We start from the raw sequence: 56396 nt of genomic DNA, 5'->3' as shown, positions 1-56396 counted from the left end.
CATTATCTGTCTGCCACACCCGAATCATCAAGAAAACAAAAGCCGCGCGCTCTTTCGAGCACGCGGCTTTTAACATACACATGGCTTAAGGGGTCGGGGTGTGAGCCGCGTAGGGACACACCCCTCAAGCTAGAGCCTTACCAGATGCTCGGCCAGAGACCAAGCGGGCCAGCGCCCAGGATGCCAAGGACGAAGAGCAGGAGAATGCCCTTGGTCGGGGTCCAGCTGTGCTTAGCGAACATGTAGTAAAGCAGCAGCGTAAGCATAAGCGGGACAAGCTTCGGGACGATGGTGTTGAGGGTGTCGGCAACAGAGAAGTTGACCGGATCCTCGGTAACGGTGCCGTAGGTAACGGACTCCATGCCGTTGCCCAGATCGGTGACGCCGCACTCGACAGGGTTGCCGTCGGCATCGGTGGCGGTGAGGGCGTCGCCGTCCTCATTAGTCATGGCGATGGTACCGGCCTCAGCGGTCTCGGTATCGATGCCCTCCATACCGGTGAAGTTCTCGGCCTCCTTCTCGGAGACGATCACGGTAGTAGCGGAGAGGCCACGGGTGGTGCCGTTGGGGATCTGGAGGTTGATCTGGGTGCCACCCATGGTGACGACCAGGCAACCGACGACGAAGACGCCCATGATGGAAGCGGCACGCGTAAAGGCCTGCATGTTGGCGGTCAAAGCGTCAATAGCGCTGGTGCCAAGCTTGTAGGACCAGTTCATGAGCCAGAAGCGCAGAGCGAACTGGACGGCGTTGAAGATCACCAGGAAGATGATCGGCGCAGCGGCGTTGCCGTTGATGGCCATGTTGGAGGTGATGCCGGCCGTGATAGGCACGAGCGTCAGCCAGAACAGGGCGTCACCGATACCACCGAGCGGGCCCATTGCGGCGACGCGGACGGCGCGGATCGTGGGGATGTCAACCTTGTTCTGCTCGAGCGAAAGCACGATGCCCATAACAAAGGTGACGAGGAACGGGTGGGTGTTGAAGAACTCCAGGTTGTGGCTCATGGAAGCCGCGAGGTCGTTCTTGTTGGTGTGGATCTTCTCCAGACCGGGGATGATGGAGTAAAGCCAGCCAGCGGCCTGCATGCGCTCGTAGTTGAACGATGCCTGCAGGAAGCAGGAGCGCCAAGCCATCTTGTTGAGGGTCTTCTGGTCGAGCTGCGGAGCAGGAGTGAGATCCTCGTAGTGCTCCGGGATCACATACTCATTAGATGCCATCTTCGAAGTCACCTCCGTCAGAAACAGCTGCACCCTTCAGCTCGGTCTGCTGCTGGAAGTCCCAGAAAGCGATGCCGAAGCCGATGAGAGCGAGGATGAGCAGAGCAGGGGTTGCCAGCGAATCGTTGGCAACGGTGATGAGCGCGAGGCCAAAGCCCATGAGGAAGAAGCCCCACATATCGCGGTTCATCATAACCTTGAGCAGGACGGCGAAGCCGACGAAGCGCATCATGCCGCCTGCAGCGGACAGACCGGTCTGCAGCCAAGTCGGGATGGCGGAAGCGATGGTCTGACCGATGGTAGCGCCAGCGATGAAGAACAGGGTGACGACGACAGCGAAGATCAGGCCAAGCAGAGCCATGGCGAAGTAGTTCAGGCGCTCGATGCCCTTGGTGTCCGCGTTGTGAGCCATGTTATCGGCCGTGGACATAAGCGGGGACATAAGCGTGAAGACCAGGGTAACGCCAAGCTGGCCAAGCAGAGCGAACGGAATGGCGAGGCCGACTGCCGCGTTGGGCTCGAGGCCCGTGGCGATAGCGAGAATGGCTGCCATGATGCCGCCGATGACGGCGTTAGGCGGCTGAGCGCCTCCGATCGGCATGTTGCCGATCGTCATGAGCTGATAGGTACCACCCACGAGAAGACCGGTGTTGAGGTCGCCAAGGATAAGACCGATGACGGCGCCGGTGACGATGGGCTGATAGAGAGACTCGAGGAAGTCAAACTGGTCGATTGCCGCGATGAACGTGACGACGAAGACCAGAGCGATCTGGATGATCGAGTATTCCATCTTGCTCCTCCTTTCAAAATGAATGTACGCACTTTGGATATCACGTACAGAACGTCAGGGTTTCACTCCTGACAACGTGGATCACGAGGATTACGAGAAGAGCTTGCTCGTGTCCTCAACAGGCGTGCTTGGAACGCGCCTGATCTCCAACTCCACCCCCAATTCCTGCAGCTCTTTAAACGCAGCGACATCCTCGTCGTTAACTGCGACGGAGGTGGCGACTTGGCGCTTTCCTTCCGACATGTGCATGTTGCCGATGTTTACCTTCTTTATAGGCACACCGCCCTTGACGAGCGTAAGCACGTCTTCCGGTGTTTCGGCCACGATGAAGATCTTCTGGCGCGGGCTCGCCTTACCAATGACGTCGATGGTCTTCTGCAGGGAGAAGAAACGCGTAGCGACGCCGGCGGGAGCGGCCATCTTCATGAGGTTCTGGCGCATGGTGTTGGACGCCACGTCGTCGTTGGCGACGAGGATGAGGTTGGAGCCCAGGGTGGAGTTCCACTGGGTGGCAACCTGACCATGAACCAGTCGGTTATCGATGCGGGTAAGAAGAATGTTGGGTTCTGCCATGTTGATCAGCTTCCTTTCGATATTTGCTGACGATAGTTACTTGATCTCCTGAATCGCGTAACGCGAAACATCTACGACGGCTCCGGATCGGACTTTGATCTGGACCTTCTCGCCTTCGATGCCTTTGACGGTTCCGTAGATACCGCCGGCGAAAAGAACCTCCTGACCCGGCTTGAGCTCGGTGTGCAGCTCCTTGAAGTACTTCTGCTTCTTCTTCATGTTGATTTGCGACCAGATGGTGTAAATCAAGCCCATGATGACAAGCAGGCCTAAAAGGGCGACCGAGGAGCTCAGGACGTTGGCTCCGAAATCGGCCATTAGATGCCGTCCTCGTCGCCGAAGATATCCTCTTCCTCGGAGCCGGCAACGGATGCGACCGTCTGGGCGGTGATGCCCGTCTGGCCAACGGTCACGGCCTGCTCGCCAAGCTCGGCGAGCGTGGCATTGCCGCGGAGGAACAGAAGCTCAATAACCATGGGAAGGTTGGTGCCAGTCAGAACCTCGACGTTATCGACATCCTGAGCAATCATCATCGACTGGTTGAACGGGGTACCACCGAGCAAGTCGGTAAAGACGAGCACGCCATCGCACTCCTCGCGCATGGCGGTAATAGCGGCGCGGAGATCCTCACCGTAGGATGCGGCCTGGTCGCCCTCAAAAGGAACGACGGTAAAAGCAGGCTGGTCGCCGGCAACCATAGCGATAGCGCTTGCAAGGCCGGGTGCGAACTGTCCATGACCGGTAAGAATAAAGCCAACCATTCAAATTTCCCTTCCGAAGGTGTGTACGATCTGAGTCCGATGATTTTCGGAAGCCAGCGGGCACTCGCCCTTAAAGCTTCTTAGAAAGCGTTCTTTGAAGACCAGTGGTTTCTAAACTGGTAGTAACCACGTGACGTGTTGTTGTCACTATATCACCACAGAGGAGGTCGCTTTCGTTGATTCATACGGTAAAACGTTTTTGCACCGCTCACGGTGATAAATCGACCGTTTACCGGTCGTTAACACTTCTACCTGCGGTTTTGAAACCGTTTCGAAATGCTTTGGCAAAAAAATCGGATCTTTTCCTGTGTCTAAACAACGCAGGGCGGCTAAAAAAAGCGTGTAGAAAAATTGCAGGTCATTGTGAAGATATGTGAATTGGTCTTTTTGACTTAATACCAGTTAGAACCAGTTTTGAGATTATCGGTGAACGGTAGTTTTCGACCGTTCACCGGTTACTTGCAATCGTTTGCAGTTGTTTTCCCAGATGAATTAGGGGAACCCGATGGAGCGCTTGTGCGGGCGCGAGGCCTACCCCAGTGGTTTCGGTAACAAAAAAGCCCGCTAGAACGTTGTCCGTTCTAGCGGGCTTAATCAGGTGATCGGTTAGCGCGCAGTAGTGCAGGCAAGCCTTACGCAAACAGGCCGTAGATGCTGATGTTGGCCTTGGCATAGAGGCCGTTAGCATACTCGGTCCACTTGGAGCTGGCGCTCGAAGCCTGCGAGGAATACTGCTGGTAGGCGGTGTAATAGGCGGTCATGGCCTGCTTGTAGGTGGCGCTATCGGCCGTAAAGGCATCATCGGCAAAGGCCTTGGCATAGGTGCCGTCGGCATCCTTCCAAGTGCCCTTTGAGCTATCCCACTCGTCGCCGGCAAGGTTGATGATGTAATCGGCATAATCCTTGCTCGCGGTGTCCTCGTTGCCGTCAGAAGGCTCGGTCGGAGCAGTCGGCATGCTTGCGGAGCTATCGCCCACCTTCTTCTTGTAGAGCTTCTGCAGCGTCGCGGACTGGCGGACGATCTGCTTGGCCTGGTCCTTGGACACGCCATACTGCGTGGCCATGGTCTTGTAGTCCGAAGTGCCGATGGAATCCTCGGCGTACTTCTTCATCTCCTTGGAAGAGACGGTAATGCCCTCGTCCTCGGCAGCATCGAGCAGAATCTTGTTGCGCACGTAGGACAGAATGACGTCGGCAGAGGGAGCGGTGTAGTTGCCATCGCCATCCTTGACGGTGTCGAGGCTGTACTGGCTCTCAATGGCCTCGCGCGCGGTGATGTCGCTCTTCTTGCCGTTGTAGCTGTAGCTTGCCACGGTCGAATCGAGCTGGTCCTCGGTGAGGGTCGCCGAGCCGACGCCCTTGCCGCCAAAACCACCGTTGCCGATAAAGAAGCCGACCACAGCAGCGATCACGATAGCGACCACAAAGGCGGCAATCATCGTCTTCTTGTGCCTGGATGCATGGTCGTCTTCGTCGGAGTCATCGTCCTCGTCCTGTTCCTCGGGCATGAGGTTCTCGTCGGCGGCGTCCGCGGCGATCTTTGCCTCCAGGCGAGCGTCCTCCTCCTCGGCCGTCGTACCGGCAGCAATGTGCTCGGCAGACGTACCGGCGACCAGATCGATCTTCTCCTCCTCATCACCGTCGGGGCCTTCGCCGCGCTCGATGATCTGGATGCCGTCGATCTCGTCCTTCTCGTCCTTCTTTTGAATCAGACCCATATCAGCTACTCCTTGTTAGGAAACATAGTCCGCAATAGAATACGCCCGACAGAGCGCCGGGCGTATTGATTCTCAGGTTATACGCAAACACTTAAGTACTATTTAGGCGTTTGCAGTCTGCATGCCTTAGGCCAGGTGCGCGATAACGGCATCGGCAAAGGCCTGCGTGCCCACAGCGCCCTCAACGGAGCCGGTCTGGGCACGACGAACGTCGCCGGTAACCTGCTCACCCTCGTCGAGCGTGGCAGAAACGGCGGCGCGAATGCGATTGGCAGCGTCGTTCTCGCCCAGGTGATCGAGCATCATCGCAGCAGAGAGGATCTCGGCCGTGGGGTTGGCGATATCCTTGTCCGCGATATCGGGTGCGGAGCCATGCGTGGCCTCAAAGATGGCGCAGTCGGCACCGATATTGGAGCCGGGGGCCATACCCAAGCCGCCCACCAGGCCGGCGCACAGGTCGCTCACAATGTCACCGTACAGGTTGGGCAGCACCAGGACATCGAAGTCGTTGGGGTTCTGGACCAGGCCCATGCAGGTGGCGTCGACAATCTTGTCGTTGAACTCGATATCGGGATAGTTGGCGGCCACCTCGCGCGCAACGCGCAGGAACAGGCCATCGGTCGCCTTCATGATGTTGGCCTTATGCACGGCCGTCACCTTTTTGCGGCCGCAGCGGCGGGCGTACTCAAAAGCGTACTCCACAATGCGGCGGCTCTTGGCGATGGAAATCGGCTTGATTGAGATGGCGGAATCCGCGGCGAAGGTCTTCTGGCCCGAGCGCTCGACGAGCTGCGAGAGCTCCTCGACCTCGGCAGCGCCCTCATCGAACTCGATGCCGGCATAGAGGTCCTCGGTGTTCTCGCGCACGATAACCAGGTCGACGTCGCGGAAGCGCGAGCCGTCGCCCGGCTGCGACAGGCAGGGGCGCACGCAGGCGTACAGGTCAAAATGCTTGCGCAGGGCGACGTTAACGCTGCGGAAACCCGTGCCGACCGGCGTGGTGATGGGGCCCTTGATAGCAACCTTGGTCTCGGCGACCGCATCGAGCACATGTTGGGGCAGCGGCGTGCCAAACTCGTCCATGACGCCGGCACCGGCCTCCTGGACGTTCCAGTTGATCTGGACACCAGTGGCCTCGACCACGCGGCGCATAGCCTGCGTAATCTCGGGACCGATACCGTCACCAGGAATCAGGACTACATCGTGCGCCATAATCTGTTACTCCTCGTCTTCGGCGTCGTCAGATTTTTTTACGCTAGCACGCTTCTTCTTTTTGGAGAGATCCAGGCCAAAACGTTTAACAAGCATTTCGCAAATCTCGCTCGAACGGGCCTTGAGATAGCTACCCTTGCCGTTCTCGGCATCGAACTTAAGGCGCAGCGCGAGCTTCTCGGCGACCTCGGCGTCAATCTCGCCCCGGCCAAACTCGTACAGGCAACCGAGCATGTCGCGATACTCGAGGTCGCCGTGGTAGCACTGGATGGCCTCGTCCAGGATGGGCCAAGCCTCGCGCGAACGCTCGACGCTCGTGGCGCCCCACACGCACAGCAGGCGGAAGGCGGCATAGCGCAGCGTGGACGAAATCTCATCGAACAGCGCGGTCTCGGCGCCCTCAAAGGCATCGCCCAGCTGCTCGGGGCAGGTGGTGGCGAGCGCCGCCAGGGCATCGAGAGCCTCCCAGCGGGTCTGAGCCTCGGGGCGGTCGAGCGCCTCGATCAGCGCGGGCACGCAGGGCACGACGCGCTGCGGATCGCGCTCGGCAAGCAGGCGCAGCACGCGGGCGGCAAACTGACGGATGCGGCGCGTGGGGCAGCCGAGCTCCTGGACCAGGCGGTCGACGGCGTTCTCGTTCTCCTCTGCCAGCTGGAGCTGTGCCAGCTCCTCGTCGGTGAGCTGTTCGTCTTTGTTTTCTGCCATAGTTACCTCTTTTTACTATTTCTTAGCGTGCTTGTCAGCACCCTTGCTGTCATCGGTGACCGAGATGAGCTGTCGGTCGGCCGCGCCATTGCGACGCGCACGGCGGCGCTCCTCGGCATCGCCCGCGTCGGCGGCGGCGCGGTGAGCCTTGTTAACGTTAAAGACCTCGTCGTGTTTGCGCCACGGACCGACGGACTCGCCAAAGCTCATCTTAAGGCCGGCGATAAAGCCGCCGAGCCAGCCGATCGGCGCAAACTGCACCAGCGGGAACAGCGAGAACACCCAGGTCAGCAGGATGACTGCCGCCGCTCCCGCAAAGTTGGCAATCCAGTAGTCGCGCTTGGTGATGACGCGCTTTTCGCACGCCCACTGGCCGCACAAAAAGCCAATGTAGATCGCGAAGAGAAAGAGCACCAGCGCAAGCACCACGAACGTCCAGCTCATGGGCGCTACTCCCCGTGATGGTGGCCGCAGCAGCACTCGTGGCCATCATCATGGCCGTGGCCGCCGCAGCACTCGTGGTCCTCGCCATGGTGGTGGCCGCAACCGCACTCATGGTCGTCGCCGTGCTCGCCGCAACCGCAGCCGTCCTCGTGAGCACCGTGCTCTTCGGGACGATACTGCGACCAGTCCAGACCGGCGGCGATGGCGTCGGCCTCCTCCTTATAGAGGACCGTGATGGCCTGGGTGCCCAGCTTGGCACCACCGATGGCATCGAGCATGTCGTAGAGCGTAAAGGCCACGTCGGCGCCGGGCAGCGCAAGCTCGCGATCGTCGGCATAGGCGAGCGCCAAGCGCAGGTCCTTGATGAAGTGCTCGACCATAAAGCCGGGCTTGTAGTCGCCGTCGAGCGCCTTGGTAGCCAGGCTCTCCATGGCGCCGGACTTGCCGGTACCGCCCAGGATCATCTGGCGGGTCTTCTCCAGATCAAGGCCGCTCAGCTCGGCAAATGCCATGGCGTCTGCCATGCCGACCATGCAGGCGCCCAGCGACACCTGGTTGGCGAGCTTGGCAGCCTGGCCCTTGCCGGCGCCGTCGAAGCAGCAGATGTTGGCCGCAAAGGTGGCAAGGATGTCGCGGACCGGCGCGATGTCGTTCTCGGTAGCGCCCACGATAGCCGTGAGCGTACCGGCGATAGCGCCCGACTCGCCGCCGGTGACGGGGCAGTCAAACGCCATGCGACCAGAAACCTGGGCGGCCTCGGCAATGTCACGGGCAAGCTCGGGCGAGCTCGTGGTGAGGTCGATCAAGACCGCGCCGGGCTTAGTGCACGCGAGCAGGCCGTCGCCCGCCAGGTAGAGTTCCTCGACCTCGGAGGGATAGCCCACCATGGTAAAGACGACATCGGCGTTCGCCGCGGCATCGGCCGGCGTATCTGCCCAGACGGCGCCGCGCTCGATAAGCGCCGCCGCCTTGGACTTGGTGCGGTTGTTGACCGTGACGGGATAGCCGGCGTCCAGAATGTGGCCGGCGATGGGGGCACCCATGATTCCGGTGCCGATGAATGCGACGGAGAGCTTGTTTGCCATGAAACCTTTCCTTTTGGGTTGGGTGTTGTTACCAGGGTGAATACTCAGTGCCAGCGCTTGGGCTGCGGGACGCCTGTGATCGTGGCGCCTACCTACTCACCGCGCACACGGCGCGCGATGCGGTCGGAAAGCGAGGCTTTCTCGGCACGATTCTTGCCCCAAAACGCGCAGGCCACCATGCCGGGGCCCACGTGCGAGCCGATGGTAGGACCCACGGAGCCGCGAATGATCGTGACGTCGGCGCAGCCCTCCTCCTTGCGGATGGCGGCTTCGAGCCAGTCGCCGTCCTTCTCGGCATCGGCCGTCATGATGGCGATGGGCATGGTGCGGTCGGGCACGTAGTTCTCGCGGAACGACTTGAGGATGGACTTGAGCGCCTTCTTGCGGCCGCGGTTGACGCCGATCAGCGACAGCGAGCCGGCAAGGTCGTAGGAGAGCTCGGGCTTGACATCGAGCTTTGCCGTGAGCTGCGCCGCCGCGGGCGGAATGCGGCCGCCGGCAGCCAGTGCGTCGAAGCTCTCGAGCGTAAAGTAGCCGTGGACGTAGGTCTTTGCCTCATTTGCCCAATCGACCAGCTGCTTGGCGGTCAGTCCCGCCGAACGCTGACGCACGGCCTCGAGCGCCAAGAGCGCGCCGGTCGCGCAGGGCAGAGCGTTGTCGACAACGTAGAGCTCAAAGTTGGGATACTCGGCGCGCACGGTATCTGCCGCCTGGCACGCGGAGTTGTAGCTCGACGACAGCGCCGAGGTAAAGCACAGGTAGACCGTAGGCGTACCTTCTTTGGCGCACTCGGTAAAGAACTCGATATAGCGACCGAGCGACACAGCCGAGGTGGACACGCGGGCACCGGCGCGCATGCGGTCGTAAAACTCCTTGGGTGTGATGCTCGACCAGATGTCGTCCGTGCGCTCTTCGCCATCGATAATGAAGGGGAAACCCAGGATATCGACATCGAGGTTCGCGGCGACCTCGGGGCTAAAGTCGCAGCAGGTATCGACGACGATGCGGCAACGGTCCGAATGACCGGCGGATGCGGCCTTGTCCATCAAAGCGACTCCTTACGTAAAAAGGCGGCCACCCGCATGGGATGGCCGCCAACCGTTAACTCATGCAAGTTAACGTATTTTACTCGTCAAGTGTTTCGATACGGGGCTTGATGATGCCATATCCACCATTCTTACGGTGATACACCACATTGATAAGGCCGGTCGTCGCGTTCTCGAACACGTAGAAGTCGTGGCCGAGCAGGTCGGTCTGCACCAGCGCCTGCTCCTCAGTCATCGGGGTGACGTCGATGACCTTCTCGCGGACGAGCAGGTCGTCCTCCTCCTCGGGCAGCAGCAGGTCGGCCAGATCCTCGACGCGCTCGACCGGCGCGACATCCGCGGCGCTGGCACCGCCCTGGCGGTTGTCCACGACCTTGGTCTTGAACTTGCGCAGCTGGCGGGTGACCTTATCGGCGGAGAGGTCGATGGCGGCGTACATATCTGCACCGTGCTCGGCAACGCGAATCACCGAACCGCGGGCACGAACCGTAACCTCGACGATTGCCGGGTTGGGGTTCGAGGGGTTCTTCTCATAGCGAAGTACAACGTCGACCGTCATGGGCTCGATATCGAAAACCTTGAGCGCCTCGCCGATCTTCTCATCCACATGCGCACGCAGAGCATCGGTTACCGTCGTCTTGCGTCCAGAAACCTTGATATCCATACGTGGCTCCAATCTGCCTCGGGGACTTACTGTACTGGCTATGTACCCATTGCCGTGCATTTAATCACGCGGATTCCTAAAGACCCGAATAACGATTGCTTGATACCGCATACCGAAGTCTCGCACTTTTCCGTGGCAAAGTGCGCTATGGGAGGGCGTCGGCGGCTTTGTATTTGGTCCCGAAAATTAGCTTTGACCTGCTGGTTTTATTGGGATGAAAAAGCCGGGCTCCCCTATTGGGGAAGCCCGGCAGTGCGTGTTGAAACCGTGAAGAGGTGTCCTTTCCAACGTATAGGAGACACCACCCCTAGCAATAACTAGCTATTAAGTTTGTTAATGTCGTCGTCGGTGATGGTGCCTTCCTGGCTGGACGATTTGTCCTCGGAGGATGCGGTCTCATTGTTGGAATCGGAGGACTCGCTGCCGGAGGACGTGGTCTCACTGGACTCAGAGTCGCCCGGCTGCACGTTAGCGCCCGAAACCGTCTTAGTGGTGAGGTCGTAGGGCATCCTGCCATACCAGACGCAGTGAACTGCCTCGAGCGTGCCGTCGACCGTGATGTCGTCGAGGGCATCGCTCACGGCACGGCACAGTTCGTCATTGGACGAGAGGCCCGCAACACCGAGCGTCGAGGGCGCCTCGAGCGCACCGACATAGGAGATCTCGCTCATCAGACGTGCAAGGTAGCCACCGGCCGTGGAGTCGCAGATCACATAGTCAACCTCGCCGGACTCGAGCGCCTCAAAGCACTCGTTGATGTTGGAGTAGGTCTTTTGGTTGGCGGTGATGCTCTGCTTGGCAAGCGCCTCCTGCGAGGCCGAGGACATCTGGACACCCAGGGTAGACGTGTTAAGGGTATCGGTGGAAACGCTTAGCGACCCACCATCGCTGGTTTTACCGAACACAGAAGCGGCATCGTACAGGCAGGTGCCGAGCGAGCTAACGTCCCCGTCTGTGGAGTTGATCTCGCCGATAAAGATATCGGCCTTTTTGTCGGCGAGCGCGGAACCTGCCGAGGACGCATCGACAAAGGCGACCTTAAGGCCCATGCGGCTTGCGAGGGCGCGGGCGGCGTCGACCGCATACCCCGCGAGCTCGCCGTCGGCGCCCTGCATGGCCTGCGGCGCATCGGAAGTATCGAGGGCAACCGTCAGGGTTCCGGGAGTAACCAGGGCATCGTCCGACACCGCCGGCGTGACGGTCTTGTACTCGATCTGGTCGATCGTGGGAGTCGTGAACGTAGACAGCGGGTTGAACGCGCATCCGCTCAGGCCCAAAACGGCGATGACCGCTGCGGCCCCAGCACCTAACCGAGCCGCGTGCATCAAGCTGCCCCTCACCATGTCCACTACCCTGCCTTCTGTGTCGTATACGATCCGTGCGTTGCGCGGAATATCAGGTTGTTCCCACCAGCTGACCTGGTATTTGACCCCACACTTGCGCACCGGGGTGTTTGCTCGGGAGGCCGCAGCCACCTTCACGACTGGCCCGCTCGCCCGCGAGGCGGTATTGCCCCAAAGAAAGTAGAACGGACGGTGCGGCTTACATCTAGGACGCGCCATGATCGCGCCGCGCGCACGCGGTCGCTTACGTGGATCCCTTTGACCGCGTCTGTCTTGGACTAGGACGGGCATTTCGTCCGTCCGCAACCACAGCCTGGTAGGAACGAAGCGCATTATAGCTAAGTTCAAGCTAAAGTTTAAGGTTAGGGGCGTCATTCGCATCGCGAGTACAGATTTCGCAGGTCAGGACGGACCGCACACGCTCTGATTGAGCCCGTCACTCCCCTATGGAAAGCCTCAACACACCCGTCTTAGGGCGCCGTGGCCAAAAAATAGCAAATATGAGTACCGTTACCAATTTAGTAGCAGGAGTTTTTGGCTCTGCAAGCTGTTTTCACGCTCTATAACGTCAGATTGATGCCAGGATATTCCACATTTGTTTAATAACTTTCTAATTTACGCCATCTTCCAGTCCCAAAATCCCTGATTTTGCTGTTACTGAATTTGTAGCAGTACTCATATTTGCTATATTTTGGCCAGAGCATATATCCAACCCCCTGTTTCAGATCATTGTTAGGCGGGTTTAAGCCCAAAACACGCCCGCAGCGTGTTAAATAGCGCCTCTTGTTTCTTTCTGCGAGCGTCAACACGGTTGCGATATCGCTTACTCATGCGCTGGTGGATGCGCCATGCGAGCGCTTCCATCGCTTCCATGTCACAGAGCATTTCGTTGTTGACCGTCGCGACCTCGATTCCCATAGTAATCAAGCCCGTGTTGCGCTTTTCATCATGGATACGTCCCCTCCGGGAGGAATGGCCCAGCTCACCGTTGTATTCCAGGTCAAACCGGGCTGCTTCTTGATACGCATCGCAAACTGCATGGGACATCCCCGAGATTGCCTGCGCACGGTCATCGAACTCGATCTTGTAGTCGGTCTTAAAAGGTCCGCAGGCAAACCCGCCATAGGAAAACGGAAGCGAAAACAGAGCGAGCATGATGCACTCCATGGGTGAGCGCAGGTTTTCCGAAAGAAAGGGACACAGACGCTGCAGCTGCTTGGCCGCGTTCCCCTTGCATACCGCGAGGTAATCTGCCAGACGATCGGGCGTCAGCACCGGCTCAACCTCAAAGTAGCCCACATCTGCTGGCTGGTCCTTGTCCTTTGCAAGTTTATTCGTAACAGGCGAGGTGTAGGGAGGCAGATACTTCCCGCGGTCACTCAGCGAAATCTTGGAGCACAGCTCCTGTGCCAGGGCAAATGCCTGGATGCAGCCGAGCTCGCGCGCAACGGTTACGCAGAGGGCCTCGGGAGACAAGCTGTACACCCCCGGCTCCACCTCCAGAATCGAACCAACCGGCAGGCCGGCGGAACAAACGGACCAGCTTGCACCAGGCATGCGGCGACGCTGTTTCGCCGACCCCACCAGCAGGCACAAGTCTTCTTGAACCTCGCCGCTCACGGCCCCGATCCGCACCAAATCGGGAAGATAGATGTCCTCGGCCGAGGGCGACGATACGTGCAGCACACAGCGCTCTTCATCGGGATCGAGATCCCTCCAGCTGATGTAACCCATTTGTCGGCGCTCGGCGCGCATCATGCGCAGCGCCGAGGCACCGGTCAGAATTACGGAGGAAGCCAGCTGCTCGTTTGTCGGCTCGTCACGCCGCGCTATCTTCACTGCCACAAAACCACCCCTACCAAACGCGTGCGATAGCGAGGCCATCGACTGCTGCGGCGCCGGCGCGCTTGAGTTCCGCCGAAGCCGCTGCCATCGTCGCACCCGTGGTAATGACATCATCGATAAGCAGCAGGCGGCGGCCCCGCACGTTCTCAACGGTCTCATACATGCCTCGGGCGCGTTCACGGCGTTCTTCACGACCGAGTTCGCGCTGGTCGCCATGCCCGTACTTGACGAGAGCATCGAGCAGAGGAACACCCGACACCTCGCAAAATGGGCGCGCAATGGCCTCCATATGATCAAAACCACGCCGCCGAAACGCTGCCGCCGTCGCGGGCACAAACACCACCGCATCCGCACCGGACAGCACGCCTCCGTAGCGATCGGGCGCTACGACCTGGGCATGCAGGGCGGTATCGTAGAGCAGCTCCGCCAGATACGGAGCCAGACGTCGCTCGCCCGCATCCTTGTACGCTTTAATGATGCGCGGCAGCGGATGCGCATAGACGGCGCACGCCAGGCAGCGGTCGAGCGCCTCCGCCATTGCCGAGGACGTGCCCTCGACCGAGCACTCAGTGCACAGCAAATCCCCAAACGGGGCGCCGCATCGGGTACAGCTATGACGTGGGTCGATGAGCGTGAGCGCGGCTAGACAGTCTTGGCAAATAAGCGCACCGGCGCGCTCGCAGCCGGCACATCGTGTTGGCGACAATGCCTCGAGTGCCTCGCGTGCCACCCACTCGGCAAACGGTAGCAATTCGTCCGCAAACGGTAGGGCGCCGGCGCCCAGCAGACGGCTCAATATGTTCAGATGGCTCTTCAAGACACAACCCTCCCTACGTTCGGTCGCAGGGAGGGTTGTTGATTCGGCGCTATGATACCCCGATGTGCTCGGGGCAAGGCGGGCTAAATCCGCTCGCGGGCGTTATTCGCCGGCGGGCGGTTGTGGTGTGGACGAAGACGGGGTCGAGCCCTCGCCACCATCCTGGCGCGGCTTGCGGGAACGGCGACGGCGACGGCGCTTTTGACCCTGGTCGGCCGAGCCCTCGCCACCGCGATCCTCGCGCGGCTCGCGCTCGTCGCGAGCGGCGCCACGCGAAGCCTTGGCAGCCGCTCCCCCGCCATCTCCGGGACGACGGCGCGTGACCTTGACCTCGCCATCCGAGACCTGATCGGCCACGGAGGGCACTGAGGGCTTCTGTTGCGCGCCCGAGGAATGGCGACGGCGCGGACGCGGCGCGCGCTCCTCCTCGCCACGTGACTTGCCGCCCTTGTCGGCAGGCGCATCGGAGGCCGAGGGGCCCTTGGAAGCGGCACCAGCCTCGCGAGCAGCTGCGGCGCGGAAGGCGTCCTCGCGCTCCTCGCTCGACAGATGACGGCGGCGGCGACGTGTGGGGTTCATGCCACCGCCGCGATTCTGCTGCTGGGGCTGCTGAACCTCGCGCTCGCGAGAGGCGTTCTTGCCCGCGGCTGCAGCCTCGGTAGCATCGCCCGAGCCCGCGCGCTTGCGGCGGCGACGGCCATCGGCCGCCCCCTCGGCCTCGGGCGCCTCGGCCTTGCCACGACCCTTTCCGCGGCCACGACCCTCGCCCTGGCCCTGAGCGGTGCGCGCATCGGATTCGGCATCGCGACGACGGCGCTTGGGCATCGAAGTGCCGGCCAGACGGTCGGCACTCGACAGGCCATCGCCCACGTCGACGCCGTTCTCGCGATCGAGCTCCATGAGCGCCAGGCGCATCTCGGGCGACTCAATACGCTCGAGCACGTCGCGCGTCACGCAATCGGGGCGGCAGTTGCAGCCCTGCTCGGCGGCCTTCTTTTTGCAGCCCTCCGAGCACGTCATATCGGCCAGGTTGACCTTAAAGACTTTGCCGTTCTCCAGGCGCAACACCAGCTGCTCACGCGGCGTGTCATATTCCTGGATGCGCGCCTTGCCGAGCGGCGTATCGATGAGCGTCTTCTTTTTGGGCGCACGGCTCTTAAAGTCCTTGTAGGCCTCGAACTCGTAGCGCAGGCAGCACATCAGGCGGCCGCACACGCCGCTGATCTTGGAGGAATTGAGCGGCAGGTCTTGCTCTTTTGCCATGCGAATCGAGACGGGTTCAAACTGTCCGCCAAAGCGCGTGCAGCAGAGCTCCTGTCCGCACTGGGCGTAGCCACCCACCAGGCGGGTCTCGTCACGCACGCCGATCTGGCGCATATCGACGCGAATGTGCAGCGTCGAGGACAGGTCCTTGACGAGCTGGCGAAAATCGACGCGCTCCTCGGCCGCAAAGTAGAACACGGCCTTCTCGCCGCCAAACAGGTACTCGACGCCGACCGGCTTCATCTCGAGGTCGAGCTCCTTGACCAGGCGGCGGAAGTCGACCATGGCCTCGTCGCCCTGGATGGCCAGGTCGTCGGCAAGCTGCAGGTCGATGTCGCTCGCCACGCGCAGCACGGGCTTGAGCGGCTGACCGATCTCGTCTTGCGGCACCTCGAAGGGATCGGCCGTGACCAGGCCGATCTCGGTTCCGCGCTCGGTGGAGCAAATGGCATAATCGGCCTCGAGGATATCCAGATCCTGCGGATCGAACCACAGGTCGCGCGAGGCGTAGGTAAACTTAACGGGTACGACTAACGGCATTTCAGTGCCTTCCTGATATCGAACAGCATGACCTCGATGGCCAGCTGGGGAGTAACGTTTCTGGCGATGTTGCGCTCGGCGGTCGCGACTGCCTCGAGCGCCCGAGTGGCACCCGCAACATTGGTCGCGGCGGCAAGCCGACCGATCGTGTCGCGCACGTCTTCGTTCACCACGTCGGCTGCCTCGTCCTGAAGCGTCAACAGCACGTCGCGCATGAGCGTCCGCGCGCTCGCCAGCGCTTCCATGATACCCGAACGCTCGCGCGCGTTGAGTTCGCGCTTGTTGCGGTCCTCAAGCTGCTTCAATGCTCCACGCGACAGGTAGTCGGCGTTTTGCTCGAGCACCTTTTCCTGCGTGGACTTGACCTCGGCGAGCGGCGCCTTAACGGCGACGATGAGTGACTTGGCGCGGTTGAGCACGTCGGCCTCGTCGGCGGCGATAAGCGAATCGATGGCGCGAACCATCTGACGGCGGGCGTCCTGGCGCTCGGCGCTCTTGAGGAACTCGATGCCACGCGTGGGGCTTCCCGCTACGGCGACGGCCATGCGGCAACGCGCAGGGTCCTGACCGGTGGCGCGACTCACGGCCTGCGCGGCGACGGTGGGCGATACCAGCCGAAACGGCACGCACTGGCAGCGGCTCACGATGGTGGGCAACATCACGTCTGCCGAGGTGCCCAGCAAGATGAACATAACGCCCTCGGGCGGCTCCTCGAGTGTTTTGAGCAGTGCGTTGGCGGTGTTGGCGCGCAGCTGCTCGGCACGGTCGATGATGTAGACCTTGGCCTTGGCACGGATGGGCGCCAGAGGCACGTCATCGAGCAGCTCGCGGGTCTGGGCAATGAGGTAGCCCGTGGCGCTCTCGGGCGTGTAATAGCGCACGTCGGGGTGCGTATGGCGAGCAACGCGCACACAACTGTCGCATGCGCCGCAGCCATCCTGCTCGCACAGGAAGGCTTGGGCGAGCGCCCACGCAGCGTCGAGCTTGCCCGCACCGGGCGCGCCCAAAAACAGGTAGGCGTGCGATGCGCGACCGCTGGCGACGGCATTGGTCAAAAAGTCGCGCACGCGCTCTTGGGTGTCGAGCTTGGCCAGCAGGCTTGCCTGAGCGGGGGCCATGTTACTCGGCCTCCTGGGCAAGCGCGGCGGTGACGGCGTCCTGGGAAATGTCGAGGCCGTAGGCGCGAACCTGCTCGACCGTCTGCGCGAAGACGTCCTCGATGGACGCGGTCGCGTCGATGAGCTTTACGCGGTTTGGTTCCTCGGCGGCGATGGCGCAAAATCCCTGGTAGACACGCTCTTGGAAGGCCATGCCCTTAGCCTCCATGCGATCTGCCGCGCCACGGGCTGCCATGCGCAGCGCCGCCTGCTCGGGCGTGATGTGATAGACGAGCGTGAGAGCCGGGTGCGTCCCCGCGACGGCCAGGTTGTTGGCATCGCGTACTATCTGGCGATCGAGGCCATCGGCAAACGCCTGATAGCAAGTTGTGGAATCGTAGAAGCGGTCGCACAGGACCACCTTGCCGTCAGTAAGGGCAGGCGCGATGACCTCGTGCACCAGCTGGGCGCGCGCGGCCTCGTAGAGCAACAACTCGCAGGTGTCTCCCATCGTCGTATTGGCGGGGTCGAGCAGCAGAGCACGGATCTTTTCGCTGATGGCGGTACCGCCCGGCTCGCGCAGGCTCACAACCTGGTAGCCAGCGAGTTCGAGCGCGCGGGCAAGCAGGCGCGCCTGCGTGGACTTGCCGGCGCCATCGACGCCCTCGAGCGTGATAAAGCTATGTTGAGCGGGCTCAAAAGCCATGGGCGCAGCCCCTTCCTACAAGGCGCGTAAATGCAGATATATCAACCAAGCCATGATACCCCAGTGCTCGGCGCGTCCCAAATCCAACCTAGCCATCGAGGCATCCCCGAAGTTGCGGTGAAATAGGGACTGATTGAAGCTCTGAGACCGCCAAACAGTCCCTATTTCACCGCAACTTATGATGGAGAATTTTGGACGCTGGGTATAATCGTCGTATTGCATTGAAATGTGGCGAAAGGAGTGGCAATGTCTCGGTATTGCGCCTCGTGCGGCAAGCTTCTTGCAGATAATGCCAAGTTCTGCACCTCGTGCGGTGCACCCGTTGAGCAAACAGCCGCGAGCGATAGCCAGCCCGCTTTCGAGCAGACCGGTTCCCTCGATACGCCGCAAGCCAAGGCGGACGACCCCCTCGCCTATCGCCCCGACCCCGCCGCAGGCCCCGCGGCCGTCGAGACCACGCAGCGCATACCCGTCGCGAGCGGCTCGCCCCAACAGCAGCCGGCTCCCGCATACGCGCCCGCTTCGCCACAGACCCCCGCTCCCAAAAAGAGCGGCACCGGGCCGCTTATCGCCGTTATCGTTGTGCTGGTGGCGATCATCATCGCCCTGGTCGTTTTCTTTGTGATCAAGCCTTTCGACAACGCCGCCACGCAGACGACTGCCGAGGTAGCTAAGCTGCACCATGACGTCGATGACGATGACCTAAAGCCTCTCGGCGATCCCAACAGCCTGTACGACGATGATGACGATGACGACGAGGATGGCGGCGAAGCAACGCTCTCCGAGCAGAACCTCTACCGCCGACTGAGCGAATACTACGACTTGCTCGAAGACCTCGACAACTACGTCCGTGGCTGCGCACAGAACTTCAACGGCAGCTATCTGGAAGAGGATCGAACCACCCGTCAAAATCTCGCCGACGTCGCCGAGCGCACGGAGGACACCATCGAGCAGTATTACGACATCGTCGAGGACCTAGACGTCCCGACGAGCTCCAAGAACTACAGCTCCTGGAAAGACATCGTTGCCCTGTACGACGACCTGAATCACCGCATTGACGCAATCTGTGATGCCTGGGAGATCAGCCTGAAATACGCCAAGCCTGCGGACCACAAGAATGAGATCGTGGCGCCGCTGTCGCGCGACAACGTGGCGGGCACCAATGACAATAAGTACCGCCTAGACTTTGAGGAGCGCTATCCCGGCGCCAAACCCGTCGAAGTGAACTAGCGCTTTGTCGTTCCCGAGCCGGCAGTTAGGGACGTTCCTAAACTGCCGGCAGAAAAGAAACGTCCCTAACTGCCGGATAAAAAACGAGCGAGGATTTTGAGGTCCTCGCTCGTTTTTGTTTTGGGCAATGTTTCGACTGCGCCGCTACTTGTCGGCGGCTGCTTTCTTGGCAGTCGACTTCTTCGCGGTCGTCTTCTTGGCAGCAGTCTTCTTTGCCGCCGTCGTCTTCTTGGCCGCCGTCGTCTTCTTGGCCGTGCTCGCCTTGGTCGTGGTCTTGCGACCGCGGGCGGGCTTCTTCTCCTTGGTCGGGCAGTCCATGTTCACGCAGATGCGCCACGGGCCGCGCGCCGTGTTGACCACCACGATGGGGGCGCCGCATTCGGGGCAAGTCTCACCCGTCGCCTCGAGCTTACCGCGCGCCGGCAGAGGATAGCTCACGCCGCAGTCATCGTAGTTGGTGCAGCGGATAAAGCGCTTGCCGCTCTTCTCGCTCTTGTGCGCGATCAGGTCGCCATGGCGTCCGGCCTCGGCGCACACCTTGCACTCGCCCACCTTAAGGTCAGGCTCGTAGTTGGTGGGGCACGTGGGGTTCACGCAAATCTCGAAGGCCTTCTGGCGGAACGGCTGGCACTTAATGCGCGGCGCGCCGCACTCGGGGCACACGGCCGCCTCGCCCTCGAGCGGGCTTACCTTGACGCCGCTCGGCACCGGATAGGTCACGTCGCAGTCGGGCCAGCCCATGCAGCCGATAAAGCTACCGCGGGTCTTGGCGCTCGTCTTCATAACCAGATCCTTGCCGCACTTGGGGCAGGCACCCACGCGCGCATCGGCCGTGACGGCGTCGCTGATGGCGTCGCCGAGCTCCTGCGTATGTTTGAGCAGCTCGTCGAGCACACCGGCCAGCAGCGCGCGCGAGTGCGTCACGACATGCTCTTCGGTGTCCTCGCCGCGCTCGACGCGGGTCATGTCGCCGTCGAGCTCGCTGGTCATATCGGGGCTCGTGATGCGCGGGGCAAATTGCGTCAGCGCGTCGATGATGGCGATGCCCAGCTGGCTCGGCTCAACGGGATCATTTTTGAGATAGCGCACGGCATACAGGCGCTCGATGATGCTCGCACGCGTGGACTTGGTACCCAGGCCGCGCTTTTCCATCTCCTGCACGAGCTTGCCCTGGCTGTAGCGCGCGGGCGGCTCGGTCTGCTTGGCCTCGAGTTTAATGTCGAACACGTCGACCGTATCGCCCTGCTCCAGCGGCGGCATCTGCTCATCGCGCTTAAGTCCATACGGATACGCCTCGCGGAAGCCCGGAGTCACGAGCACATCGCCCGAAGCCACGAACGGCTCACCGTTCACGTCGAGCTCGAGCTTGGTGTTCTCGATGGTCGCGGGACCCATAAGCGTCGCCAGGAAGCGGCGGGCGATGAGGTCGTAGAGCTTGCGCTGACCGCCGTCGAGCGTGGACGGATCGCCCTCGCCCGTGGGGTAGATAGGCGGGTGGTCGGTGGTCTCGACTTTACCGCGCGTGGGCTTCATGGGACCAGCGAGTACCTTTTTGCACACGGGCGCCAGCGCCGGGTTGATCTTTGCCAGGTCACTCACCACGGCGCCCAAATCGAGCGTCGCGGGATACACGGTGTTGTCGACACGCGGGTAGCTGATGAGGCCCGCCATGTAGAGAGACTCGGCGATGCGCATGGTACGCGCAGGCGAGATGCCCTCGGCTGCGGCGGCAGCCTGCAGCGAGGTGGTCGCAAACGGCGTGGGCGGCTGCTGCTTGCGCGAGCGCTTGGTCACCGCGGCGACGGTTGCCGTCGCGACGCCGTCAACATGGCCGTACGCCGTCTCAGCAGCATCCTTGTCGGTAAAGCGTGCCGTCTTGTGCGCAATCTTAAAGCGGTCATCCTCGGCAGCGCCCTGCGCAGCACCCATGCCGCGAATCTGCCAATAGTCCTCGGGCACAAACGCCATGCGCTCGCGCTCGCGCTCGACCACCAGGGCAAGCGTCGGCGTCTGCACGCGGCCGGCAGAGCGCACGTTACCAAAGCCGCCAAACTTGGCGAGCGTCAGGTAACGCGTGAGCACCGCACCCCAAATGAGGTCGATGTGCTGGCGGCTCTCGCCGGCGTCGGCCAGATTATGGTCGAGCGAGACGAGATTATCGAAGGCCTGCGTGATCTCGGCCTTGGTAAACGAAGAGTACTGGGCGCGGGCGACCGGCAAGTCCGGCGCAACCTCGCGCACCTTGTTGAGGGCGTCCGAACCGATCAGCTCGCCCTCGCGATCGAAGTCCGTGGCGATGATGACACTGTCGGACTTCTTAGCCAGGTTCTTGAGCGAGCGAATGAGCTCCTTCTCGGCCGGTAGCTTAATGACGGGCGCCCAGGTGAGGTAGGGCAGGCTCTCGAGCTTCCAGCCCTTGATGGAGATACCGTCGGCAAGAAACGGCTTACGCTTGGTGTCGTAGGGCGGACGAGCCAGGCCATCGGGCATGTCGGCCGGCAGCATCTCGCCGTCCTCGGTCACCGAATACCAACCCAGCTTTTTATCGAACAGCACGCTGTCGCAAAAATCGGGCGCAAGGATGTGACCGGCGAGACCGATCGTCACACACTCCTCGCCCTTCCACTCAAAACGGTAGATGGCGGTGTTGTACACCTTGTCCTTTTTGGGTTTGCCCGTGGACAGACGCTCGGCGATCTGACGCGCGGCGTCGTTTTTCTCGGCGATGATGAGCTTCAAAAGAGGCTCCTATCTCGTGTCTCTGCGGCTACGCCCGCCCGTATGGCGGCCGATTTACGCCCTTGCTTGCTCGATCTGCCCGATGAGCCAATCGCACCAGGCATCCATGCCCTCGCCCTTGCGCGCGCTCACGGCAAACCGCGGCGCCTGCGGATTGAGGTCATCGAGTGTCCTAGTATACCTATCCATGTCAAAATCGAAAGCCGGGGCCACGTCGACCTTATTGAGCAGCTGCGCGCCGGCGTGCTGGAAGATGCCCGGGTACTTGATGGGCTTGTCGTCGCCCTCGGGCACCGAGAGAATCATGATGGACAGGTTCTCGCCCAGGTCAAAGTCGACCGGGCAGACCAGGTTGCCCACGTTTTCGATAAAGATGACGTCGATATTTTGAAGACCCACCGCCTGGTCGAACGCGTCAACGGCCTCCATGATCATGTTGCCCTCGAGGTGGCACAGGCCACCCGTGTTGATCTGGATGGCGGGCATGCCGGCTTCCTTCATGGTGATGGCGTCGACATCCGAGGCAATATCGCCCTCGATGACGGCACAGCGCAGGCCAGCCTTGTCGCGCAGGCGCTCGTTGGTGCCCAGGATCGTGGTGGTCTTGCCCGAACCGGGGCTCGACAGCACATTGATCACATAGGTGTTTGTCTCTTTAAATCGCTGTCGCAGCTGATCTGCCAGGCGCTCGTTGCGCGACAGAATCGGCGACGCGATATCAATCGTTTTCTCAGCCATACTCGGCACTCCTTACTTTGGCCCCTTTATACCCCATCACCAGATGGCTAGCGGGCTAATCGTCGGGGGTTTCGATTTCGATACTTGCGATGTCGAGCTCGCGGCCGTGCAGCAGACGCACGTTGGCGCCGCCACATTGGGGACAGCGGCAATGGAAGCGATCGTGCTCAAAGACCTCCCCGCAGTCCAGACACTCGCTTTGTGGATGGACTTCCTCCACGGCAAGCTCGCAGCCTCGCGTGAGCGGGTCCTCATCGCGAAATGTCTCCCACGCAAAGTCGAGCGCCTCGCGCACAACTTCGGTCATATCCCCGATACGCAGCGTTACCAAAACGGCGCGCGAGGCCCCCGCCCCACGCGCCGCGCGAATCACTGTATCGAGTATGCCGTTGACAATGCCAACCTCGTGCATACCGATTTACTCCTCGTCGTCCTCATCGTCCGAGAACAGGTCCAGACGGCTCACAAACAAGCCCTCCTTGCCCTCGCGCGCGGTAATGACCACGCGGGCAATGGCGAGCGAAATCTCGTAGAGCGAGAGCAGGGCACCATACATGAGGCCCAGCGTAACGGGCGAGCCGTCGGGCGTAATCACAGCCGAGCCCACAAGCAGGCCCACGTACACGTAGCGCCAGGCGCCGCGGAAGGCCGCGTAGGACACGATGTGGAAGACGGACAGGTAGAAGATGATGAGCGGCAGCTCAAACGCCACACCAAAGCCGATCATAAAGAGCAGCTCCATGTTGACGTAGTTCTCCAGGTCGGGCAGCGCGGTTGCGACGGCAGAGGTCTCGCCGATGAGCCACTCAAAGCCTGCCGGGATAATGATGAAGTAGCAAAAGATTGCGCCCAGGAAGAACAGCACCGTCGAGGCGAGCACCGTAGGCACAACCCACTTGCGCTCGTTGGGACGCAGTGCCGGCAGGAAAAATGCCAGAATCTGCCAGATGATCATGGGCGTGCACATGACCACGGCCATCTTGATGGCCAGCGAGAAGCGCAGGCCAAAGCCGCCGAGCGTGGTGGTGATGTAGAACTTACCGTCCGGCACAAAGGAGCGGATGGGGTCTTCCAGGATGTCGAGCACCACGGGCGTGGCGAAATACAGCACGATGGCGGCGGCAAACACCGACACGACCACGATAGTCAGGCGGCGACGGAGCTCTCCCAGGTGATCGAAGAGCGGCATGCGCGCAGGTCCGATAGGCATTACTCATCGCCTCCCTTCGAGGCGTCGGCGGTGGCAGCCTCGTCCTCGGCCTCGAGCTCGCGAGCGAGCTGGTCGACGACGGCCTTGCGCTTGCGGGGACGACGGGCGTAGAGGTCAGCCGTCGTGGGCTCTGCCGGCTCGGGCTCGGACTCTGGCTCTGCAGCAGGCTCGGGCTCGACGACAGGCTCGGCGGCAGCGGCAGGCTCGGCGCCCTCGGCCTCGGACTCCTCAGCAGCACCCTCGCCCTCGGCGGCAGCCTCGCTCGCGGCCTTCTCGGCGGCAAGGCGGGCACGGCGCTCGGCAAAGGTCTCCTTCTTTGCGGGCGCAGCCGTCTCGACGGCATCCTCGTCTGCATCGGAATCGTCATCGACGGCAGTCTTCTTGGGCTTGACCGGTGCCGAAGCGGCCTCACTTACCGGATCGATAATCTCGGACTGAACAACGGCCGTCATCTTTTCCTGCGTCTCGCGGAACTGACGAATGGCACGGCCGATCGTGCGGCCCATCTGTGGGAGCTTATCCGGGCCAAACAGCAAAAAGCCGAAGACCACGATGATCGCGAGCTCACCCTCTCCAATACCAAACACACATACCTCCAAGGCTCGATGTGAGTCGAGCCCGCACCGCGCCATTCGGCCGGAACTCGTCTATTCATTCGGTCAAGTATAGCGCCCGGACGCCAAAACGTCCGAGCGCATCACAAACATATGCCAAACGGCACGCCCTTTTTGGGGGCAAAGATTATGCCGCCGTGATCGAAATCTCCTGGTCGACGCCCAGCAGCTGAACCACGCGCATCACCTGGGGCTGCACATTAGTGCAGCTAAAGCGCTTACCGTGGTCGACCGCGTGGTGCGCGGCGCCCACGAGCACGCCAATGCCCGTCGAATCGATGTAGCTCACCTGGGCAAAATCGAGCTCAACGGCCTCAGTGGGCTGCTCGAGCGCCAGGTCAATGGCATTGCGCAGGCTATCGGCGTTAGAGATATCGATCTCGCCGGTCACCTTAATGGTGTAGATCTCCGGTGTGGGGTTGGTGGAAATACCCAAATCCATGTATACGCTCCTTTACGTATCGAAAGTGCGGATAGTACTGGGCGCGGACTTGCGGGGCCCTAGGCGTTAGGCGCGCTCGGCACGAGCAAGCTCGGCAGCGACGAGCTTGACGGCCAGCACCAGTACGTCGAGTGCTGCCTCCAGGTCCTCGACCGTGGGATAGCTCGGCGCGATGCGGATGTTGGTATCGCGCGGATCCTTGCCATAGGGCCAGGTGGCACCGGCCGGCGTGAGCTTGACGCCCAGGTCGGCGCAAAGCGCGGCGACCTTCTGGGCCGAGCCCTCGGGACCATCGAAGCTTACAAAGTAGCCGCCGCGGGGGTGCGTCCAGGTGGCACAGCCCGTATCGCCCAGGCCCTCGGTGAGCTTGCGCTCAACGGCCTCAAAGCGCGGACGCAGGAACTCGGCATGCTTTTTCATGTGCTCCTTGACCGCCTCGATGGTGGGAAGGAAGCGCACGTGGCGCAGCTGGTTGAGCTTGTCGGCGCTGATGAGGCCGGCCTTCAGGCGCTTGGAGAACTCCGCGATAACCGCGGGGCTCGCACCGATAAAGCCGATGCCGGCGCCCGGGAAGGTGATCTTGGACGTCGATGCAAAGGCCACCACGCGGTCCTCGGTGCCCGCCGCGCGAGCGAGGTCAAAGATGTTGGCGAGCTCGTCGGTCTCGTCGTACAGGTCGTGCACGCAGTAGGCGTTGTCCCAGAAGATGCGGAAATCGGGCGCGGCCGTGGGCATCTCGACCAGGCGACGCACGGTGTCCTCGCTAAAGGTGATGCCCGTGGGGTTGGAATACTTGGGCACGCACCAGATGCCCTTGATGGAGTCGTCGGCGGCAACCAAGCGCTCGATCTCGTCCATGTCGGGGCCGTTGTCGGTCATCGCGACGGGGACATTCTCGATACCCAAGTCGGCAGTGATGCCAAAGTGGCGGTCGTAGCCGGGAACAGGGCACAGGAACTTGACCTTCTTGCCGTCATGCGCGGCCTCATAAGCCTCCCAAGGCTCGCTACCGCACGAGCCGCAGCGCCAGAACATGCCGGCGATATCGTGCTCGATCAGCAGGCTCGACGAACCCAGTACGAGCGTCTGCTCGGCGGGGCAACCCAGGAACTCCCCCGCCAGCTTGCGTGCCGAGGGAATGCCCTCAAAGCAACCGTAGTTGGAGCAGTCGACGTTGCCGTCGTGCAGATCGGCATCGGCATTGAGGATATCGAGCATGGGGCGAGAGATGCCCACCTGGGAGGGCGACGGCTTGCCGCGGGCCATGTCGAGCGCCAGGCCCTTGGCCTTGACCTCGGCGACCTCGGCTTTGAGCGCCTCGATGGCGGCATCGAGTTCGGTGGTTTCCATCTTCTGGTAGATCGTCTGCATGGGTGCGACCTTTCGCGAAGCGGGACGTTGCAGTTCGTCTAAGTATAGACCGCCACTGCCGCAACGGTATGAAGCCGTGATAGATTAAGTCCATCGCAATGAATTACGACATCGCCGCGCATGCCGGCGTGGGGCGCCCAAGGAGGCACTATGGAGTACGGATCGTTCCAGGCCGAGGAATTCGGCGACCTGCAGCGCCTGGTCGACGGACTGTTTTATGACCGCCGCGCCATCGACCGCCTGGATCTCATCGTGCAGGCCGAGATCTTGGACCTCGCGCCCGACCTCATGGAAATCGTCAACCTTTTGCCGCCCGGCTACTACGACCGCCAATCGCTTTGCGACCAGCTCAACTCCGCCTTGGCCGCCCACGGCTGGGGCGCCGTCTACGGCACCGTGGAATAAACCTAGTCATTTAAGAATGTCCCCAATGACTAAAACGCCGCTTGTGACGGTGTTCACGGGCGGCGTTTTCAAACTTGTTTGTGCTTTTACTCGTTCTTGGGCGCGGGGTGTTTGCAGACCACACTCATGTAGATCATGCCGAGCACGGCCGCGGTGACCGAACCGGCAAGAATGGCAGCCTTGGCGGCAAGAACCTCAAACTCGGCCGTCGGGAAAGCGAGGCCGCTGATGAGGATCGACATCGTAAAGCCGATGCCGCCCAGAATGCCCACACCGGCAATCATGTGCCAGTTGACGTTGCGCGGCAACTGGCAAGCCTTGAGCTTGACCAGGGTAAATGTCATGCCAAAAATACCAATCGGCTTGCCCAGCAGCATGCCAAAGTACACGCCGAGCGTCACCGGGTCGGTGAGCAGTGTGCTCATGTCCACGCCCACTAGGCGAACCTGTGCGTTCACGAACGCAAAGATCGGCAGAATCACAAAGTTGACCGGCGTGGAGATCAGACGCTCCATGCGGATGAGCGGCGGGGTCACGCGGTGCATGACGCGCTCGACCCTGGTGGTCGAGACGGTAAAGTCATGCTGGCCCAGGATGTGTGCCTCGTCGTCGTAGCGGTCATCAAGCAGCGGCAGGCACTCGCCCAACCAATCGGTGAGGCTATCGAGCTTGACGCCGCACTTGGCCGGGATGGTAAAGGCCAAGATGACGCCGGCGAGCGTGGCATGTACGCCGCTCTTGAACATGCAGAACCACAACAGCAGACCCAGTACCGAATACGGGGCAAGGCGGTAATGCTGCGTCTTGTTGAGCCACACGAGCGCGCAGGTCACCAGCGCGGCGGCGCCCAACCAAAACGGATTGGGGCTCTGACCGTAGAAGATGGCGATGGCGGCGATGGAGATGAGGTCGTCGGCGATGGCGAGCGTCGAGAAGAACACGCGCACGCCGTTGGGCACGCGGTTGCCCAAAAGCGACAGCACGCCCAGTGCAAAGGCAATATCGGTTGCCATGGGGATGGCCCAACCGTTGCGGGCGCCGGCATGGTTAAAGATCAGGTAGATGCAGGCGGGAACGACGACGCCGCCCACGGCCGCCAGCATGGGAAGCATGGCCTGACGCGGATTCTTGAGCTCGCCGACCGTCATCTCGTACTTAAGCTCGATGCCCACCAACAAAAAGAAAATCGCCATGAGGAAGTCGTTGACGAAAAGCTCAACGGTGAGACCGGCCGTAAGGTTGCCCAGGCCCACATACAGCGGGGTCTCCAAAAAGTGATGGATGACCTCATAGGCATCGGTATTGGCGCAAATGACGGCGGCGATGGCGGCGAAGACCATGACGGCGGCGGAAATCGTGCCGTTCTCGGCGATGCGCTCCCAGATGTCGTGACGTTCAAAACGCTTGCGCTCACGAACGTTGAACAGCTGCTCGGGTGCTGCCATGGGCGGCTCCTTTCACGGGAAGGCTCCCGTCTTAAAAAAGCACGGCCCGCCAAATCGGCGGTGCCGCGCTCTAACGTATTACGCTTGCATCTAGCCTACCCTGCACGGATACCGCACAAGCTCGGCCGAAAAGCGGAACCACAGGTTGAACATTATTTGCTCAACGGCACGGGCACGCCTGTCCAAGAGACGACGCGGCGCCGTACACAAAAAACGACCGGAGCGCGGGGCGTCCGCGATCCGGTCGTGGCGTTTAGTGAACTAAACCTAGCAGGCGGCCATGATGGGGGCAGCGACCTGCTTCTTACGGGAGAGGACGCCCGGCATCCAGACGCCGTCGTGCTCGTCGGCAATGCCCAGGCCCTTCTGAGCAGCCTCGGTCTCGCCCTCGAGCAGGACCTGCGAGCCCTCCTCCATGATGTCGGTGATGCACAGGACGATGCCGTCAGCACCCTTCTCGGCGGCGTAAGCGCGCATGGCCTCGCGAATCTCGTCGATCATGCCGAGTGCGCGGGTCTTGTCGACGGTCTCGTACTGGCCGATGAGCAGCTTCTTGCCGGCGGGCTCGAACATCTTGATGTCGTTGCCGACCATCTCGGCTGCAGTGAAGGAGCCGGACGGACGGGTGAGGAAGACCTCCATGCCAAACTTGACCGGGTCGACGCCCACCTGCTCGCCGAGCTTGGCGGCGACGACGCGGTCGACAGCGGTGGTGGTGGGGCTCTTGAGCATGAGCGTATCGGTCATCATGGCCGAGAGCAGCAGCTTGGCCTGGACGTCGGAAAGCTCAACGCCGAGCACGTCGGCGAGCTTGGTGACGATGGTGCAGCTGGAGCCCCAGGGCAGGCAGATGTAGTGCAGCGGGCCGGCGGTCTCGAAGTCGCCGATGCGGTGATGATCGACGACGCCAAAGACCGTGGCGTCCTTAAGGCCGGCGACGGACTGGGCGGACTCGTTGTGGTCGGTGAGGACGACGAGCTGACCGGCCTCGACGGACTCGATCGCGCGAGGCTCGGCGATGCCGGCGTCGGCGAGCAGCTTGGCGGACTCTGCCGGAAGCTGACCAAGGGCGCAGGCCTCGTAGGTGTTGCCGGCATACTCAACCTGGTTGAGCAGCTGGGACAGGACGACGGCGCTCATGATGGCGTCGTTATCGGGGTTCTGGTGACCAAAGACAAGAACGTTTGCCATGGATATCCTCCACTTGATATGTGTACTTGGACGTAGCTATGGTAGCACGCCGATGCCGAGCCTTCGCAGACGGAAGGGCCACGGCATATTTTGGGGTAGGCACGGGGGCCAAGGCTGTCCCTTTTACACCATGTTGGTGCAAAGAAACCTGACCCCCTTGCACCGGCTATTTGCCGGCGGCGCGCAGGGCTACGTAGGCGGCACCGATGATACCGGCGTCGTTGCCGAGCGAGGCGACCTCGATGGGCGTCTCGCGCGAGACGGAAAACGCGTACTGCTTAAAGTGCTCGCGCACGGCGTCGAGGTAGACATCGGCCGAGGCGGAGGCGCCGCCGCCGATGAGGAACATCTCAGGGTCGACCACGTTGGCGATAAGCGCCAGGGCACGGCCGAGGTAGTCGGCCATGGTATCGGCCGCGGCAAGCGCGAGCTTATCGCCCTCGCGGCAGGCTTGGAATACGTCCTTGGAATCGGAAGGACCGGTGAGCTCGATGGGCTCGACGCCCGCAGCCTTGCACTCGGCCAGGTAATTGCTCACCACGCCGGTGGCGCTGGAATACTGCTCCAGGTGGCCATGGCCGCCGCAGCCGCAGGTACGCTCCTCGTCGGGGTTCAGGCACATGTGGCCAATCTCGCCGCCGGCACCCACAACGCCCGACACAACGTCGCCGTTGATGATGACGCCGCCGCCCACGCCGGTACCGATGGTGACCATCACCACGTTCTGCACGCCCTTGGCAGAGCCGAGCCAGGCCTCGCCCATGGCGGCGGCGTTGGCGTCGTTCTCGTACTTTACGACCGCGTCGGGGCAGTGCTCCTGAATGGCAATCTTAAGCTCGGGCAGGTTGATGGAGATGTTCGCCTTGACCTTGGCATCGCCCGCAGCCGGAATGGGGCACGGAACGGCCAGGCCGATGCCCGCCACAAAGGCGCGCGGAATCTGAGCCTTGGCGACCACCTGGTCGATAGCCTCGGTTACCGCGGCAAAGCCCGCAGCGTCGACGATGGGAGGCGTGGGCACGCTGGCCTTGGCAAGCAGGTTGCCGTCCTCGTCGAACAGGCCCTCCTTAACCGAAGTGCCGCCGACGTCAATGCCGATGTAGTACTGCTTAGGTTCCATGAGAGCCCACCTTTCTCGTTTAAACATTGCCTGTATGGTACCGCTCTCAAGACAAAAACCCGCCAAAAAGGGACAGGTTTGTTTTGGCAGGTTTTATCTGGGGAAACGTCCGCCCGCTCAACGAGCAATGACGCTCAGCAACTCGCCAAACAAAAAGCGCCGGGAGAGGGAGACTCCCGGCGCCTGCAAAAGGGACTGGATTGTATGCGAACCGCACGATCCGTCGCGGCGAAAACGCCAGCTAGGCCTTGAGTGCCTGTAGCTGTTTGTGGACCTCAATGAGCTCCGTGGCCATGACGCGCATGGTCTCGGTGCCGGCCATCTGGTCCTCGGCGTGCAGCAGAATCAGCGGGGCCTCGCCGTTGCGCTCGCCATTGGCCTCCTTCTTAAGAAGTCCCATGTGAACATCGTGGCCGCCGTTATAGGCCTCGTCGCCCTGCTTAATGAGCTCCTCGGCGGCGTCGAAATCGCCCTCCTTGGCCTTCTGCACGGCGTTGATGTACATGCTCTTGGCGGTACCGACGTAGCTGATGATCTCGAAGCAGGTCATCTGCAGTTCGTTCATATCCTCCATGCGCTGCACCTAGCCCATCACGCTGACGCAGTGGTCGATGATGCCGGCGGCGTTCATGCGGCCATAGTCGACCATGTTGATGACCTCGACCGGGAAACGGCCGGCGGCCTCCTTCTCAAAGTCGCCCTTGGTGTAGCCGATCTGCGGGCCGAGCAGCAGGATGTCGCACTCGTCCAGGTGATCGTGGGCCTCATTCATAGGACGGGCTTCGACCTCGATGTCCAGACCACGGCTCGCGACCTCGGACTGCATCTTCTGGACCAGCAGACTCGTGGACATGCCGGCATTGCAGCAAAGCATGATCTTCTTCATGGTTTCCTCCTTATAACTGCGCGGCGCGCAGACGACAAACTGGATAAATCCTTGTGGTTATCTTTCCCCTGTTTTGCACGTTTAGGCAAAAAAGGAGATACGGGTACCGGTACCAAGCATCGGTACCCGCAAGGGTGGAATGGACAAACGCTAGGCGTTCTGCTCGGCGAGGGCCTCCTGCTTAGCGATGGCCTTCTCGGAGATCCTCATAAAGGGCAGGTAGACAGCCATGCCGATGACCAGCTCCAGAGCCTGCCACACGCCGGCGCGCCAGTCAAAGCCCGTAGCAAGCAGGGCGTTGATGACGGGCGGCATGGTCCAAGGCACCTGAGCGATGCAGGGGCTGATGATGCCAGCGCAGGTCAGGCCATAGGTGACACCGATGAACAGGTCGGGAAGAAGCACGAACGGAATCATGAGCGGCAGGTTGTACACGATGGGGTAACCGTAGATGACCGGCTCGTTGATGTTGAACAGGCCAGGCAGAATGGCCATCTTGGCAACGGTCTTGGAGGCCTTGTTCTTGGAGAACAGGAAGGTGTCGAGCAGCAGCATGAGGGTGCAGCCCGAGCCGCCGATGAGGGCGAAGCTGTTGACGATCTGCATGTTCATGTAGTGATCGGGCTGGATGGTACCGCCGGCGGCAAAGGTAGCCATGTTGTCGACGATGAGCATGGTCAGGATCGGCTCGACGGTAGCGCCCGAGATGGTGGACTGGTGAATACCAACGCAGAACAGCAGGTTGGCGAGGGTGTAGATGAGGATGACAGCCCACGGACCGGCGTTCATGATGCTCTTGAGCGGGTTGGAGATGCAGGTGGAGATGATGGTGCACAGGTCGGTGCCGGCGCAGACGGCGAGCAGGGCCGAGGCGATAGCGAAGATCGAGAGGTTGAGCAGCATTGGGATCATGACGTTGAAGGAGTTGGAGACCGCAGGAGGTACGCCCTCGCCCAGCTTGACCTTGAGCTTCTCGACGCCCGAGATCTTGATGAAGAGCGTCGTGGAGAGCAGGGCGATGATGATGGCCGAGAACAGGCCGTTGGTACCGGTGTTGGCGGTCGAAAGGGCACCGGTGACCTCGGCGGAGGTGATCTTGTCGGTGAGAAGCGGGCTCGTGGCGGCAAGGGTGGCGGTGATCTGCTGCGGCATCATGATGACGAAGGCAGAGATAGCGACAACCACGCAGGCAAGCGGGTTATCGAAACGCTCGTTCTTGGCGAGGCTGTAGCCAATCAGACCGGCCAGGATAATGGCGGACACGTTAAGGGTGCCCAGGGTGATTGCCGAGCCCCAGGTCTGGAGGTTGGCGAGGCCCGCCGCATCGAGCGGGAACAGAGGGAACACGACGTTGTTGATAAGAACCGCGATACCCGCAAGGATATAGAGCGGCGTGATGGTCGCGAAGGCATCGCGCAGGGAACGCAGATGAACCTGGTTTCCCACCTTCGCAGAGACCTCGGCAAATTTGTCGAGGAAGCTCTTTCCGTTGTCACTGGCCATGATTGCTCCTAACTTTCAAATCCGGCCTTTTCCTATGCGCACGGTGGTCTGTCGCCCTCTGCCACCAGATGTGCCAATGTTATTGCGCGTTTGCGCAGGGGCTGAGCGCCCGTTTTGGGGCTGAGCGCCCGATCGCTAATCCACCACGTGGGTCGTGGCGACCTGCTTGAGCCAAGCTGCCGATTTCTTAAGACGGCGCTGATAGCCGTCCATGAGGTCGACCTCGACAAAGCCATAACGGTTCTTGAAGGCATTTGCCCAGGACCAGTTGTCAATGACGGCCCAGTAGTGGTAGCCGCGGCACTTGGCCCCTTCGTCAATGGCCTTGGCGACCCACTCAAGGTGCTGGCGCACAAAGTCGACGCGATAGTCGTCCTGAATGGTTCCCTCGGCGTCACGATTCTTGTACTCGTCCATGATGCCGATGCCGTTCTCGGAGACGAACCACTCAAGATCGGGATAGTTCTTGGCGCAGTCCATGCCAAAGTCGTAGAGGCCCTTCGGGTAAATCTCCCAGCCGCGGCTCTTGTTCATGACGGCATCGGGCCACACGTACTCGTCGGCAAAGTGCGGCAGACCGTACTGGTCGATCTTGCTCGCCGGCGCCTGGACGCGCGTGGGATGGTAGTAGTTGCAGCCAAGCCAGTCAACGACGCCCTGCTTGAGGATCTCCTGGTCACCGGCGCGGAACGGAAGCTTGACGCCGCCCTCGGCCAGGCTGTCGAGCACGTCGGCGGGAAGCTCGCCCTTGGTGATAAGGTCGAGCCACCAGCGATTGTTGATGCCGCTGGTCATACGCACGGCCTCGAGGTCTGCCTCGCTGGGGTTCTCCTTGGTGTAGACCGGGGTGAAGCAGTTGATCATGCCGATCTTGGCATCGGCGCGAACGGCGCCCTTGTCATAGGCCTTGCGATAGTTGGCAACAGCCAGCGCGTGCGCCAGCGAAATGTGGTACTGCACGGTGCGAGCACGGTTGAAGTCGTGGAGCTGCGGGAACCACACGCCCTCCTGGTAGCGCTGCTCGGGCTCGACGATGGGCTCGTTAAAGGTAAACCAGTACTTGATCTCTTGACCGAACTCGCGGAAGGCGACGTCGGCGTAATGCGCGTAGGCCTCGACGACCTCGCGGCTCTCCCAACCGCCACGGTCAAAGAGATAGGTGGGCATATCGAAGTGGTAAAGGTTGACGAACGGCTCCAGGCCTGCCTCGCGGGAAGCGCGGAACAGCTCGTGGTACCACGCAGCACCCTCCTCGTTGAGGTTGCCGTCGGCATCGAGCAGGCGGCTCCACTGGATGGAGGTGCGATAGGTATCCAGGCCCAGGTCCTTCATGATGCGAAGGTCGTCCTTGTACTTGGCCATAAAGTCGTTACCGGCATAGGAACCCACGCGGTTATAGAACGAGCCCAGATCCTGCATGGACCAGGTGTCCCACAGGTTCTCGAGCTTGCCGCCCTGGTTCCACTGGCCCTCGGTCTGCGGACCGGACATGGCCGCGCCAAAGAAAAAGTCGCTGGGCAGCTGATACTGTGCCATCGAAGTCCTCGCTTTCGTGTCTTTGAGCCTCCGATTGGAGGCGGGTTTGCTTTGGCGGGTAATCCGGCGCGGGCGCGCACCGGTTATCCGGATATCCGACCCACCAAAACAAATCCGTCTCCAAGCGGTACAGGCGATGCTCATGCATCTCGCTTGTTATCTATAACTATAGCGCTCTAATTTTTTATGTAAAGCGTCTTTTTTGTTTTTCTTTCTCGAACTTCTTTGATTAAAGCCATATAGATGCTTTTATAGTAGGTATACTTTCTTTTACAGGCATTCATGTTAGAAAGGGGGTTCCATGATTCCCAAATATGAGTCAATAGCTGCGGATATTCGTCGCAGTATCGAGGATGGCGCCCTTAAGCCCGGCGACAAGCTACCCACTGTCGTTGAGTTCTGCGAGCTGTATGGCGTTTCCAAGATCACCGTCAAACGAGCAATTGAGCAAATTACCGAGGAAGGCTTGGTCACGAGCCGTCGCGGATCGGGCACCTACGTCAAGGACACCGCGGAGCTTCCCGGCAAAGCGTTTTTCCAAGGCAGAAACGACCGCGCGCAGGGCTTTACCTACGAGCATCGCGGTGAGAAGGTTGCCTCGGTGGTCTACGATTTCTCGATCGTCAATCCGCCGGCAGAGGTTGCCTCCCAGCTGGGAATGGCCGAAGACGACTTTGCCTATCACATCGTGCGCGTACGCGAGGTCGATGGCCTGCCCATCGTTATCGAGTACACCTATATGCCGCTCGAGCTGATCCCGGGCCTGAAGAAAAAGGACCTGTACGCGTCGGTCTACAGCTATATCCGCGAGCAATGCGGGCTTAAGATCTCGAGCTTCCACCGCACCATTCGTGCCGTGGCGGCAACCGAGGAAGAGGCCAAGCGCCTGAACACCAAGCCCGGCTCTCCCCTGCTCGAGCTCAACCAGATTGGCTTTTTGGACAGCGGCGCCGCGTTTGAGTACTCGATTTCGCGCAACGTGGGCGACCGCTTTGAGCTGCACAACGTAACGTTGGCTTAAGTTTGTAATCCGGCAGGCGCTCGCTTTGAGCCGTTTTTCGCGAGGTGCCTGCACAACCTGATGGGGGTATGCACATGTCCGATTTGATTAAACTCACGCCGATCTTCCACGAGAAGATTTGGGGCGGCCGCCAGCTGGAGACCGTCTTTGGCTATGACATTCCCGAGGGTCCCATCGGTGAGTGCTGGGCCATCTCGGCGCACCCCAACGGCGATTGCCAGATTGCCGAGGGTCCGTACGCCGGCCACACGCTGTCGTGGCTGTGGGCCGAGCATCGCGAGCTCTTTGGCAACTGCGAGGGCAAGGAGTTCCCGCTGCTCATTAAGATTCTGGACGCCAAGGACGACCTGTCGATCCAGATCCACCCCAACGACGAGTACGCCGCCGAGCATGAGAACGGTAGCCTGGGCAAGACCGAGTGCTGGTACGTGCTGGATTGCGAGCCCGGCGCCACGATCATCGTCGGCCAGCGCGCACATGACCGTGCCGAGGCCGCGCAGATGATCGAAGAGGGTCGCTGGGACGACATGCTCAACGTGCTGCCGATCCACAAGGGCGACTTTTTCCAAATCGACTCCGGCACCGTTCACGCCATCAAGACCGGCACGCTGATTCTGGAGACGCAGCAGTCGAGCGACGTGACGTATCGCCTGTACGACTACGACCGTCCCGGCACCGACGGCAAACTGCGCCCGCTGCACATTGAGCAGAGCCTGGACTGTATCAACTTTAACGCGCAGGCCCCGACCGACGGCACCGTGACCGCACCCGAAGTCAATGGCGTGACCGAGCTCGAGTCCAACCCCTGCTACACCGTCGACCGCGTTCGCGTGGACGGCAGCAAGACCCTGGAGCAGCGCTGGCCCTTCATGTGCCTCTCGGTCATCGACGGCAAAGGCACCGTCTGCGGCGACTCCGTCCACAAGGGCAGTCACCTACTGGCGCCGTCCACCGTGAACAAGATTGAACTCGAGGGCACCATGGAGCTGATCATCAGCCATCTGTAAGCCGCAGAAACAACCCAAAACGCAACAAGGGGCTCCCCCGTTCTTCAACGGAGGAGTCCCTTGCCATATCTATTTATCAGCCCACCCGGCTCTCCAGACCAAAAAGCGAACGAGCAGAGCGATGTTCGCGAGCTGCATGCCGTAACGCCACAAGGAAGAGGGCGCGACGGGGGCTTTGGTCGATCGCGAGTTCCGCACGAGCCGGAGAGCACTTAATGTGCTCTCCGTGCGAGCAGGACTGTCCGAGCAGGCGACCAAAGCCCCCGGCGCGCCCGGTCAACCTCGCAGTTAGGCATTCAGCTTGACGATCGGTGCAAAACCTTTCATAAGCTTTTTGGTCTGGCCGGTCTTTTCGAACTGGACCTCGATCATGTCTCCGGCGACCGAGATCACGGTACCCGTACCAAAGGTCTTGTGGCTCACGGTATCGCCCGCGGCAAAGTCCTGCGATGCGCTGGCGCGATCGACCTTGCGCTCCACCGTCGGCGACACCTTGGACGACGGCTTTTTGGCTCGCGGCGCGCCCGAACCAAAGGTCGAGGCAACACGGCCGGCATCGGGCGAGACCCCACGATGGCGTTCGGCCCCGTAGCTGCTGCCGCCAAAGAAATCGTCAAAGCTCGATCCGCCGCGCGAACCGGAACCGCCGGTCGAGCGCGTATGCGAGCCGAACACCTTGCCGCCATACATATCCGAGCCCATGCCCGAGCCAAAGGTGCCGTGACGGTCGCCGCGCTTCTCCCAGCCCGTGCCTTCAAAGCCGGCAGAACCGATACCGCTAAACTCGATATCCTCAAACGGAATCTCGTTGAGGAAGCGCGAACGCGGGTTGGCAGAGGTCGAGCCGTAGGTGCGACGCGTGGCCGCATAGGTCAAGAACAGGCGCTTACGGGCGCGCGTGATGGCGACGTAGGCCAGGCGACGCTCCTCCTCGAGCTTACCCGGGTCATCGCTGCCGCCAAAGTCGTGCACGTGCGGGAAGATACCCTCCTCCATGCCGGCCACGAACACCGCCGGGAACTCCAGGCCCTTGGCGGAGTGGATGGTCATCATGGTAATGGCATGCGTCTCGCCGGCTAGGGAATCCAAGTCGGAGCGCAGGGCCAGCCACTCCATGAGCGCCGGCAGCGCCTTACAGGTGAGCGGACCGTAGGTGCGCTCGATCTCGTCGGCATGCACGGCACCCGCCGGCATCTCCGTCGACGCGGCATATGCGTTGCCCGCGATGGCGGCGGCCAGAGCATCCTGCGGCGAGAGCGCCGGGGCGGCTAGGCTATCGAGCGGATTGGAACCTGCGGCATCGCGCGCGCCGACCAGCGCCTCAAACGAGGACGCGGGCGCGGACGGTCCCGGCTCGGGCGCAGGCGCGCTCACCACAACGGGCTCGGGCTCAGCGTCGGCAGGCACATCGGCAACGCCAGCCGCGCGCAGCTCTTCCAAGCTCTCAAGCGTACCCTCGATATCCTCGTGTGTCTCTTCAAATTCGGCCGCAACGCCCAGGAATTCCTGGATGTTCTCGGCGCGGCTCTCGGACTCCATGGTGCCCTCGGCGCGGAATGCCTGCAGCAGGCCCGTCTTGTCGACAATCATCTCGACGACGTCCTTGAGCTCGCCATCCATGCGACGGCCCTCGCGCACCAGCGACACAAAGCTCGACAGGCCATTGCGCACCTTGGCGCTAAACATGCCGGTTTCGGCGCACGCGATCTCACAAGCCTGGAAGAACGAGCAACGGTTGTCGCGCGCCAGCTGTTCGATCTTTTGGATCGAGGTGGAACCGATGCCGCGGCGCGGTGTGTTGATGACGCGCTTGACGCTCATCTCGTCGGCCGGGTTCACGATCATCTTGAGGTAAGCCATGACGTCGCGGATCTCGGCGCGGTCGAAGAATCGCGTGCCACCCACGATCTTGTAGGGCACGCCCGCACGCAGGAACATATCTTCGAGAATACGCGACTGGGCGTTGGTACGATAGAACACGGCGATATCGTCGTAGCTCGTGCCCTTGGAGTGCAGCTTCTCGATCTCGCCGGCAATCCAGCGGCCCTCGTCGCGCTCGTCGCTCGCCTGGAAGGCCTGGATCTTCTCGCCATCGCCCTCGGCCGTAAACAGGCGCTTGTCCTTGCGCTGCGAGTTATGGCGCACCACGGCGTTGGCGGCACTCAGGATATGACCAGTAGAGCGGTAGTTCTGCTCCAGCTTAACGGTCTTGCAGTCTTTAAAGTCCTTCTCAAAGTCCAGGATATTGGTGATGTCGGCACCACGCCAGCTATAAATGGACTGGTCGTCGTCGCCCACGACCATGAGGTTTTGGTACTTGGCGGCCAGCAGGTTGGCGATCTCGTACTGGACGTGGTTGGTGTCCTGATACTCGTCGACGCTAATGTAGCGGAAGCGCTCTTGGTACTTATCGAGCACCTCGGGGCGGGTGCGCAGCAGCTCGAGCGTGCGCACGAGCAGGTCATCAAAGTCCATCGCATTGGCAGCGCGTAGGCGGCGCTCCAGCTCCAAGTAGACCTGCGCGGCCTTTTTGTCGTTGGGGCTATCGGCACTCTTGAGCATGTCCTCGGGGCCGATCATGGCGTTTTTGGCCGAGCTGATCTTGCTGCGGATCATGTTGATGGGGAACTGCTTTTGCTCAATGCCGAGCGCCTGCATAATGTCACGCACCATGCGCTTTGAGTCATCGTCGTCGTAGATGGTGAACTGACCGGTGTAGCCCAGCAGGTCGGCGTCCTCGCGCAGCATGCGCACACACATGGCATGGAAGGTGCACACCCACATGCCGCGGGTACCGCTGGGAATGAGCGCCGCCAAACGCTCGCGCATCTCGGCCGCGGCCTTGTTGGTAAACGTAATGGCAAGAACCTGCCAAGGCTTAACACCCAGGTCGCCGAGCATATGTGCGATGCGGAAGGTCAGGACGCGGGTCTTGCCCGAGCCAGCACCGGCGAGCACCAGCAACGGGCCCTCGGTGGTTAGGACGGCCTCGCGCTGGGCGGGATTAAGGCCGTCGATATCGACGAGCGGCTTGGCGGGTTTGGATGCCGGCGCGGGAGCGTCGTAGATGTCGAGCGGGACGAGCTCGGGCTCCGGCGCTGCAGGGGCGGTGTATGCATCGAGCGGCACGGGTTCCGGTGCGGGCGGCACGGGTACCGTGGCGTTCTTTTCCCAGGGCAAGGGCTGGGTCATGGGCGACTCCTCATCTGACGGACGGCGCGCCTGCGGGCAGCGCCATAGTTTGAGCCGTACCAGTATACCGAGCCGCGCGGACACCGACGCAAATCACACCACGACTCCGTGCGCCACAATCGGGCCCGCCCAGCGGATTTGGCGCAATGGAGTCAGGTTACTTTGCACCAATCTATTGGCAATCACGAAACCGCCGATGTCATGGCAGCAGCAGCGAGCGGCGGCCAGGGCGAACAAATTGGCATGAAAAGGGGGCGGCATAGACCTTTTGGTCATGCCACCCCCTTTGAATGACAAGTTGTCGCCCCGGCCGCCGCGCAGCGTCGACTAAGTTAGAGGCCGAGCATCGGCTCCAAGACGAAGAAGTACGCAAGCACCACGATGCCCAGAATGATGCGGTAGACGCCGAAGCACTTGAAGTCGTGACGGCGGACGAAGCCCATAAGCCACTTGATGGCGATGAGCGAAACCACAAAGGCCACAACGCAGCCCACGCCCAGGATGGCGACCTCGTTGGCACCGAACGTACCGCCCTTGATGAAATACTTGACCAGCTTGAGCGCACTCGCGCCAAACATGACAGGGATGGCCAGGAAGAACGTAAACTTGGACACCACCGAACGCGTACAGCCCAAAAGCAGGCCGCCGATGATGGTAGAACCGGAGCGAGACGTACCAGGCACCAGCGAAAGCACCTGGAAGCAGCCGATACCCAGCGCAGTCTTCCAGCTCAGGTCCTCGAGCGTGGCGATGGAGCCAAAGTCCAGATTCTCGTCATCGTCCTCATCCTCAGCGGTAGCCGCGGCGGGCGCCGCAAAGTGCGCACCGGCGGGACGTCCACCCGACACCACAGCACGCGAGCCAAACGAACCGGCAACGGCCATTTCCTCGCGCTTGCTCGCGCGCCAGTTCTCGATCACGATAAACAGCACGCCGTACACAATGAGCGCCAGCGCCACGACGGGAGCATTGTAGAAATGCTCCTCCATCCAGTCGTTAAGCGGCAGACCGATCGCCGCGGCGGGAATGCAGCCGAGCACAATCTTGCCCCACAGCACCCAGGTGTCGCGACGGCCCTCCTTGCCCTTGCTGGGCGAGAACGGATTGAGCTCATGGAAGAACAGCACACAGACGGCCAGAATGGCGCCGAGCTGAATCACGACCAGGAACATATTCCAGAACGTCTCGCTCACGTTCATCTTGACGAACTCGTCCACCAAGATCATGTGACCGGTCGACGAAACAGGCAGCCATTCGGTGATGCCCTCGACCAGGCCCATGAAGGCAGATTTTAGAAGCTCGATAATATCCAAAGGGACCCCCTCGTTAGACACCCGCCGATATTGTTCTGCGGACGGTGCGGGCGATGTCCCATTATCAACCGTTCGGGCGCGTCTACGCCTACCCTTACCAAAAAACTCGCCCGTTCACAGAATTGCGAGCGGTCAAACCCAAATCCTTGGGTATAACTGCAACAAGATAAAGTGTCCGGCGGCCAACGCGCCCGCGCCCGCCCGATGCACGAGCCCCGCGCCCGTGCGATAGACCAAGGAGGAAACCATGAACGAGGGCTACACCAAGGTATTTGTTTCACTCGACGGTACTGAGCAGCAGGATTTTGTGCTCGCACGCGCCATCAAGGTCGCCGCGAACAACGGCGCCAAGCTAATCATCGGCCACGTTATCGATTCCACGGCGCTCGAGAGCGCCGGTTCCTATCCGGTCGATCTGGTCAACGGCCTAGAGGAGGCATTTAAGAACTCCATCGCCAAGCAGCTCGAAGAGGCCAAGGCCAATCCCGATATTCCCGAGGTCGAGGTCATGATTCGCGCCGGCCGTATTCGCGAGACGCTCAAGGACGAGATGCTCGACGTGGTTAAGCCCGACCTGGTGCTCTGCGGCGCTCGCGGTCTGTCCTCGATCAAGTATGCGCTCCTGGGCTCGATTTCGACGTTCCTGCTGCGCAACACCGACTGCGACATCTTGGTCGTAAAGTAGCGTTGCTCCCACCGGCCGCGGGGCCTGCGGGGTTTCCACAGGCACGTCCTCGCCGCTTCGCGGCTGCGGGATGTGCCCTTAGGAAACCCCTCCCGGCCTCGCGGCCTTCGCAGCCTTACTTCAGCGAGTTGTCTGATAGAAAAATGGCGTGCCGCCCCGTTTGGGGCGGCACGTTTTGTTTGGGGCGATTCATTTAAATCCTTGCGGCTATATTCACGTTCGGGAACATAGCCGTCCGTGCCGCAAGACGGCCCGCCTACTCAAAGTATTGGAACTTGTTGGTTGAGAAGGCGAACGTTACGACGAAGCCTTCGCCGGGCTCGGATGCCGCGGTGACATCGATACCCATCTTGGAGCACAGACGCGCCACCAGGTAGAGGCCAATGCCCGTTGCGCGCTTGGTGGTGCGGCCGTTATCGCCGGTAAAGCCCTTCTCGAACACGCGCGGCAGGTCGGCCGCGCTCACGCCGCAGCCGTTGTCCGCGACGGTGAGCTCGATGCGTTCGCTCGCCAGGCCCTCGTCCAGCAACGCGCCCGAAAACACGATCTTTGCGCCGTCCTCGCGCGCATATTTAATGCTGTTCTGAATGAGCTGGCCCAGAATAAACTCGAGCCACTTCTCGTCGGTAAAGACCTCAAAGTCGAGGTTCTCGCACACCGGGGCCACGTGCGCCGCGATGAGCTCGCGCGCGTTGGCTTTAATCGCGCCCGTCACCAAGGTCTTGAGATCCCAGCGGCGAATCAGGTAGTCGCGCTCCACGACTTCCGAACGCGCGTAGTACAGCGCCTGGTCGATATAGCGCTCCACGCGAGCCAACTCACGGCCCAGGTCATCCACACGAGACAGGTCGTCTTCGCTGCCATCCAGGTTTTCCAAAATTAGATGAGCCGCCGCCAGGGGCAGTTTGGCCTCGTGGACCCAGCTCTCGATATAGTCGCGATAGTCATCGGTCTGACGCCGGCCTTCGGCAACCTCGTCGCAAGCGGCTTTGCCCACCCGGCGCAAGACCTCGTACTCGAGCTCGCCCTCGGCATAGGTCGGGCATTGCACCATCTCCTGCACCCATGCGGGGCTCTCGAGCTCCTCGGCCGCGCGCTCCAGCTGACGCAGAAAACGGCGGCGACGCGCGTACTCGACCACGATGCCGAGCATACCAAAGATAAAGGACACGCCGACCGCCACGACCACGATAGAGACGGGTGCACCGGCAACCGTCAGCACAAAGCAGCTCAGCAGCACACCGCACGTCCACACGGCGACGGGAAGCAGCGCATCTTTAAAGAACTTGCCAAACGACATAGCCGGCCCCTAGACCGAATAGCCTTGGCCGCGATGCGTGGTCAAATACCCCTTGATGCCGATTTTTTCGAGCGTGGTGCGCAGGCGGTTGATGTTGACGGTGAGCGTATTGTCGTCCACGAAGGCGTCGGAGTCCCACAGGTCCTGCATGATGGCCGAGCGCGAAACGATCTTGCCCGCGCGGCTCAGAAGCAGCGAGAGGATACGCAGCTCGTTTTTGGTGAGCTCGGTGCTGGTGCCCGTTTGCGTGTTGGTGACCATTGAGCGGGCGAGGTCGAGCTCCAGCCCCTTGTGGACAAGTGTGCTGCGCTCGCCTGACGCCGCGGTGCGACGCAGCAGTGCGTTGATGCGCGCCACAAGCACACGGGCGCTGTAAGGCTTGGGAACAAAGTCGTCCGCGCCGAGCGTCATGGCCATAACCTCGTCGATCTCGGTCGTGCGCGACGTGAGAACGATGATGGGAACCTCGGATTCGCGGCGAACCTCGTGGCAGATATGCTGGCCGTCCTTGACGGGAAGCGTGAGGTCGAGCAGCACCAGGTCGGGCACGGCGGCGAGAATATCGCGCGAGACATGCTCAAACGATTCGCAGGCCTCGACTTCAAACCCGGCGCGGGCAAGGATGTCGACAAGCTCACGACGAATGGGCTCGTCGTCCTCAACGATATAGATCAGCGCCATTGATTCCGCTCCCCTCTTGGTTGTCTTGTCCCATTATGACCGCAAAGCTGCAGGTACACGCCTCGCGCGGTGCCAGGTGACAGAACTGTTCGCGAGCGGGGGCGTTTTGTCCGCCTCGCACTCGCAGCGGTGGCGGGGACCAAAATGATTCTTTAATCCCCGTCCCAGAAAAATCATTTAGCGGCGGGCGCGGAGCTTTTCGTAGCCTTCGGCGAAGAAGGCGACCGTGGCGGCGTCGGCCTCGGCGGCGTCCGTCTCGGTTGCGGGGACCACGCCGTGCTCGTCACTCACCAGGAACAGCGCGCCCTTGAGCTGCGCGGGAATGTCCACGCGCGTGACCGGGATGCCCTTGGTCTGGGCCAGCTGCTCAATGAGCGTCGCCGTGCCGCACAGACACTCGTCCGCTGGCGCCACAAAGGCCAGCTCGCCGTTATCGACGGCGGCGAGCAGCTCGGGCGCCACGCCGGTTTCGTCGGCCTCGGAGCGGGCCTCGGCGGAGCGGGCACGTAGCGCCTTGGCCGACGTATCGGCCAGCGGCTCGTACTCGCCCACCGTCATGGCGGCGTTGCCGTTGATGTCGATCACCAGCATGAGCACGCCGTCGTGTGCGGTGTAATCACCCTCGGCAAGCGACCACTCAACGTGTTGTTTGGCCCAGCTGAGCATGTTGTGGGTAAGCGGCTCGCCCTGCACCAGGCGCTCGGACAGCGCGCGAATGTGGCGGTTGAGCATGGGCACCTTTTTGTTGGACATGCGCCAACGGCAGACAAGCGCGGGCTTGTCGAGCGTAAACTTCTCGACCGCCTCCTGATTGGCGCAAAAGTCCTCGTACGCACGCTGATCCTCGGCATTGCCAAACAGCTCGGCATCATCAATCTGGGGCATGGTCATACCTTTCGTGTTAGTCATTCCGTCCTCTTATACCAAAAAGACGGCCCTCCAAACGGAGCAGCCGTCTTTTGCAGAGATTATTTTGACGATACGGTCAGGCGACCGATCGGCTTAATGGGATAGAACAACATCCCATTAAGGGTTTTCCAAGTGCCCGAGATTGCCCCGAAAGAGGAGCGCCGCGTACTAAATGTACGCAAGCGACGGTTTGAGGGGCAAGGTCGGGTGCTTGGGAAAGCCTCTAGTGCCTAAAATGCCTGGCCCCTGTGAAGACCATCGCAATACCATGCTCGTTGCAGGCCTGGACGCTCTCGTCGTCGCGCTTGGAGCCGCCGGGCTGGATGATGCAGGTCACGCCGTGCGCGGCGAGCACGTCGACGTTGTCGCGGAACGGGAAGAACGCGTCGCTTGCACAGGCAAAGCCGCCCTTCTCCACGCCCTCGCGCTCGCAGAAGTCCTCGGCGCGCTCGCAGGCAAGCAGCGCAGAGTCAACGCGGTTGGGCTGACCCGGGCCCATGCCAATGCCGGCCTTACCCTTGGAAACCAGGATGGCGTTGGACTTGACGCCCTTGCAGACCTTCCAGGCAAACTCGAGCTCGGCCATCTCGGCGTCGGTGGGCTTGCGGTCGGTGGGGAACGTAAAGGTCGCAGGATCCTCGGTCACGTGGTCGACCTCCTGCACCAGCATGCCGCCGTCGACGGAGCGCAGCTCCACCTGGGCGCCGTGGTCCACGCCGCCGGTGGCCAGCACGCGCAGGTTGGGGCGCTTGGCCATGCGCTCGAGCGCCTCGGCAGTGTAGCTCGGAGCGATGATAACCTCGACGAACTGCTTGTTCTGATCGGCAAAGTGCTCAACCAGCTCATAGGGAACCTCGCGGTTGCAGGCGATGATGCCGCCGAAGGCGCTCTTGGGATCGCAGGCGAAGGCGCGGTCGTAGGCGGCCGTGATGTCCTCGGCCACGGCGGAGCCGCAGGGGTTCTGATGCTTGAGGATCACGCAGGCCGGCTCGTCGAACTCGCGGACTAGGTTCCAAGCGGCGTCGGCATCCAGATAGTTGTTGTAGCTGAGCGGCTTGCCCTGGATCTGCTCGGAGCCCACGAGCGGGAACTGCGAGCTCGCGGTATTCTCGCAGCCCTCGGCAAAGCGATAGACCGTGGCCTTCTGCTGAGGATTCTCGCCATAGCGCAGGTCGTCGACCTTCTCCAGCGAGATCTCGAGCTTGGCAGAGGTGTCCGCCACGTCGCTTGCGTGGGCGGCGAGCCAACGGGAGATAGCCGTGTCGTAGGCGGCGGTGGTCTGGTAGACCTTCACCTGCAGGCGACGACGGGTGGAAAGCGTGGTGCAGCCACCGGTCTCGCACATCTCGGCCAGGACGGCATCATAGTCGGCCGGGTCGGAGATGACGGTAACGCTCGCGGCGTTCTTGGCGGCAGAGCGCAGCATGGAAGGACCGCCGATGTCGATGTGCTCGATGGCATCCGCGAAGGTGACCTCGGGGTTGGCGACGGTCTTCTCGAACTCGTACAGGTTGACGACGACCAGGTCGATCAGCTTAATGCCGTGCTGTGCCGCCTCCTGCATGTGCTGCTCGGAATCGCGGCGGGCCAGCAGCGCGCCGTGAACCTTGGGGTGCAGGGTCTTAACGCGGCCGTCCATCATCTCGGGATAGCCCGTGAACTCCTCGATGGGGGTTACGGGGACGCCCGCGTCCTCGATGGCACGAGCCGTGCCGCCCGTAGAGATGATCTCGACGCCAAAGTCATCGACCAGCGTCCGTGCGAAATCGACGACGCCCGTCTTATCGGTAACCGAAATCAACGCGCGTGCGATCTTCACATCAGATCCCATGCAGTCCTCCTGTCTGGTACGCCGCCGTGCTCTGTGAGTCGGTGATACGTCGATCTGCAGCGCTCGCGCAGCGGCATTGAAAATACTGATTCAATGTAGCGCATCGAGCGCATCGATGCACCCCGCAACGGGCGCATATGCAGAAAAAGTTTGCGAGCGGAGGGGATGGGCACGGCACCGGGCACGGTGAGTTCATGGAACACAGGGGCACCATAATTAGATGCCAATAGCGTGGTAGAACTGTGCTCGATATGCATCCGCAAAAGAAAGAGGCACCATGGTCTCGCGGGTTCTCTACCGACCGTTTGATACCGAAGACTTCGACGCCATCGCGTTGATTCTGCAGCAGCTTTGGCATAACAATTCGGATAACGATGAGTACAACCGCCTCGAGGCCGCATGCGACCTCGCCTATTGCCTTTCGTCTTCGACGTTTTCGCAGGTTGCCGTAATCGACGGCCATGCACGCGGCATTGCGCTTGCACGCGCAGGACAGAGCTCCGGCGCCACCGTTAAGGAACATTGGATGGATACCGAACGCGCGCTGCTATCGCAGATGCGTGAGCTGGAGCCCGATGCCTGCGCCGAGTATCTCTCGTTTGTGCGCGCAACCATCCGGACCAACAACCGCCTGCTCGAGAGCAGCCCGTTGCCGCACGACAACGAGGTCACGCTGCTTGCCGTGGATCGCGATGTCCATGGCCTGGGCGTTGGCACGGTTCTGCTCGATGCCGCGGTCTCACACCTATCCTCGCTTGGAGCGACGAGGGCGCACCTGTACACCGACTCCAACTGCTCGTGGAAGTTCTACGAGCTGCACGGCTTTAAGCGCACGGCCACGCACCGCGCCAACCGCGAAGAGCGTCGCCACGACATGCCGCGCGAAAGCTTCCTCTACGAACTCGATCTAACAGCCTAAACCCAGCAGCCATACCTAGTCATTTAGGGATGTTCCCAGTGATTAGTCGTTGGGGACAGCCTTCGTAGGTAGCGCATGAAAATGGGATGGATCCGTCGGCAGTCGCCGGAGAAGATCCATCCCAAAAATCAGAGCGCGCTAGAACGTTCCGCCGCCGCCTCCGCCGACGCCGCCACCACCGCCGCCAGAGAAGCCGCCGCCGCTGCCGCCGCTCGAGCTATCGGAGCTCGAAGCCAGCTCGCGGATGGTCTCGTGATACACATCGTTGAACGAATCGAGCGGAGACTCGTTGCCGTAGTGATGGTAATACCACCAGTAGCAGGGGTAGTTGTCGTAGAAATCGTCGCTGTTGCGCAGGTCCGCAGGCACGGCCTCGGCCAGCTGTCGCAGCACTTCTTTCGAAACGCCCAGGGCAACGCCCATCACCAGCAGCTTGTTCCACAGCACCAAATCGCCCGGGACGGCTTCCTTTAGGCGTGTGAAATCCTCGAGCCAATGCTTGAGCGCCTTGCAGCGAGCCGCCACCTCGGCGCCCTCCGGCGTAAAGCGGCGGAACGTAAGGCCCACGCCGATACCCACCAGCACAATCGGCACCGAGATAACCGCGGCGGTAATGTTCGCCTGTGCGCCATCGGTAAAGAAGATGGATCCCACGGGAACAAAGGCAATCAGGATACCAAGAACCAGGCAAAACACCATTGCAACAATGCCGTCTGAGGCAACGTACTCGCTATCGGCCAGCTTGCCCTTAACGGTGTTCTGATAGTCCTCGAGCTTGTCGCCCACGGGTGTAGCGTGCTGCTTGACGTAGTGCTGCAGCTCGTCGAACGTGCGCGAGCGATCGCCGTTCTCGTCAGGCTTAGTACCGGCAAAGAAGACCTTGAGCACCATGTGGTCAATGCCCTTGGCCGACTTCCAGCCCGCATCACTCACCGTCACGCGATACGTCTGCTCTTCTTTTTCACGCCCCAACAGACCCTTCTTGGCCTTGGTCACGGTCGCCTGCTCCAGCTTGATCACACGGTCGTCAGTGAGCTTCATGAGCGTGGCGATATATGCCTGATCGGGCACCTCGTTCCAGCTCATGAGGGCCGAAAGCACGGCGGGATGGTCGGCCGAAGGCACATCGCGGAAATATTCGTCCTGGAAAAGCGGCTTGGGCTTGCGCTTGCGCAGCTTGAGCATAACGATTGTGCCGGTAAAGGCCACCGCCGCAACAACACTTAGCACGGCAAGTGCATTGGCAATCATGCGAGCGTGAGCGCGGCGGGCGTTAGCTTCGTCGGCCCATTCCTTCTCTTCGCTCAGGATCGTTGACATGCGCTCTTCGCCCGAAGCGGCAAGCTGCGGCACCCAGTCGCTAGGGAAGGCGATGCGTGCCTCGGCGAATTCGCCCTGGTGCACGCAGGGAATGGTATAGGTGACCATGGGCTCGTCCTCATCGAGCGACACGTCGCCCGTCAGCGGACCATGGCCCCATGCGCGGAAGTTATCGCCCTTGACGGCCGCCGTCCCGGCAGCGGCATTCGCGAAGCACACTTCCATCTCGACGTCATCGGAATCCGCAGACCAGCCGTCACCTACGAACTTCCAGTAGAGCTCGGCGGTATCGGCCCAGTTCATAACCGCACCGGTCATGGTGTAGCTCACGTAGTAGATTGCGCTGTCGCCGCTCTCGTGAGGGCTGAACACCTTAATCCTTACGCCGTCACCGGTCTGCTCGACCGCGTAGACGCCAGAGTCGCCCTTGTTCGCGCTATCGACTTTGTTAAACGCGGTGTCCTCTTCCTCGACACTCAGCACGTCGACGCCCGCCGTGCCGCCCTGCTGGTTGGAGCCCGTATTGATCTCCCAAAACACGCCGTTGATGTCGTCGTCGAAATCAAACTGGCGTCCCTCGACAACGGTCAGCGATCCATCGGCCTCGACCGTGGCACTGATATAGGTCTGGGTCATGGAGTAGCCGTCGGCGTGCGCGGCGACAGGCAGCAGCAACAACGCAAGCGCGACGAGCACGCAGACGGAAGCGAATCGCGCAAACAGGTGGCGCTGCCGGCTGACTTTGGCGGCGAGGGTGTTCATAGGCACATCCTTTGTCTGTGATACCAGCAACGCCATTGTCCCACGTTTACGGGCGCACATGACGAACATCTAGGCCAGCGGAGTATCAAACGGGACGAAAGTCACGCCCGCGGCCGGCACCTGGGGACGTTCCTTATCTGCCGGCAATCTGGGACACTCCTTGGCATAGCCCGCTCCGGCAATAGATACCACTTCATAGCTCCGTCACAGGTGTAGCGGCTTTGTGTTGCCGCACGCGCACTGATTGAGTCCGCGAGCAAGGGGCATAAAGCAGTTGAGCGAAAACGGTTTGCCCCTTTGCCGTTCGCTTGAGGATCATGTCCCCCTTTTCCGCGGAAACCCCGGCAGTTGCGAAGAGCTGCCGGGGTTTCTGTCGTTTGAGGGGTTGGGCTGGCGGGCGGCGATCGAGCTATCGAGCCGGTGGTCCGGCACGCGCAACGCGCGGCCTCGGCAACTTGCAGGCCACGGCAGCGTCTCCCCCACCGCGCCCCGCGCTATACTCGTCCGCATGGATATCAACGCATGCAACATAGCAACACACGCCGCGGACGCACCAGCAACGGCAGCGCCCATCCCCGTCGTGGGCCGCTTTGCCCCGTCGCCCTCGGGCCGCATGCACCTGGGCAACGTGTTCAGTTGCCTGTGTGCGTGGCTTTCGGCCCGCAGCCAGGGCGGCAGCATCGTGCTGCGCATCGAGGACCTGGACGATCGCTGCAAGCGCCCGGAACTTGCCGCTCAACTGATTGACGATCTAACCTGGCTGGGGCTCGAGTGGGACGAAGGCCCCTACTACCAGCACGATCGCCTGGATCTGTACGAGGACGCCCTGCGCCAGCTGCAAGACGCCGGCCTCACCTATCCCTGTTTTTGCACGCGTGCCGAACTCCACGCCGCGAGCGCGCCGCACGCCAGCGACGGCACGCCCATCTACCGCGGCGCCTGCCGAGGCCTTTCTGCCGAGGAGGTTGCCCGCCGCAGCGCCCTGCGCGCCCCGGCCACACGCCTGCGCGTGCCCACCGTCGACGACCTCGCAGACGACGTGATCGAATTCGTTGACCGCACGTACGGAGCCCAATGCGAGGCACTCGCCACCGAGTGCGGCGACTTTTTGGTGCGCCGCAGCGACGGCGTTTTTGCCTACCAGCTAGCCGTGGTAGTCGACGACGCTGCCATGGGCGTCACCGAGGTCGTGCGCGGATGCGACCTGCTGGGCTCCACGCCGCGCCAGATCTACCTGCAGCATCTGCTGGGACTGCCCACACCGCACTACGCACATATTCCGCTGCTCATGTCACCGGACGGCCGCCGCCTTTCCAAGCGCGACCGCGACCTAGACCTGGGCGAGCTCCGCACCCGCTTTGGCACACCCGAGGCGCTGTTGGGATGGCTCGCCGGGCAAACAGGCATCGCGCCGGACACCACGCCGCGTACCGCCGAGCAGCTGGTCGAGCACTTTAGCTGGGACGTCATCCGCGCGCATCGGGAGAACATCACTGTAACGGTCGAGTAGCCAGCCACCCCGCCTCTACGCAACATCCCAGGGCTGGAGTTCGTCGCCCAGGCGAACGATGCAGTCGTAGAGCACGGTATGGCGCTCGGCCGGGTTGACATCCCGATGAAAATGCCCGTAGTACCAGCGCTTGTAGTCCAGACGGTCCTCCAGCTCGTCAAAAAACGTGGTGAGTCGATCGACATCGGGATAATTCCAGCCGGGCGCCGGATAGAGCGTGGGCGACAACATGCGCGTGGAGCAGGTGTGGGTGATCACGTAGTCGACCTTCCAGCCCACGCTGTCGAGCTTTGTCCGCGCCTCCTCAAAGTTGCGCTCGTCCGGCAACTCCTGCGGCCACCAGCTGGAATACGGAATGCGGTATTCCTTGTCCACGCTCGTGGCGCCGCCCATGGTAAAGATCGTTGAGCCATCAAGCTCAAAAACCTCGCCGCGCGTCAGGCGCCGTATGGGAGAGGTATCCGACAGGCGCTGCGTCAGCCCGCCGTGCCACAACTCCATGGGGCGCTCCGCCCAGTGATCGAAACGTTCGTGGTTGCCGTCGACGAACAGCACGGTATAGGGGCGCGACTCCAGCCAGGCGATATCGGCACATTCCTCGGCAGAGAAATCCCACGGAAAGCCAAAGTCGCCCGCGACAATCAGATAGTCGTCGCTCGTCAAACTATCCCCAAGATCCCAGTCGCGCAGCTTTTGCATGTCGAGGCCGCCGTGAATATCGCCCGTCACATAGACCGTCATCGGATTACCACTTCCCTGTAAGTCGCTAGCCCACATTCTGCACGATCACTAAGCCAACCGTTCCAGCCCTTCCATCCCTTAGGGCTTACCCCTCGTTCTTCCATCCAAACGGGTCGAGCACCCAAAAGATCAAATCGAGCGCGCCACCGGTCATCATGGCGCCGGCAAGGGCCATGCAAACGTGCAGAGAGCTAGCACTTCGGAGCACGTCGAATGGCCCCAGAACAGCCAGCAGCGCAACCGCTGTGCCGGCAAGGCGCAACGCGAGGCACGGCCACGCGTCCTTGACGCACTTCTTTGCGAGATGCTTGGTGTTGTCACTCATCAATATCGAACTCCTTAGAGGGTCGTTGTTCAGATACATGCCGCCGCGACAGAGCGGGGCGGCAGGGTAAGTGTCACATGCTGTGCGGACATCAATGGAGAAACCGCCTGCTCGACCAACCTTTGACGCCGTTTTGCACCGGCACCACATCCCCCGCTATCGAGGTCTAATACTTTTCCCACCGCTACCCAAAAACTCATCCAACGTTAATCTTGGCTCAAGAATCGCTTAATCTATAACCTGCACTATAGAGTTCGACCAAGGGCGGGGCGGCGCCGCGCAACGCAGACCGCCGAACGCAACGCTCGCGCCCGGGCAAATCGCCCGGCGTCGCGCCCATCGAACGAAAGGACAGGTCATGGACGACCTCGAAAAAGTTGAAACCATCCGCACCAAGTGCAACGTGAGCTACACCGATGCCAAGGCCGCGCTCGACGCCGCCGACGGCAACGTTTTGGACGCCATCATTTGGCTCGAGTCGCAGGGCAAGACGCAGACCACGTCGGCGCACGCCGCCACCGAGTCCGCGCCAGTCGATGAGCCCTCAGCCGAGATGGTCGCCGCGCAGGCCGCCTACGAGAAGTCGAGCGAAAAGACCGACTTCTCCAAGAAGATGGACAGCGTATGGGAGTACCTCAAAAAGCTCTTCCGCCTGAGCCTGGACACCAAGTTTATCGCCACGCGCCGCGATGCAATCATCCTCAACATCCCCATCCTGATCCCCATCATCGCCCTGTTTGCCTGGGGCGCTACGATTTGGCTGATGCTGATTGGCCTGTTCTTTGGCATGCGCTACCGCATCGACAGCGACGGCGACGTGCCCGGCAGTATCAACAACCTTATGAATCACGCCGCCGATGCCGCGGACGACATCAAGCAAAATCTGAACGACGACAAGTAATCGCAGACGGGGGCACGCATGGCACGGATCCTGATCGTAGAGGACGAGGAGAAAATCGCCCGCTTTGTGACGCTCGAGCTGGAGCACGAGGGCTACCAGGTGGAACACGCCGCCGATGGCCGCACCGCCGTGGACCTGGCGCTGGAGCGCAACTACGATCTTATTCTGCTCGATGTGCTGTTGCCGCAGCTCAACGGCATGGAGGTCCTGCGGCGCGTCCGCAAGCACAAGGATGTGCCGGTGATAATGGTCACCGCGCGCGATGCCGTGATGGACAAGGTGGCCGGGCTCGATGCCGGCGCCGACGATTACCTGACCAAGCCGTTTGCGATTGAGGAGCTGTTCGCACGGATCCGCGTGGCGTTGAAGCGCTCGGAGGCCGTGCGGGCGGCTTCGGGCGTTGGCGGCATCGGGACGGGCGCGGCAGGCGGCACGGGTGTCGGCGCCACTGCGATGCCCCCGGTCAGTGACTCGACCCAGGTTTCCGCCTCGCTCTCCCCCGCCACGCTCGCCGTGGGCTCGGTTGCGCTCGACCCCGACCGCCGCGAAGTCACGGTCGGCGGCTCGCCCATTGCGCTCACGGCCCGCGAGTTCGATGTCCTCGCCCTGCTTATGGCGCATGCCGAGACCGTGCTCACGCGCGAACGCATCGCGCACGAAGCGCTGGGCTACGAATACATGGGCGACACCAACAACGTCGACGTGCACATCGCGCATCTACGCGCCAAGATCGAGGACGCCGGCGGCGCCCGCATCATCCAGACCGTGCGCGGGGTGGGCTATGTCTGCCGCGCGTAACGCCGAGGCCAAGCGCGTCACCTCCATCGCCCGCGCCATCAACTGGAGCTATATGTGGCGCCGCCTGATGAGCTACGTCTGGCTCGATCTGTTGCTGGTGGTGATTGCGGCGGCGATCCTCGTCTATGGATACAACCAGACACTGCCCGACAGCGCGTTTACCGCAGGATGGATCCCCGGCGCCACCGTTCGCGGCATGTCGCTGAAGCCCGCGCGCGGCTGGGACCTGACAACGCTCACCTATACCGTCGAGCTTGCGCGTACCACCAAGACCTTCCCCCTCGCGCAGGACCTCATCGCACTTTGGCCCCTCTATATCGTTGTTGTAGGTTGGCAGGTCATCAGCATGCTCGATATGCTCGGCGGCGCTCGCCGTGTGCGCCGCACCATGGCGCCGCTCAACGACCTGGCCCTGCGCGTGGACGAGCTCGGCCGCATGCAGCTCTCCGGCGGCAAGATGGAAACGCTGGAGCAAGCCATCGAGCGCGCGAGCGTCGACTCGCCGAGCGTCACCACCGGCGACGCCGACCTGGCAAGCATCGAGGTCGCACTCAACCGCCTGCTGCGCCAGATGCAAGAGGCCAAGCTGCAGCAGATGCGCTTTGTCAACGATGCAAGCCACGAGCTGCGCACGCCCATCGCGGTGATTCAGGGCTACGTGAACATGCTCGACCGCTGGGGCAAAGACGACCCGGACGTGCTGGCGGAATCCATCGCGTCCCTCAAGGCCGAAAGCGAGCACATGCAGGAGCTCGTGGAGCAGCTGCTGTTTTTGGCGCGCGGCGATGCCGGGCGCACGGTCCTGCGGCGTGCGCATACCAACCTGGCTGCACTGGTCGGCGAGGTTTGCGAAGAATCGCAGATGATCGATGCCGGGCACACGTATCGGCTGGCCTTTGACGCTGCGCTTATCAGCGACCCGCGCTGCGACGCGTCCGTCGATGTCGCGCTCGTGAAGCAGGCTCTGCGCGTGATCGTGCAAAACGCCGCCAAGTATTCGGACGCGGGCACGCCCATCTCGTTTGGCGTAGCGCCGGATGCGGGCGCGGGCACGATCGACATAAGCGTTGAGGACGAGGGCATCGGCATGAACCAGGAATCCGCAGCTCACGCGTTCGAGCGGTTCTACCGCGCCGACAACGCGCGCGATGCCGGAGCGCAGGGCTCGGGCCTGGGGCTCGCCATCGCCAAGTGGATCGTCGATAGCCACGGCGGCGTCATCGGCGTGACCTCGGTCGAGGGCGTCGGCAGCCGCTTTACGATTCGCCTGCCGCGGTAGGAAGCCCCTCGGCATAAATAAAGGGATAGGGCCACGCAGCCCTATCCCTTTTTGCTAGCTATGACAGCTTGTGCGCTACTCGCGGCACAGGTGCACGGCGAAGCCGGCGAACTCGCGCTTAAAGTACACGAGCTTGGTACCACCGTCGGGTAGCAGCGCGCGCGACTCCTCGTTGACCTCGAGCCCGCGCTCGGCAAACCACTTCTCAGCTGCATCGATGTCGTTAACGGCAAAGCCGATGTGGCCTTTGGTGCCACGACCGTTCTGCTTCATGACCTCGACCAGCGAATCGTTGAAGTACGAAACCGGGGTCTCGATAACAGGCAGGCCCATCATCGTCGAGAACAGCTCCGCGATCTCCAGGGCGTCTGCCGGGTCGGCGGCGTTAATGCCCACATGGGCAACGCGCATGCCAAAGAGCTCGACCGGGTTGACGTTCTGCTCACTCATACAGGCAGTGCCTACTGAGCCATGACGTCGAGAACGGCCTTCTCGGCAGCGACGCGGTTCATGCCGGTCATGAAGGGCACGCCGCTCACGTACGGGCAGGTGAGGCCTTCGGGGGCAACGGTGGTGGCGATCAGCAGGTCGGCGCCCTCGTCGCAGTAGTCCTTGGCCTCGGAGATGGCGCACTGCACGATCTCGTACTTGTCGGCGTAACCGTTGGCGTCGAGCAAGGTGGCGACCTTCTGGGCAACGAGTGTGGAAGTAGCAGCGCCAGCACCGCAAGCCAAAACGATCTTCTTCATAGGTAATGTCTCCCTTCATGGTTTACTTTAGGTAAGTGTACCGCAGCGAGCGATGGCACTCAGCCTCGATGAGCTTTTATGCCAGTTTGCTTGCACGCTGCGTATAATACATCTAGTACGTGTTGTCATACCGCTCGCTTTAAGAGCGACTAAGGACTCTGAAATGCCCGATTCCCGCACCCTCTGGACCGCCGTCGTTATCATCTGCATCGCCGTGTCGGTGTTCTTTAGCGTCAAAAAACGCACCACGTTCAAACGCCTGCAGCAATTGATGGCCGCCAAGCAGTGGGACGAGTTCGATCGTTTGCTCGACGGCAAACTCACCAGCATGCTGTACCCGCGCTACAACCGCGACTACCTGCGCCTGAACTCCTATCTGCTGCGCGAGGACCATAAGCGCGCCGACGAGATGTTCGACCTGCTACTGGGACTCAACCTGCCCAAGATGCAGCGCGTCGACCTGGTAATCAAAGCTTTTAACTACTACGTTGGCCAGGAGGACCGCAAAAAGGCCAAGGAGTTGCTGCATGAGATCAAGGGCTTTGAGGGCGGTCAGGCCGAGGCAGTCGCACACGAATGCCAGCTGATGTACGACACGATGATCCTCAAGCGCCACAACGACATTCCCGAGCTGGAGCGCATGCTCGAGGATGTCGGCGACGACCCGGTCAAGCGCTGCCGACTGGAGTACCTGCTGGCCCTGCAGTATCAAAACAAGGGCGACGAGGAAAAGTTCCAAGAGTTCCTGGAGAAGTCGGGCCAACACTCGATGGCCGTCAACGCGTAACGGACGGCTTGTGCTAGACTTCTAGTCTCACGGGGGCGTGGCGGAATTGGCATACGCAGGAGACTTAAAATCTCTCGCCGCAAGGATTGTGGGTTCGAGTCCCACCG

The 56396-nt window shown here is 61.4% G+C and carries 54 protein-coding genes; 11 read left to right on the top strand and 43 right to left on the bottom strand.

Features of this window, described 5'->3' with window-relative positions; genetic code table 11:
- Positions 1 to 137: 137 nt before the first annotated feature.
- From ABHR63_RS04290 to tmk, 18 genes are all read right to left on the bottom strand, one after another.
- Positions 138 to 1220, bottom strand: coding sequence for a PTS system mannose/fructose/sorbose family transporter subunit IID (locus ABHR63_RS04290; protein ID WP_346964996.1), 1083 nt, complete (start codon positions 1218 to 1220; stop codon positions 138 to 140).
- Positions 1210 to 2010: a PTS mannose/fructose/sorbose/N-acetylgalactosamine transporter subunit IIC gene (locus ABHR63_RS04285; RefSeq protein WP_022094610.1), complete on the bottom strand. Its 801-nt coding sequence runs from the start codon at positions 2008 to 2010 to the stop codon at positions 1210 to 1212. The genes ABHR63_RS04290 and ABHR63_RS04285 overlap by 11 nt, the downstream gene beginning before the upstream one ends.
- A gap of 90 nt (positions 2011 to 2100) precedes the next feature.
- Positions 2101 to 2583 (bottom strand): PTS N-acetylgalactosamine transporter subunit IIB, encoded by a 483-nt coding sequence (gene agaV, locus ABHR63_RS04280; protein ID WP_022094611.1) that lies wholly within the window; start codon positions 2581 to 2583, stop codon positions 2101 to 2103.
- 36 nt (positions 2584 to 2619) lie between these two features.
- Complete coding sequence (yajC, locus tag ABHR63_RS04275) at positions 2620 to 2901, bottom strand: preprotein translocase subunit YajC (RefSeq protein ID WP_022094612.1); 282 nt, start codon at positions 2899 to 2901, stop codon at positions 2620 to 2622.
- On the bottom strand, positions 2901 to 3344 hold the full coding sequence (locus tag ABHR63_RS04270; protein ID WP_055310428.1) for a PTS sugar transporter subunit IIA domain-containing protein: 444 nt from the start codon (positions 3342 to 3344) through the stop codon (positions 2901 to 2903). The genes yajC and ABHR63_RS04270 overlap by 1 nt, the downstream gene beginning before the upstream one ends.
- Positions 3345 to 3976: 632 nt before the next feature.
- Positions 3977 to 5062 (bottom strand): hypothetical protein, encoded by a 1086-nt coding sequence (locus ABHR63_RS04265; RefSeq protein WP_346964995.1) that lies wholly within the window; start codon positions 5060 to 5062, stop codon positions 3977 to 3979.
- Positions 5063 to 5188: 126 nt separating this feature from the next.
- On the bottom strand, positions 5189 to 6274 hold the full coding sequence (locus ABHR63_RS04260; protein ID WP_346964994.1) for an isocitrate/isopropylmalate dehydrogenase family protein: 1086 nt from the start codon (positions 6272 to 6274) through the stop codon (positions 5189 to 5191).
- Positions 6275 to 6280: 6 nt separating this feature from the next.
- On the bottom strand, positions 6281 to 6979 hold the full coding sequence (locus ABHR63_RS04255; protein ID WP_271730389.1) for a hypothetical protein: 699 nt from the start codon (positions 6977 to 6979) through the stop codon (positions 6281 to 6283).
- A 15-nt stretch (positions 6980 to 6994) separates the two neighbouring features.
- Entirely contained in the window at positions 6995 to 7423 is a 429-nt protein-coding gene (locus ABHR63_RS04250; RefSeq protein ID WP_022094617.1) for a hypothetical protein, read from the bottom strand.
- A gap of 5 nt (positions 7424 to 7428) precedes the next feature.
- The gene (locus ABHR63_RS04245) at positions 7429 to 8508 is read right to left on the bottom strand and encodes an NAD(P)-dependent oxidoreductase (RefSeq protein ID WP_022094618.1); all 1080 of its coding nucleotides are present in this window, start codon (positions 8506 to 8508) and stop codon (positions 7429 to 7431) included.
- 92 nt (positions 8509 to 8600) lie between these two features.
- Complete coding sequence (locus ABHR63_RS04240; RefSeq protein ID WP_346964993.1) at positions 8601 to 9554, bottom strand: DegV family protein; 954 nt, start codon at positions 9552 to 9554, stop codon at positions 8601 to 8603.
- 79 nt (positions 9555 to 9633) lie between these two features.
- The gene (gene hpf / locus ABHR63_RS04235) at positions 9634 to 10218 is read right to left on the bottom strand and encodes a ribosome hibernation-promoting factor, HPF/YfiA family (protein ID WP_035137685.1); all 585 of its coding nucleotides are present in this window, start codon (positions 10216 to 10218) and stop codon (positions 9634 to 9636) included.
- Positions 10219 to 10535: 317 nt separating this feature from the next.
- Positions 10536 to 11561, bottom strand: coding sequence for a substrate-binding periplasmic protein (locus ABHR63_RS04230; RefSeq protein WP_346965015.1), 1026 nt, complete (start codon positions 11559 to 11561; stop codon positions 10536 to 10538).
- 732 nt (positions 11562 to 12293) lie between these two features.
- Complete coding sequence (locus tag ABHR63_RS04225; RefSeq protein WP_346964992.1) at positions 12294 to 13406, bottom strand: hypothetical protein; 1113 nt, start codon at positions 13404 to 13406, stop codon at positions 12294 to 12296.
- A gap of 10 nt (positions 13407 to 13416) precedes the next feature.
- Positions 13417 to 14223 (bottom strand): ComF family protein, encoded by an 807-nt coding sequence (locus ABHR63_RS04220; RefSeq protein ID WP_346964991.1) that lies wholly within the window; start codon positions 14221 to 14223, stop codon positions 13417 to 13419.
- A 102-nt stretch (positions 14224 to 14325) separates the two neighbouring features.
- Positions 14326 to 16026: a PSP1 domain-containing protein gene (locus tag ABHR63_RS04215; RefSeq protein ID WP_346964990.1), complete on the bottom strand. Its 1701-nt coding sequence runs from the start codon at positions 16024 to 16026 to the stop codon at positions 14326 to 14328.
- Entirely contained in the window at positions 16017 to 17144 is a 1128-nt protein-coding gene (locus ABHR63_RS04210) for a DNA polymerase III subunit (protein WP_346964989.1), read from the bottom strand. The genes ABHR63_RS04215 and ABHR63_RS04210 overlap by 10 nt, the downstream gene beginning before the upstream one ends.
- Before the next feature lies 1 nt (position 17145).
- Positions 17146 to 17829: a dTMP kinase gene (tmk, locus tag ABHR63_RS04205; RefSeq protein WP_346965877.1), complete on the bottom strand. Its 684-nt coding sequence runs from the start codon at positions 17827 to 17829 to the stop codon at positions 17146 to 17148.
- 246 nt (positions 17830 to 18075) lie between these two features.
- Here tmk and ABHR63_RS04200 point away from each other — a divergent pair, with 246 nt between their 5' ends.
- Positions 18076 to 19059, top strand: a complete 984-nt coding sequence (locus tag ABHR63_RS04200) for a zinc-ribbon domain-containing protein (RefSeq protein ID WP_195624871.1) — start codon at positions 18076 to 18078, stop codon at positions 19057 to 19059.
- Positions 19060 to 19203: 144 nt separating this feature from the next.
- On the opposite strand, the gene ABHR63_RS04195 is transcribed toward ABHR63_RS04200, so the two are convergent.
- The 7 genes from ABHR63_RS04195 to ABHR63_RS04165 all read right to left on the bottom strand — a co-directional run bounded on the left by ABHR63_RS04195 (position 19204) and on the right by ABHR63_RS04165 (position 26173).
- Positions 19204 to 21798, bottom strand: coding sequence for a DNA topoisomerase I (locus tag ABHR63_RS04195; protein ID WP_346965086.1), 2595 nt, complete (start codon positions 21796 to 21798; stop codon positions 19204 to 19206).
- 54 nt (positions 21799 to 21852) lie between these two features.
- Positions 21853 to 22536, bottom strand: coding sequence for a hydrogenase nickel incorporation protein HypB (gene hypB / locus ABHR63_RS04190; RefSeq protein WP_161115879.1), 684 nt, complete (start codon positions 22534 to 22536; stop codon positions 21853 to 21855).
- 55 nt (positions 22537 to 22591) lie between these two features.
- Positions 22592 to 22948, bottom strand: coding sequence for a hydrogenase maturation nickel metallochaperone HypA (gene hypA / locus ABHR63_RS04185; protein WP_117565013.1), 357 nt, complete (start codon positions 22946 to 22948; stop codon positions 22592 to 22594).
- Positions 22949 to 22954: 6 nt separating this feature from the next.
- A complete protein-coding gene (gene tatC, locus ABHR63_RS04180; protein ID WP_022093860.1) occupies positions 22955 to 23746 on the bottom strand; it encodes a twin-arginine translocase subunit TatC in 792 nt (263 codons plus the stop codon).
- On the bottom strand, positions 23746 to 24333 hold the full coding sequence (locus ABHR63_RS04175; protein WP_195624869.1) for a twin-arginine translocase TatA/TatE family subunit: 588 nt from the start codon (positions 24331 to 24333) through the stop codon (positions 23746 to 23748). The genes tatC and ABHR63_RS04175 overlap by 1 nt, the downstream gene beginning before the upstream one ends.
- 154 nt (positions 24334 to 24487) lie before the next feature.
- Positions 24488 to 24802 carry an STAS domain-containing protein gene (locus ABHR63_RS04170; protein WP_117769921.1) on the bottom strand — a complete coding sequence of 105 codons (315 nt, stop codon included), beginning with the start codon at positions 24800 to 24802 and terminating at the stop codon, positions 24488 to 24490.
- 66 nt (positions 24803 to 24868) lie between these two features.
- Positions 24869 to 26173: an aspartate aminotransferase type Ic gene (locus tag ABHR63_RS04165; RefSeq protein WP_195624868.1), complete on the bottom strand. Its 1305-nt coding sequence runs from the start codon at positions 26171 to 26173 to the stop codon at positions 24869 to 24871.
- Between the two features lie 150 nt (positions 26174 to 26323).
- Here ABHR63_RS04165 and ABHR63_RS04160 point away from each other — a divergent pair, with 150 nt between their 5' ends.
- Positions 26324 to 26578: a hypothetical protein gene (locus ABHR63_RS04160; protein WP_040359778.1), complete on the top strand. Its 255-nt coding sequence runs from the start codon at positions 26324 to 26326 to the stop codon at positions 26576 to 26578.
- 86 nt (positions 26579 to 26664) lie between these two features.
- On the opposite strand, the gene nhaA is transcribed toward ABHR63_RS04160, so the two are convergent.
- From nhaA to ABHR63_RS04125, 7 genes are all read right to left on the bottom strand, one after another.
- Positions 26665 to 28023, bottom strand: a complete 1359-nt coding sequence (gene nhaA, locus ABHR63_RS04155) for a Na+/H+ antiporter NhaA (RefSeq protein WP_346965085.1) — start codon at positions 28021 to 28023, stop codon at positions 26665 to 26667.
- A gap of 267 nt (positions 28024 to 28290) precedes the next feature.
- The gene (locus ABHR63_RS04150; RefSeq protein WP_195568461.1) at positions 28291 to 29214 is read right to left on the bottom strand and encodes a manganese-dependent inorganic pyrophosphatase; all 924 of its coding nucleotides are present in this window, start codon (positions 29212 to 29214) and stop codon (positions 28291 to 28293) included.
- 166 nt (positions 29215 to 29380) lie between these two features.
- Positions 29381 to 30334 (bottom strand): ROK family protein, encoded by a 954-nt coding sequence (locus tag ABHR63_RS04145; protein WP_229066796.1) that lies wholly within the window; start codon positions 30332 to 30334, stop codon positions 29381 to 29383.
- 241 nt (positions 30335 to 30575) lie between these two features.
- Positions 30576 to 30908, bottom strand: coding sequence for a PTS sugar transporter subunit IIA (locus ABHR63_RS04140; RefSeq protein ID WP_199407153.1), 333 nt, complete (start codon positions 30906 to 30908; stop codon positions 30576 to 30578).
- Positions 30909 to 30917: 9 nt separating this feature from the next.
- Positions 30918 to 31220: a PTS sugar transporter subunit IIB gene (locus tag ABHR63_RS04135; protein WP_117735519.1), complete on the bottom strand. Its 303-nt coding sequence runs from the start codon at positions 31218 to 31220 to the stop codon at positions 30918 to 30920.
- 150 nt (positions 31221 to 31370) lie between these two features.
- Positions 31371 to 32723, bottom strand: coding sequence for a PTS sugar transporter subunit IIC (locus ABHR63_RS04130; RefSeq protein ID WP_138113361.1), 1353 nt, complete (start codon positions 32721 to 32723; stop codon positions 31371 to 31373).
- Between the two features lie 135 nt (positions 32724 to 32858).
- Complete coding sequence (locus ABHR63_RS04125; protein ID WP_138113363.1) at positions 32859 to 34259, bottom strand: glycoside hydrolase family 1 protein; 1401 nt, start codon at positions 34257 to 34259, stop codon at positions 32859 to 32861.
- A 301-nt stretch (positions 34260 to 34560) separates the two neighbouring features.
- Between ABHR63_RS04125 and ABHR63_RS04120 the strand changes: the two genes are divergently transcribed.
- Positions 34561 to 35280: a GntR family transcriptional regulator gene (locus ABHR63_RS04120; RefSeq protein ID WP_346965876.1), complete on the top strand. Its 720-nt coding sequence runs from the start codon at positions 34561 to 34563 to the stop codon at positions 35278 to 35280.
- Between the two features lie 74 nt (positions 35281 to 35354).
- Positions 35355 to 36287 (top strand): type I phosphomannose isomerase catalytic subunit, encoded by a 933-nt coding sequence (locus ABHR63_RS04115; RefSeq protein WP_416378049.1) that lies wholly within the window; start codon positions 35355 to 35357, stop codon positions 36285 to 36287.
- Between the two features lie 288 nt (positions 36288 to 36575).
- On the opposite strand, the gene ABHR63_RS04110 is transcribed toward ABHR63_RS04115, so the two are convergent.
- Together ABHR63_RS04110 and ABHR63_RS04105 are read right to left on the bottom strand one after the other, a co-directional pair.
- Positions 36576 to 39479, bottom strand: a complete 2904-nt coding sequence (locus ABHR63_RS04110; RefSeq protein WP_346965084.1) for an ATP-dependent helicase — start codon at positions 39477 to 39479, stop codon at positions 36576 to 36578.
- A 332-nt stretch (positions 39480 to 39811) separates the two neighbouring features.
- Positions 39812 to 40792 (bottom strand): undecaprenyl-diphosphate phosphatase, encoded by a 981-nt coding sequence (locus ABHR63_RS04105; protein ID WP_346965083.1) that lies wholly within the window; start codon positions 40790 to 40792, stop codon positions 39812 to 39814.
- 247 nt (positions 40793 to 41039) lie between these two features.
- Here ABHR63_RS04105 and ABHR63_RS04100 point away from each other — a divergent pair, with 247 nt between their 5' ends.
- Positions 41040 to 41477 carry a universal stress protein gene (locus ABHR63_RS04100; protein WP_006235921.1) on the top strand — a complete coding sequence of 146 codons (438 nt, stop codon included), beginning with the start codon at positions 41040 to 41042 and terminating at the stop codon, positions 41475 to 41477.
- 256 nt (positions 41478 to 41733) lie between these two features.
- Here the strand turns inward: ABHR63_RS04100 and ABHR63_RS04095 are convergent, their stop codons facing one another.
- The 4 genes from ABHR63_RS04095 to purH form a co-directional block, all read right to left on the bottom strand.
- Positions 41734 to 42777 (bottom strand): sensor histidine kinase, encoded by a 1044-nt coding sequence (locus ABHR63_RS04095; protein WP_138374528.1) that lies wholly within the window; start codon positions 42775 to 42777, stop codon positions 41734 to 41736.
- Between the two features lie 9 nt (positions 42778 to 42786).
- Positions 42787 to 43458 (bottom strand): response regulator transcription factor, encoded by a 672-nt coding sequence (locus tag ABHR63_RS04090; RefSeq protein WP_138113373.1) that lies wholly within the window; start codon positions 43456 to 43458, stop codon positions 42787 to 42789.
- Between the two features lie 177 nt (positions 43459 to 43635).
- Positions 43636 to 44367, bottom strand: coding sequence for a hypothetical protein (locus ABHR63_RS04085; protein ID WP_138113375.1), 732 nt, complete (start codon positions 44365 to 44367; stop codon positions 43636 to 43638).
- Between the two features lie 223 nt (positions 44368 to 44590).
- Positions 44591 to 46198, bottom strand: a complete 1608-nt coding sequence (purH, locus tag ABHR63_RS04080) for a bifunctional phosphoribosylaminoimidazolecarboxamide formyltransferase/IMP cyclohydrolase (RefSeq protein ID WP_346965082.1) — start codon at positions 46196 to 46198, stop codon at positions 44591 to 44593.
- 277 nt (positions 46199 to 46475) lie between these two features.
- Between purH and ABHR63_RS04075 the strand changes: the two genes are divergently transcribed.
- On the top strand, positions 46476 to 47117 hold the full coding sequence (locus ABHR63_RS04075) for a GNAT family N-acetyltransferase (RefSeq protein ID WP_138113379.1): 642 nt from the start codon (positions 46476 to 46478) through the stop codon (positions 47115 to 47117).
- Between the two features lie 138 nt (positions 47118 to 47255).
- On the opposite strand, the gene ABHR63_RS04070 is transcribed toward ABHR63_RS04075, so the two are convergent.
- Positions 47256 to 49199 (bottom strand): DUF2207 family protein, encoded by a 1944-nt coding sequence (locus tag ABHR63_RS04070; RefSeq protein ID WP_346965081.1) that lies wholly within the window; start codon positions 49197 to 49199, stop codon positions 47256 to 47258.
- 508 nt (positions 49200 to 49707) lie between these two features.
- Here ABHR63_RS04070 and gluQRS point away from each other — a divergent pair.
- A complete protein-coding gene (gene gluQRS / locus ABHR63_RS04065; protein WP_225093955.1) occupies positions 49708 to 50709 on the top strand; it encodes a tRNA glutamyl-Q(34) synthetase GluQRS in 1002 nt (333 codons plus the stop codon).
- A gap of 15 nt (positions 50710 to 50724) precedes the next feature.
- Here the strand turns inward: gluQRS and ABHR63_RS04060 are convergent, their stop codons facing one another.
- Together ABHR63_RS04060 and ABHR63_RS04055 are read right to left on the bottom strand one after the other, a co-directional pair.
- A complete protein-coding gene (locus ABHR63_RS04060) occupies positions 50725 to 51450 on the bottom strand; it encodes a metallophosphoesterase family protein (protein ID WP_195624862.1) in 726 nt (241 codons plus the stop codon).
- A gap of 85 nt (positions 51451 to 51535) precedes the next feature.
- Complete coding sequence (locus tag ABHR63_RS04055) at positions 51536 to 51775, bottom strand: hypothetical protein (RefSeq protein ID WP_195624861.1); 240 nt, start codon at positions 51773 to 51775, stop codon at positions 51536 to 51538.
- Positions 51776 to 52133: 358 nt separating this feature from the next.
- Between ABHR63_RS04055 and ABHR63_RS04050 the strand changes: the two genes are divergently transcribed.
- Genes ABHR63_RS04050 through ABHR63_RS04040 form a run of 3 tightly spaced genes read left to right on the top strand, consistent with a single transcriptional unit; the run spans position 52134 to position 54753 of the window.
- Complete coding sequence (locus tag ABHR63_RS04050; protein WP_117847868.1) at positions 52134 to 52676, top strand: UBA domain-containing protein; 543 nt, start codon at positions 52134 to 52136, stop codon at positions 52674 to 52676.
- Between the two features lie 18 nt (positions 52677 to 52694).
- Complete coding sequence (locus ABHR63_RS04045; protein ID WP_006235907.1) at positions 52695 to 53474, top strand: response regulator transcription factor; 780 nt, start codon at positions 52695 to 52697, stop codon at positions 53472 to 53474.
- The gene (locus ABHR63_RS04040) at positions 53458 to 54753 is read left to right on the top strand and encodes a sensor histidine kinase (protein ID WP_138113387.1); all 1296 of its coding nucleotides are present in this window, start codon (positions 53458 to 53460) and stop codon (positions 54751 to 54753) included. The genes ABHR63_RS04045 and ABHR63_RS04040 overlap by 17 nt, the downstream gene beginning before the upstream one ends.
- A 75-nt stretch (positions 54754 to 54828) precedes the next feature.
- Here the strand turns inward: ABHR63_RS04040 and ABHR63_RS04035 are convergent, their stop codons facing one another.
- Together ABHR63_RS04035 and ABHR63_RS04030 are read right to left on the bottom strand one after the other, a co-directional pair.
- Positions 54829 to 55203 (bottom strand): VOC family protein, encoded by a 375-nt coding sequence (locus tag ABHR63_RS04035; protein WP_138113389.1) that lies wholly within the window; start codon positions 55201 to 55203, stop codon positions 54829 to 54831.
- 11 nt (positions 55204 to 55214) lie between these two features.
- Complete coding sequence (locus ABHR63_RS04030; RefSeq protein WP_006235903.1) at positions 55215 to 55502, bottom strand: PTS sugar transporter subunit IIB; 288 nt, start codon at positions 55500 to 55502, stop codon at positions 55215 to 55217.
- Positions 55503 to 55665: 163 nt separating this feature from the next.
- Here ABHR63_RS04030 and ABHR63_RS04025 point away from each other — a divergent pair, with 163 nt between their 5' ends.
- On the top strand, positions 55666 to 56289 hold the full coding sequence (locus tag ABHR63_RS04025; RefSeq protein ID WP_138113391.1) for a hypothetical protein: 624 nt from the start codon (positions 55666 to 55668) through the stop codon (positions 56287 to 56289).
- Positions 56290 to 56396 lie beyond the last annotated feature (107 nt).

It is taken from the genome of Collinsella aerofaciens, assembly GCF_039752775.1.
Lineage (GTDB): Bacteria > Actinomycetota > Coriobacteriia > Coriobacteriales > Coriobacteriaceae > Collinsella > Collinsella aerofaciens_R.
The sequence above is the reverse complement of the archived record's forward strand: the minus strand, read 5'-3'. Positions and strand labels throughout refer to the sequence as shown.

Excerpts from the sequence above, each read along its gene's own strand:
- ABHR63_RS04290 (WP_346964996.1), bottom strand. The coding sequence starts at position 1,220 with ATGGCATCTAATGAGTATGTGATCCCGGAGCACTACGAGGATCTCACT.
- ABHR63_RS04285 (WP_022094610.1), bottom strand. The coding sequence starts at position 2,010 with ATGGAATACTCGATCATCCAGATCGCTCTGGTCTTCGTCGTCACGTTC.
- agaV (WP_022094611.1), bottom strand. The coding sequence starts at position 2,583 with ATGGCAGAACCCAACATTCTTCTTACCCGCATCGATAACCGACTGGTT.
- yajC (WP_022094612.1), bottom strand. The coding sequence starts at position 2,901 with ATGGCCGATTTCGGAGCCAACGTCCTGAGCTCCTCGGTCGCCCTTTTA.
- ABHR63_RS04270 (WP_055310428.1), bottom strand. The coding sequence starts at position 3,344 with ATGGTTGGCTTTATTCTTACCGGTCATGGACAGTTCGCACCCGGCCTT.
- ABHR63_RS04265 (WP_346964995.1), bottom strand. The coding sequence starts at position 5,062 with ATGGGTCTGATTCAAAAGAAGGACGAGAAGGACGAGATCGACGGCATC.
- ABHR63_RS04260 (WP_346964994.1), bottom strand. The coding sequence starts at position 6,274 with ATGGCGCACGATGTAGTCCTGATTCCTGGTGACGGTATCGGTCCCGAG.
- ABHR63_RS04255 (WP_271730389.1), bottom strand. The coding sequence starts at position 6,979 with ATGGCAGAAAACAAAGACGAACAGCTCACCGACGAGGAGCTGGCACAG.
- ABHR63_RS04250 (WP_022094617.1), bottom strand. The coding sequence starts at position 7,423 with ATGAGCTGGACGTTCGTGGTGCTTGCGCTGGTGCTCTTTCTCTTCGCG.
- ABHR63_RS04245 (WP_022094618.1), bottom strand. The coding sequence starts at position 8,508 with ATGGCAAACAAGCTCTCCGTCGCATTCATCGGCACCGGAATCATGGGT.
- ABHR63_RS04240 (WP_346964993.1), bottom strand. The coding sequence starts at position 9,554 with ATGGACAAGGCCGCATCCGCCGGTCATTCGGACCGTTGCCGCATCGTC.
- hpf (WP_035137685.1), bottom strand. The coding sequence starts at position 10,218 with ATGGATATCAAGGTTTCTGGACGCAAGACGACGGTAACCGATGCTCTG.
- ABHR63_RS04230 (WP_346965015.1), bottom strand. The coding sequence starts at position 11,561 with ATGGTGAGGGGCAGCTTGATGCACGCGGCTCGGTTAGGTGCTGGGGCC.
- ABHR63_RS04215 (WP_346964990.1), bottom strand. The coding sequence starts at position 16,026 with ATGCCGTTAGTCGTACCCGTTAAGTTTACCTACGCCTCGCGCGACCTG.
- ABHR63_RS04210 (WP_346964989.1), bottom strand. The coding sequence starts at position 17,144 with ATGGCCCCCGCTCAGGCAAGCCTGCTGGCCAAGCTCGACACCCAAGAG.
- tmk (WP_346965877.1), bottom strand. The coding sequence starts at position 17,829 with ATGGCTTTTGAGCCCGCTCAACATAGCTTTATCACGCTCGAGGGCGTC.
- ABHR63_RS04200 (WP_195624871.1), top strand. The coding sequence starts at position 18,076 with ATGTCTCGGTATTGCGCCTCGTGCGGCAAGCTTCTTGCAGATAATGCC.
- hypB (WP_161115879.1), bottom strand. The coding sequence starts at position 22,536 with ATGGCTGAGAAAACGATTGATATCGCGTCGCCGATTCTGTCGCGCAAC.
- hypA (WP_117565013.1), bottom strand. The coding sequence starts at position 22,948 with ATGCACGAGGTTGGCATTGTCAACGGCATACTCGATACAGTGATTCGC.
- tatC (WP_022093860.1), bottom strand. The coding sequence starts at position 23,746 with ATGCCTATCGGACCTGCGCGCATGCCGCTCTTCGATCACCTGGGAGAG.
- ABHR63_RS04170 (WP_117769921.1), bottom strand. The coding sequence starts at position 24,802 with ATGGATTTGGGTATTTCCACCAACCCCACACCGGAGATCTACACCATT.
- ABHR63_RS04165 (WP_195624868.1), bottom strand. The coding sequence starts at position 26,173 with ATGCAGACGATCTACCAGAAGATGGAAACCACCGAACTCGATGCCGCC.
- ABHR63_RS04160 (WP_040359778.1), top strand. The coding sequence starts at position 26,324 with ATGGAGTACGGATCGTTCCAGGCCGAGGAATTCGGCGACCTGCAGCGC.
- nhaA (WP_346965085.1), bottom strand. The coding sequence starts at position 28,023 with ATGGCAGCACCCGAGCAGCTGTTCAACGTTCGTGAGCGCAAGCGTTTT.
- ABHR63_RS04150 (WP_195568461.1), bottom strand. The coding sequence starts at position 29,214 with ATGGCAAACGTTCTTGTCTTTGGTCACCAGAACCCCGATAACGACGCC.
- ABHR63_RS04145 (WP_229066796.1), bottom strand. The coding sequence starts at position 30,334 with ATGGAACCTAAGCAGTACTACATCGGCATTGACGTCGGCGGCACTTCG.
- ABHR63_RS04140 (WP_199407153.1), bottom strand. The coding sequence starts at position 30,908 with ATGGAGGATATGAACGAACTGCAGATGACCTGCTTCGAGATCATCAGC.
- ABHR63_RS04135 (WP_117735519.1), bottom strand. The coding sequence starts at position 31,220 with ATGAAGAAGATCATGCTTTGCTGCAATGCCGGCATGTCCACGAGTCTG.
- ABHR63_RS04130 (WP_138113361.1), bottom strand. The coding sequence starts at position 32,723 with ATGGCCAGTGACAACGGAAAGAGCTTCCTCGACAAATTTGCCGAGGTC.
- ABHR63_RS04125 (WP_138113363.1), bottom strand. The coding sequence starts at position 34,259 with ATGGCACAGTATCAGCTGCCCAGCGACTTTTTCTTTGGCGCGGCCATG.
- ABHR63_RS04120 (WP_346965876.1), top strand. The coding sequence starts at position 34,561 with ATGATTCCCAAATATGAGTCAATAGCTGCGGATATTCGTCGCAGTATC.
- ABHR63_RS04115 (WP_416378049.1), top strand. The coding sequence starts at position 35,355 with ATGTCCGATTTGATTAAACTCACGCCGATCTTCCACGAGAAGATTTGG.
- ABHR63_RS04110 (WP_346965084.1), bottom strand. The coding sequence starts at position 39,479 with ATGACCCAGCCCTTGCCCTGGGAAAAGAACGCCACGGTACCCGTGCCG.
- ABHR63_RS04100 (WP_006235921.1), top strand. The coding sequence starts at position 41,040 with ATGAACGAGGGCTACACCAAGGTATTTGTTTCACTCGACGGTACTGAG.
- ABHR63_RS04095 (WP_138374528.1), bottom strand. The coding sequence starts at position 42,777 with ATGTCGTTTGGCAAGTTCTTTAAAGATGCGCTGCTTCCCGTCGCCGTG.
- ABHR63_RS04090 (WP_138113373.1), bottom strand. The coding sequence starts at position 43,458 with ATGGCGCTGATCTATATCGTTGAGGACGACGAGCCCATTCGTCGTGAG.
- ABHR63_RS04085 (WP_138113375.1), bottom strand. The coding sequence starts at position 44,367 with ATGACTAACACGAAAGGTATGACCATGCCCCAGATTGATGATGCCGAG.
- purH (WP_346965082.1), bottom strand. The coding sequence starts at position 46,198 with ATGGGATCTGATGTGAAGATCGCACGCGCGTTGATTTCGGTTACCGAT.
- ABHR63_RS04075 (WP_138113379.1), top strand. The coding sequence starts at position 46,476 with ATGGTCTCGCGGGTTCTCTACCGACCGTTTGATACCGAAGACTTCGAC.
- ABHR63_RS04070 (WP_346965081.1), bottom strand. The coding sequence starts at position 49,199 with ATGAACACCCTCGCCGCCAAAGTCAGCCGGCAGCGCCACCTGTTTGCG.
- gluQRS (WP_225093955.1), top strand. The coding sequence starts at position 49,708 with ATGGATATCAACGCATGCAACATAGCAACACACGCCGCGGACGCACCA.
- ABHR63_RS04060 (WP_195624862.1), bottom strand. The coding sequence starts at position 51,450 with ATGACGGTCTATGTGACGGGCGATATTCACGGCGGCCTCGACATGCAA.
- ABHR63_RS04055 (WP_195624861.1), bottom strand. The coding sequence starts at position 51,775 with ATGAGTGACAACACCAAGCATCTCGCAAAGAAGTGCGTCAAGGACGCG.
- ABHR63_RS04050 (WP_117847868.1), top strand. The coding sequence starts at position 52,134 with ATGGACGACCTCGAAAAAGTTGAAACCATCCGCACCAAGTGCAACGTG.
- ABHR63_RS04045 (WP_006235907.1), top strand. The coding sequence starts at position 52,695 with ATGGCACGGATCCTGATCGTAGAGGACGAGGAGAAAATCGCCCGCTTT.
- ABHR63_RS04040 (WP_138113387.1), top strand. The coding sequence starts at position 53,458 with ATGTCTGCCGCGCGTAACGCCGAGGCCAAGCGCGTCACCTCCATCGCC.
- ABHR63_RS04035 (WP_138113389.1), bottom strand. The coding sequence starts at position 55,203 with ATGAGTGAGCAGAACGTCAACCCGGTCGAGCTCTTTGGCATGCGCGTT.
- ABHR63_RS04030 (WP_006235903.1), bottom strand. The coding sequence starts at position 55,502 with ATGAAGAAGATCGTTTTGGCTTGCGGTGCTGGCGCTGCTACTTCCACA.
- ABHR63_RS04025 (WP_138113391.1), top strand. The coding sequence starts at position 55,666 with ATGCCCGATTCCCGCACCCTCTGGACCGCCGTCGTTATCATCTGCATC.